The 57,671-nt window shown below is 63.6% G+C and carries 36 protein-coding genes, 1 tRNA gene and 2 pseudogenes (2 of these 39 only partly in view); 22 read left to right on the top strand and 17 right to left on the bottom strand.

Translation table 11 applies throughout. From position 1 onward, the window contains the following. A protein-coding gene (locus PT282_RS07105; RefSeq protein ID WP_277168828.1) for an MFS transporter crosses the window boundary here: on the top strand, positions 1 to 1,414 show its 3' portion. The gene continues 20 nt to the left of window position 1, outside the view; only the last 1,414 of its 1,434 coding nucleotides appear in the window; its start codon lies off the left edge, out of view; the stop codon is at positions 1,412 to 1,414. Between the two features lie 82 nt (positions 1,415 to 1,496). Here the strand turns inward: PT282_RS07105 and PT282_RS07110 are convergent, their stop codons facing one another. Both PT282_RS07110 and PT282_RS07115 read right to left on the bottom strand, forming a co-directional pair. Further along, positions 1,497 to 2,054, bottom strand: a complete 558-nt coding sequence (locus tag PT282_RS07110) for a type 1 glutamine amidotransferase domain-containing protein (protein ID WP_277168829.1) — start codon at positions 2,052 to 2,054, stop codon at positions 1,497 to 1,499. Between the two features lie 57 nt (positions 2,055 to 2,111). Beyond that, entirely contained in the window at positions 2,112 to 4,196 is a 2,085-nt protein-coding gene (locus tag PT282_RS07115; RefSeq protein ID WP_277168830.1) for a DUF6541 family protein, read from the bottom strand. A 345-nt stretch (positions 4,197 to 4,541) separates the two neighbouring features. On the opposite strand from PT282_RS07115, the gene PT282_RS07120 reads away from it, so the two are divergent. Beyond that, positions 4,542 to 5,897 carry an ABC transporter permease gene (locus PT282_RS07120; RefSeq protein ID WP_277168831.1) on the top strand — a complete coding sequence of 452 codons (1,356 nt, stop codon included), beginning with the start codon at positions 4,542 to 4,544 and terminating at the stop codon, positions 5,895 to 5,897. Then, on the top strand, positions 5,894 to 7,228 hold the full coding sequence (locus tag PT282_RS07125) for an ATP-binding cassette domain-containing protein (RefSeq protein ID WP_277168832.1): 1,335 nt from the start codon (positions 5,894 to 5,896) through the stop codon (positions 7,226 to 7,228). Before PT282_RS07120 ends, PT282_RS07125 begins: the two co-directional genes overlap by 4 nt. A gap of 50 nt (positions 7,229 to 7,278) precedes the next feature. Here PT282_RS07125 and PT282_RS07130 read toward each other — a convergent pair whose 3' ends face one another. The 4 genes and pseudogenes from PT282_RS07130 to PT282_RS07145 form a co-directional block, all read right to left on the bottom strand. Further along, positions 7,279 to 8,202 (bottom strand): HD domain-containing protein, encoded by a 924-nt coding sequence (locus PT282_RS07130; RefSeq protein WP_277168833.1) that lies wholly within the window; start codon positions 8,200 to 8,202, stop codon positions 7,279 to 7,281. 107 nt (positions 8,203 to 8,309) lie between these two features. Beyond that, on the bottom strand, positions 8,310 to 9,137 hold the full coding sequence (locus PT282_RS07135) for a class II glutamine amidotransferase (RefSeq protein ID WP_277168834.1): 828 nt from the start codon (positions 9,135 to 9,137) through the stop codon (positions 8,310 to 8,312). Between the two features lie 751 nt (positions 9,138 to 9,888). After that, positions 9,889 to 12,118: pseudogene (locus PT282_RS07140) on the bottom strand (KUP/HAK/KT family potassium transporter); the annotation flags it as partial. A gap of 488 nt (positions 12,119 to 12,606) precedes the next feature. Continuing rightward, positions 12,607 to 13,563 carry a TatD family hydrolase gene (locus PT282_RS07145; protein ID WP_277168835.1) on the bottom strand — a complete coding sequence of 319 codons (957 nt, stop codon included), beginning with the start codon at positions 13,561 to 13,563 and terminating at the stop codon, positions 12,607 to 12,609. 118 nt (positions 13,564 to 13,681) lie between these two features. Between PT282_RS07145 and PT282_RS07150 the strand changes: the two genes are divergently transcribed. The 4 genes from PT282_RS07150 (at position 13,682) to PT282_RS07165 (ending at position 18,540) form a co-directional block, all read left to right on the top strand. Continuing rightward, positions 13,682 to 15,157 carry a C1 family peptidase gene (locus PT282_RS07150; RefSeq protein WP_277168836.1) on the top strand — a complete coding sequence of 492 codons (1,476 nt, stop codon included), beginning with the start codon at positions 13,682 to 13,684 and terminating at the stop codon, positions 15,155 to 15,157. An 81-nt stretch (positions 15,158 to 15,238) separates the two neighbouring features. Further along, positions 15,239 to 17,332 carry a DUF4037 domain-containing protein gene (locus PT282_RS07155; protein WP_277168837.1) on the top strand — a complete coding sequence of 698 codons (2,094 nt, stop codon included), beginning with the start codon at positions 15,239 to 15,241 and terminating at the stop codon, positions 17,330 to 17,332. 72 nt (positions 17,333 to 17,404) lie between these two features. After that, on the top strand, positions 17,405 to 18,070 hold the full coding sequence (locus PT282_RS07160) for a DUF4125 family protein (protein ID WP_277168838.1): 666 nt from the start codon (positions 17,405 to 17,407) through the stop codon (positions 18,068 to 18,070). A gap of 248 nt (positions 18,071 to 18,318) precedes the next feature. Beyond that, positions 18,319 to 18,540, top strand: coding sequence for a hypothetical protein (locus PT282_RS07165; protein WP_277168839.1), 222 nt, complete (start codon positions 18,319 to 18,321; stop codon positions 18,538 to 18,540). Positions 18,541 to 19,026: 486 nt separating this feature from the next. Here the strand turns inward: PT282_RS07165 and metG are convergent, their stop codons facing one another. Then, on the bottom strand, positions 19,027 to 20,901 hold the full coding sequence (metG, locus tag PT282_RS07170; protein WP_277168840.1) for a methionine--tRNA ligase: 1,875 nt from the start codon (positions 20,899 to 20,901) through the stop codon (positions 19,027 to 19,029). Positions 20,902 to 21,117: 216 nt separating this feature from the next. Here metG and PT282_RS07175 point away from each other — a divergent pair, with 216 nt between their 5' ends. From PT282_RS07175 to PT282_RS07185, 3 genes are all read left to right on the top strand, one after another. Continuing rightward, a complete protein-coding gene (locus tag PT282_RS07175) occupies positions 21,118 to 21,831 on the top strand; it encodes a hypothetical protein (protein ID WP_277168841.1) in 714 nt (237 codons plus the stop codon). Positions 21,832 to 22,041: 210 nt separating this feature from the next. After that, on the top strand, positions 22,042 to 22,437 hold the full coding sequence (locus PT282_RS07180) for a hypothetical protein (RefSeq protein WP_277168842.1): 396 nt from the start codon (positions 22,042 to 22,044) through the stop codon (positions 22,435 to 22,437). Between the two features lie 614 nt (positions 22,438 to 23,051). Further along, positions 23,052 to 24,839 (top strand): MFS transporter, encoded by a 1,788-nt coding sequence (locus PT282_RS07185; RefSeq protein WP_277168843.1) that lies wholly within the window; start codon positions 23,052 to 23,054, stop codon positions 24,837 to 24,839. A 439-nt stretch (positions 24,840 to 25,278) separates the two neighbouring features. Here the strand turns inward: PT282_RS07185 and PT282_RS07190 are convergent, their stop codons facing one another. Then, positions 25,279 to 27,279, bottom strand: coding sequence for an InlB B-repeat-containing protein (locus PT282_RS07190; protein ID WP_277168844.1), 2,001 nt, complete (start codon positions 27,277 to 27,279; stop codon positions 25,279 to 25,281). 516 nt (positions 27,280 to 27,795) lie between these two features. Then, positions 27,796 to 28,785 carry a 16S rRNA (cytidine(1402)-2'-O)-methyltransferase gene (gene rsmI / locus PT282_RS07195; RefSeq protein ID WP_277168845.1) on the bottom strand — a complete coding sequence of 330 codons (990 nt, stop codon included), beginning with the start codon at positions 28,783 to 28,785 and terminating at the stop codon, positions 27,796 to 27,798. A 684-nt stretch (positions 28,786 to 29,469) separates the two neighbouring features. Between rsmI and PT282_RS07200 the strand changes: the two genes are divergently transcribed. The 5 genes from PT282_RS07200 (at position 29,470) to PT282_RS07220 (ending at position 35,149) form a co-directional block, all read left to right on the top strand. Then, the gene (locus PT282_RS07200; protein ID WP_277168846.1) at positions 29,470 to 30,294 is read left to right on the top strand and encodes an alpha/beta hydrolase; all 825 of its coding nucleotides are present in this window, start codon (positions 29,470 to 29,472) and stop codon (positions 30,292 to 30,294) included. Positions 30,295 to 30,511: 217 nt separating this feature from the next. Then, a complete protein-coding gene (locus PT282_RS07205; protein WP_277168847.1) occupies positions 30,512 to 31,171 on the top strand; it encodes a VTT domain-containing protein in 660 nt (219 codons plus the stop codon). 654 nt (positions 31,172 to 31,825) lie between these two features. Further along, on the top strand, positions 31,826 to 32,650 hold the full coding sequence (locus tag PT282_RS07210) for a (Fe-S)-binding protein (RefSeq protein ID WP_277168848.1): 825 nt from the start codon (positions 31,826 to 31,828) through the stop codon (positions 32,648 to 32,650). Further along, the gene (locus PT282_RS07215) at positions 32,647 to 34,443 is read left to right on the top strand and encodes a LutB/LldF family L-lactate oxidation iron-sulfur protein (protein WP_277168849.1); all 1,797 of its coding nucleotides are present in this window, start codon (positions 32,647 to 32,649) and stop codon (positions 34,441 to 34,443) included. The genes PT282_RS07210 and PT282_RS07215 overlap by 4 nt, the downstream gene beginning before the upstream one ends. Positions 34,444 to 34,447: 4 nt before the next feature. Beyond that, positions 34,448 to 35,149 carry a lactate utilization protein C gene (locus tag PT282_RS07220; RefSeq protein ID WP_277168850.1) on the top strand — a complete coding sequence of 234 codons (702 nt, stop codon included), beginning with the start codon at positions 34,448 to 34,450 and terminating at the stop codon, positions 35,147 to 35,149. Between the two features lie 126 nt (positions 35,150 to 35,275). Here the strand turns inward: PT282_RS07220 and PT282_RS07225 are convergent, their stop codons facing one another. Next, positions 35,276 to 36,238, bottom strand: a complete 963-nt coding sequence (locus tag PT282_RS07225) for a hypothetical protein (protein WP_277168851.1) — start codon at positions 36,236 to 36,238, stop codon at positions 35,276 to 35,278. Positions 36,239 to 36,483: 245 nt separating this feature from the next. Next, a complete protein-coding gene (locus PT282_RS07230) occupies positions 36,484 to 37,176 on the bottom strand; it encodes an L-ribulose-5-phosphate 4-epimerase (RefSeq protein ID WP_277168852.1) in 693 nt (230 codons plus the stop codon). Between the two features lie 421 nt (positions 37,177 to 37,597). On the opposite strand from PT282_RS07230, the gene PT282_RS07235 reads away from it, so the two are divergent. Beyond that, a tRNA-Ala gene (locus PT282_RS07235) sits at positions 37,598 to 37,670 on the top strand. 55 nt (positions 37,671 to 37,725) lie between these two features. On the opposite strand, the gene PT282_RS07240 is transcribed toward PT282_RS07235, so the two are convergent. The 5 genes from PT282_RS07240 to ftsY all read right to left on the bottom strand — a co-directional run bounded on the left by PT282_RS07240 (position 37,726) and on the right by ftsY (position 47,142). Further along, the gene (locus PT282_RS07240) at positions 37,726 to 37,857 is read right to left on the bottom strand and encodes a hypothetical protein (protein WP_277168853.1); all 132 of its coding nucleotides are present in this window, start codon (positions 37,855 to 37,857) and stop codon (positions 37,726 to 37,728) included. 109 nt (positions 37,858 to 37,966) lie between these two features. Continuing rightward, positions 37,967 to 39,220: a class C sortase gene (locus tag PT282_RS07245; protein ID WP_277168854.1), complete on the bottom strand. Its 1,254-nt coding sequence runs from the start codon at positions 39,218 to 39,220 to the stop codon at positions 37,967 to 37,969. A 431-nt stretch (positions 39,221 to 39,651) separates the two neighbouring features. Next, the gene (locus PT282_RS07250; protein ID WP_277168855.1) at positions 39,652 to 41,682 is read right to left on the bottom strand and encodes an isopeptide-forming domain-containing fimbrial protein; all 2,031 of its coding nucleotides are present in this window, start codon (positions 41,680 to 41,682) and stop codon (positions 39,652 to 39,654) included. 213 nt (positions 41,683 to 41,895) lie between these two features. Next, positions 41,896 to 45,051 (bottom strand): hypothetical protein, encoded by a 3,156-nt coding sequence (locus tag PT282_RS07255; RefSeq protein ID WP_277168856.1) that lies wholly within the window; start codon positions 45,049 to 45,051, stop codon positions 41,896 to 41,898. Between the two features lie 747 nt (positions 45,052 to 45,798). Then, positions 45,799 to 47,142, bottom strand: a complete 1,344-nt coding sequence (gene ftsY, locus PT282_RS07260; protein ID WP_277168857.1) for a signal recognition particle-docking protein FtsY — start codon at positions 47,140 to 47,142, stop codon at positions 45,799 to 45,801. 130 nt (positions 47,143 to 47,272) lie between these two features. On the opposite strand from ftsY, the gene PT282_RS07265 reads away from it, so the two are divergent. Together PT282_RS07265 and PT282_RS07270 are read left to right on the top strand one after the other, a co-directional pair. Continuing rightward, positions 47,273 to 48,028 carry a TetR/AcrR family transcriptional regulator gene (locus tag PT282_RS07265; RefSeq protein WP_277168858.1) on the top strand — a complete coding sequence of 252 codons (756 nt, stop codon included), beginning with the start codon at positions 47,273 to 47,275 and terminating at the stop codon, positions 48,026 to 48,028. Between the two features lie 86 nt (positions 48,029 to 48,114). Then, entirely contained in the window at positions 48,115 to 49,212 is a 1,098-nt protein-coding gene (locus tag PT282_RS07270) for a glycosyltransferase family 2 protein (RefSeq protein WP_277168859.1), read from the top strand. A gap of 304 nt (positions 49,213 to 49,516) precedes the next feature. Here the strand turns inward: PT282_RS07270 and PT282_RS07275 are convergent. Beyond that, a pseudogene (locus PT282_RS07275) lies at positions 49,517 to 51,208 on the bottom strand (C69 family dipeptidase); the annotation flags it as partial. A gap of 318 nt (positions 51,209 to 51,526) precedes the next feature. On the opposite strand from PT282_RS07275, the gene PT282_RS07280 reads away from it, so the two are divergent. The 4 genes from PT282_RS07280 to PT282_RS07295 form a co-directional block, all read left to right on the top strand. Further along, positions 51,527 to 51,781 (top strand): mycoredoxin, encoded by a 255-nt coding sequence (locus tag PT282_RS07280; RefSeq protein ID WP_277168861.1) that lies wholly within the window; start codon positions 51,527 to 51,529, stop codon positions 51,779 to 51,781. Between the two features lie 638 nt (positions 51,782 to 52,419). Next, positions 52,420 to 54,360 (top strand): BspA family leucine-rich repeat surface protein, encoded by a 1,941-nt coding sequence (locus PT282_RS07285; RefSeq protein ID WP_277168862.1) that lies wholly within the window; start codon positions 52,420 to 52,422, stop codon positions 54,358 to 54,360. Positions 54,361 to 54,694: 334 nt separating this feature from the next. Then, positions 54,695 to 56,758: a BspA family leucine-rich repeat surface protein gene (locus PT282_RS07290; RefSeq protein ID WP_277168863.1), complete on the top strand. Its 2,064-nt coding sequence runs from the start codon at positions 54,695 to 54,697 to the stop codon at positions 56,756 to 56,758. A 280-nt stretch (positions 56,759 to 57,038) separates the two neighbouring features. After that, positions 57,039 to 57,671 carry the 5' portion of a DUF3800 domain-containing protein gene (locus tag PT282_RS07295; protein ID WP_277168864.1) on the top strand. 48 nt of this gene lie beyond the right edge of the window, so 633 of the gene's 681 nt are visible here — the first part of the coding sequence; its start codon is at positions 57,039 to 57,041; the stop codon falls past the right edge of the window.

The raw sequence follows: 57,671 nt of genomic DNA on the forward strand, positions 1-57,671 counted from the left end.
GGCACCAACCACCGCGGACGGAGCCGCCGCGGCCAATCCACAACCATCGGCGAAAATCCCCGGCAAGGTCATCGGCTCGATCGTCGCCGCCGGCCTGCTCTCGCTGAGCGGCGTGACCGTGGAGACCGCCATGAACGTCACCTTCCCGACGCTCATGCACCAGTTCAAGATCAGCACCGAGACCGTGCAGTGGGTGACCACCGCCAACCTCCTGACCATCGCCATCGTCGTGCCGCTGAGCGCGATGCTCAAGGCGCGCTTCCGCACCAAGTCGCTCTTCCTGGTGGCGAACCTCTCCTTCCTGGTGGGCCTGGTCCTCGAAATCGTCACACCGAACTTCGCGCTCCTGGTCGCCGGCCGCGTCATCCAGGGCGTGGGCGCCGGCATCGCGCTGCCGCTGATGTTCAACATCATCCTGGAAACGGTGCCACCGCAGCGCATCGGCCTGATGATGGGCTTCGGCACGCTGCTCACGGCGGTCGCCCCGGCCATCGGCCCGACCTTCGGCGGCATCGTCGTCTCCAACACCAGCTGGCGCGTCATCTTCGTCTGCCTGCTGCCGGTCGTCTTCATCTCGCTGGTCCTGGGCATCGCCTGCATCCAGCAGGTCAGTGAGATCCGCAAGGTCACCTTCGACATCCCCAGCATCGCGCTCATCGCGTTGACCTTCTGCGGCCTGATCTATGGCTTCAGCTCCATGACCACCAAGCCGATCGTGAGCCTGCAGGTCGGCGGCGCCATCGTGGTCGGCCTCGTCGCGCTCGTGCTCTTCTGCGTCCGCCAGCTCAGGATCCCGGCCCCGGTCATCGACATCCGCACGCTGAAGAACCTGCGCTTCTCCGGCTTCGTGCTGGCGTTCTTCCTGCTCCAGGCCATCTCGCTGGCCCTCTCGTTCGTGCTGCCAAACTACCTGCAGCTGACCGACCACTCCTCGGCGCTCATCGCAGGCCTCACCGTGCTGCCGGGCGCGGCCTTGGGCGCCGCCCTCGCGCTGCTGGGCGGGCGCGTCTACGACGCCGTCGGCCCGAAGCCGCCGCTCATCCTCGGCGGGGCCTGCGCCATCATCGCCATGGCCTGCTTCTTCGGTTTCGGCCACCACCTGAGCAGCCTCGCCGCCGCGCTCATCTACCTGCTCTACATGTTCGGCATCGGCCTGAGCTCCGGCAACATCATGACCACCGGCCTCTCGCACCTCGGCCGCCACGAGCAGAGCATGGGCAACGCCATCTTCAACACCGCCCAGCAGTTCGCGGGCGCGTGCGGCACCTCGATCGCCTCCGCCATCCTCGCCGCGGGGCAGGCCGGCACCCCCGACATCGCCGCGGGCACCGCCACGGGTGCGACGATGGCCTTCATGGTCCTGCTGGTGGCGCTCGTCGTCGAGTTCGTCGACATCCTGCGAGCGCTGTTCTAGATTCCCGGTTACGAAAATCGAAGATATGAAAAATGAATGGCCGTTTTCAGCCATTCATTTTTCATATCGCTCACTTTTGTAACTACTCCCCGAGCGTCCGCTCGATCGCGCCCACGAAGGCGTCGAGGTCGGCGGGCTTGCGGGAGGTGATGAGCCTGAAGCCCTCGGCGTCGTCGACGTGCACCTCCTCGTCGACGTAGGTGCCGCCGGCGTTGACGAGGTCCGCGGCGATGTAGCGGCAGGCGGTGAGCGTCTTGCCCTTGAGCATATCGGCGTTGACCAGCAGCCAGGCGCCATGGCAGATCGAGGCGATGGGCTTGCCGGCCTTGGCGAAGCTCTGCGCCAGCTTCTGCGCCACCGGGTCGACGCGCAGGCGGTCGATGTTGCAGGTGCCGCCGGGCACGACGAGCATGTCGTAATCCGCGGCGGAAACCTCGCCGTAGGTGGTGTCGGCGTTGAGGATCTCGCCGGCGTAGCGGTCGTGGCGCAGCGTCTCGACGATGCCGGGCTCGGCCGCCGCCAGCGTCACGTCCGCGCCGTCCGCGCGCAGGTCACGCAGCGGCCGGGTCATCTCGGTCTCCTCGATGCCCCAGTTGCGCACGATGATCAGTACTTTCCTGCCTTCAAGCGATGCTGCCATGTCGGCTCCTTTCACGGTGATGTCCTTGCGTTTCCGTCCCTCCATTGTAGGGACGGCTCACGCCCGGCCGCAGTCGATGCGGTAGAGCGCCCAGCCCTTGGCGTAGGGGGCAAGCGAGCCGAAGTCCCGCACCTTGACGAGGGTGCCCTGGCGCTCGTAGGCGTCGATGAGGTCCTGACGGTGGAAGACGTCGTATTGCTGGCGGAACGTGAACATCTTGAGGCTCGGCGCCTGCGGTCCCATCGCCAGGAAGTACTTGGGCACGCCGCCGTCCACCGGACAGGTGGTCGCGGTGAGCTGACGCGGGTCGCCGGAGCCGAACGCGGCCTCGGTCTGGCCGAAGATGGCGCCATGCTTCTCGTGCATCGGGTTGTAGACCGGGAAGAGCATGTTGGCGCCGAACGCGGCCGAGCCGTACATCGAGCCGTTGAGCGGGTCGGAGATGATGAGCGCGTCGGTGCCGGTGATGGCGACGCTCTGGCGCAGCACCTGGTATTTCACGGCGGTGAGCTGCTCATCGTAGGGCTTGCCCGTGAGGGTCATGTTGCGGGCGATGTCGTCGCGCAGCTCGACGCGGGCCGTGTTGCCGAACTGGCAGGCCAGCGCCAGCGCCGCGAGCACGACGCCGGCGACCACCTTGCCGGCCAGACGCGGGAGCGCGGTGGCCTTGGTTTGCGACATTGTTTTCAGACCCGACTTCAGGTTCGGGCACGCGCGGGCCACGAGGCAGGCGGCGAAGACCAGCAGAGGGACGATCGCGAAGGGAATCATGGTCAGCGGGCGGGTCTCGGCGCGGTACCACGCCGCCGCCACGATGTTGGGGAACCAACCGGTCAGCGAGGTGGAGCAGACGTAGACGAGGCCGACCAGCAGGAAGTCGAGGATGAGCGCGATTGCGTCGCGGCGGACGGCGCGTTCAGGGTCGGTCGGCCTACCGGCAACGGTTGCAACGGCATTCGAATCGGCACTGGCGGCCGGGACAGGTTCGGAATCCGCAACCGAACCAGAACCGGAATCGGCATCGGTATTTGTAGCCGTGCCCGAATCGGCGACGGCCGAATCCGAACCCGCAGCCGCTTCGCCATGGCGACGCGTGCCGACGACCAGCCGCGGCCGCACCACGGCGGCGAGCGCGACCAGCAGGGCGAGGATGACGACGACGGCCATGAACGCGCCCGCCGGACCGCTGACGTTGTCGGTGACGAAGACGCGCAGCGCCTCGGGGACGGTGCGGTTGGGCTTGTAGGTGTGGAACCAGCTCGACGGGTCGAAGTAGCGCGTGGAATGGTAGTGGCCGGTCATATAGAAGAAGAACGCGACCGCGCACGCCACCACCGCGCCCAACGCCGCGACGATGAGTTTCCATGGCAGGCGCATCAGCATGAACGGGGCCATGAGCAGCAGCCAAGTGAAGGCGATGCGCGGGTGGGCGAAGATGCACAGCAGGCCAAGCAGCGCGGTGGCGGCCAGCCAGCGGACGACGTGGCGGCGGGAGGCCATGGCGTCGAAGAGGCGCAGCGTGGCGTAGAGCCAATATGGCAGCAGCGTGGTGGCCAGGCCGAACGAGATCAGCGGGCCGCTCGCCAGCATCTGGAAGGGATGGCTGGCTGACGAGACGGCGAGGACCGGCACGATGACCATCATGCAGCAGGAGAACGGGCGGGCCGAGAGGGCCTTCGGGGACGCTTCGTCATGTCCCGACCCGCTCGCGTCGGCCGCGCCCAACCGTGCCGCACGCCCGTCGACCTGGCGCGTCCAATAGCTGGCCAGCAGGCTCATGCCCGCCGGCCACACCAGACCGGAGGTGGCGAGCCAGACGATATTGAAGGCGGCGTAGATGCTCACGTTGACGCCGATCAGACGCCCTGCGGCGATCAGGCCGGCGGCGATCAGGTGGAACATGGGCGGGTAGTAGGCGTCGTTGGGCCACAGGCGCAGCGCGGCGCCGACGCCCTCACGCAGGATCTTGCGAATGAAGTAATAATGCGCCGGGGCGTCGATCTGCTGCAGCGGCAGGCTCCACGCGCCGGCCCCATTCGGGAACCAGGCCACGACGATGCCGAACGCCGCGAGGACCCCCGCCACCGCGCTCAGCGGCAGCGCCCACGCGCGCCATCCTCTGTTCCATATCCGCTTGACCATCACTCACATGGTAGCGGAACCGCGGCCGCGTGGGGCTCCGCCGGCCTATCTCGTAACCAAATCTGCATCTCGCCGACGCCCCACGCGACGGCCGCGCGCCAAGCCGACCTGTATGGCATCGAGGCCCCGTAAACGTTGCCCACACTGCGGCCTACCATCATATAAGGTCCCGCCGCGCACAGGTGGCAGCGGCGCATACGGGACGAGGCGCGCGGGGCGGCCGGCACAGACCAGCCGCGCGGCCAGGCCCGGACCGCAGGATTCCTAGGAAACGAGGGGCGGATGTTCGTACTGACCAATGCATGGACGACGGTATGGCGCCACAAATGGCGCAGTCTCGCGATCATGGTGGTCGCGGCACTGGTCATGTTCGGCGGCGTCTTCGCCACGGCCGTGCACACCGCCCAGCACCGGGCCCACACCACGGCCTACCGCACGCACCAGGTCACCGCGGTCATCCGCCCGACCGTCAAGGAGCGCATCCGCCAGTCCAACGCCGACTCCTCGGTCACCAAGCAGTACCTTTCGCTCGACGACTACACCAGCTACCTGATGGGCCTGCAGCAGGCCGGCATCCAGCCGCAGTACTCGATGAGCGTCTCCATGCCCATGCGCCAGACGGGCGCGGCGAAGGCAATCGCGGGCAAGGCCGACCGGGACGCCCAGAGCACCGGCGGCGAATACACGCTCTACGGCCTCTACGACAGCCATTCGGAGGACGTGAACATCCCCGGCAAGTTCAGGGTGACCCAGGGCAAGGGGCTCGACTACAAGTCGAAGAAGGGCAAAAGCGCCCTGGTCTCCGAGGCCTTCGCCAGGAAGAACAACCTGAAGCCCGGCTCGAAATTCAGCGTCGCCAATCCCAACGACGCCGCCAAGACCTACGCCTTCACCGTGCGCGGCGTCTACGCCTACACCGATCCGGCGCCGAAGGGCATGGGCGGCGACGCCAGGCTCGCCAAGAACAACCGCGCCAACGCCATCTACGTGGGCCCCTATGCCTTCGCCGACAACAAGCTCAACGACGACTCGGCGATCGGCTGGGCCGTGGCCAGGTTCGACGTCGGCTTCCGGTTCAACAGCCCCGACGAATACCAGATGTTCACCCAGCTCATCAGCTCGCGCAAGCTCGCCAAGGGCTACCGGATGAGCACGCCCGACCTCGACCGCTACGTCGCCTCCCTCAAGCCGCTCGACCGCTTCGACGCCCGGATGAGGCGCATGAGCATCGGGCTCTACGCGATGTGTGGGGCGCTCGCGCTGGCGCTGGTGGCGCTGAGCCTGTGCGGCAGGCGCGACGAGATCGCCATGGACATGGTCATCGGCGTGGTGCGTGGCCGCATCGGCTGGCAGTTCGCCCTGGAGACGCTGATGCCTTCGCTGCCGGGCCTGCTGGTAGGTGGCGTCGCCTCCGCGTTCGCTTCCAAGCCGTTGGGTGCGGCGCTGGTCGGCGGCAACGCGGCCAGGGTCGGTTCCGCCTGCTTCAAGCCGATGTGGTATTGCCTCGGGTTCGTGGCGCTGCTGGCGACGATGGCCTTCATGAGGGCCATCGTCGCGCGTATCGACCCGGTGTTCGACGTGCGGCAAGGCGGGCTGGGCGGCTCCGATACCGACGCATCCGAATCCAAGACCGATGCCGATCGGGACGCAGGCACAGATACAACGGACGGCACCGAGACGAGCGAGGAGGCGGAAGCATGAGCAGGAACACGGACGAAGCCAAGGACGGAACCGAGGACGAGGCCATGGCCAGGAACACGGACAAGGCAAGCGACAAGGCAGCTCAGATGAACGACGACTCCACCGACCAGAAGACCAAGGGCAGGGACAAGGACAACGACGCTGACACCTCCGGGGAGACCGCTACGGACGCATCGGAAACTCCCGAGGAAGTGGCCTATAGCGTCGTGTTCGACGACGAGGACGATGCCCTTCTCGATCTCGACGATGCCGATGACGACACCGCCGGCGAAGACGACGATGCCGTTGCCGAGGCCGACGCTGGCGCCAATGACGAGACCGAAGCCGCTGAGGATGGCGAGACGAAGGAAGCCCTGACTTCCAAAGATCCGTCACGCTCCGGCAAGGCGGACGGCGAATCCGCCGCTTCCGACAGCTCCCCGAAAGGCAAGACCAAGGCCAGTACGCACGATTCCGGCAAGACCGACTCTTCCTCCAAACCCAAGGCCAAGACCCGCAAACCCGCCAAGTCCCCGGCCGCCGAGCCCGCCTCGGCACTCGCCTCGAAGATCGACAGGGCGGAGGCCATCGAGGACAACATCCTGCTCAAGCCCAACCCCACCTTCGCCTTCGACCACGTCACGCTGCGCAACCGCAAGACCGGCCGCAACGCGCTCGACGACATCGACTGGCAGTTCTTCGCCGGCAAGCTCTACCTGCTGCGCGACGCCGATGACGAGCAGCGCCGGGCGTTCCTCGGCGCGGCGAGCGGCTTCCTGCGCCTCGACATCGGCCAGGTCACCGTGCGCAGCGTGAGCCTGATCGAGCTGGACACCGCCGAGATCCGCGGGCACCGCATCGCCCTGCTCACCCAGCGCCACAACCTGCGCGGCGACCTCGACGCGCTGGCCAACCTGACCTTCACGATGAAGTCCACCGGCCGCACGTTCCTCGAACCCGTGCCGGTGCGGGCGCGCAAGCTGCTCAAACGGGTCGGCTTCGACCAGGCCGCGACCGGGCTGCCGGTGAGCGAGCTGACCGAGCTCAACCAGCGCAGGGTGGCGATCGCCCGCGCGATCAGCTGCGACCCCACGGTCATCCTCGCCGACGACCCGGCGGGCGGCCTGGAGCCGGAGGACAGGGATGCGATTCTCGGTCTGCTCACCAAGCTGGCCCACAGCCGCGATCCGAAATACTGCGTCATCCTCGTCGCCCCCACGCTGGATGCGGCGGACGGCACCTCGGATGCGGATGCCGGCGAAGACGATAAGTCCGGCGACACCACCGACAGCCGACAAGACTCCCTCATCGGCGCCTATCTCGCCGCGGCCGACAAGACCTACGAGTTCTAGAAGACAGCGTCACCAGCGCCGAGACACAGGAATCTCGGCATGCCGTGACCTCACACCTCGCACTTCATCTTGAAGCGCTTGGCCAGGCCCGCGATGTCCGGCACGCCGTACTTGACCACCAGGTCGCGCCACGCCCGCTCGTTCTTCTCGCCGAAGCGGCGGGCCTTGCGCGCGTAGGCCTCGGCCGTCAGGAACCTGGGCGGGATGGATTTGCTGTTGTATTTGTCGGCCACCATCACCACCTCCTGCTCGAGGTTCATCGGCACATAGTCGGCCGGCGGCAACGGCAGGTGCTGCGAGACGACCTGCTCGCGGGTCAGCCCCACGCCGGTGTGGTTGCGCGCGAACTGCGCGATGGACTCGTCGACGCCTAGGCCCAGCAGGTAGTCGTATCCGCGCACGCCGTGCAGGATGTAGTTCGGCCCGTCGAATTGCAGCTTGCCGCCGTTCGAGCCGTCGTTGCGAAGCACCAGATAGGTGCCGATGTCGTGCAGCATCGCGCCCACGACGGCCAGGTTCTCGTCGAGCAGACGAGGGGGCACCGTGCCGCCACGCACGCCGTCGGTCGGCGGCACCACGGGGGCCACATGCTTGGCGATGGTGGCGGGGGTGACCGTGGCCGGCATGCCGTCCGCCTTCTTCGCCGGAACCGCGCCCGAAGCGCCAGAGGTACTGGCATTATGAGTGTCCTTGGCATCCGCGCTATTGACAGCGCCGCTGGCTCCTCTTCCTTCGGGCCGCGCCTTCACCGTCAGCCCTCCGTCCAGCGGGTCGAATCCGCCGGTGAGCTCGGGGGCGTTCTTCGGCAGCGTGCAGCGCCTCGTGAACAGCGCGTTCTGCCGCCGCACCAGCTCCCTGGTGATGGTGGCGATGATGACGCAATGGGTGTGGATGAGGTCGTAGGCGGCCGGCGACGGCGCGATCTTGCGGTGCATCTCGTCGACCTGCGCGAGTGTGGGAACGAATCCAGTCATGCTCTCCATTGTAGGGAATGTTTCTTGGGACGCGATTCCCGGCGGTGGCAGCGCATAGCGGTGCAGTGGCGGCGACGACGATAAATGCGGCGAAGGGCGATCGCGCCTCACAGCTCCTGGATGTCGAAGTCCCCGGTGGCGTGCGAGATGACCAGCATATGGTTGTTGGCCAGGTCGCGCCACCCCTCGTCGGCGCGCTGGCGGAACCCGGAGCTCGCCACGACGACGCCCTTGATGCCGTCGCCGCCCGAATCCTGCCCGGAGCCGCCGATGGTGCGGTAGCGGATCGCGTTGTAGTCCTTGGCCTGACCGGTCCAGCCGTAGTCGTCATAGAAGTCGACGATGCCGGCGTGCGTCCGCTCGCTGCCCACGGCGCGCACCGCGACCATACACGAGCCGTCCTGGGCCACGCAGTTGTAGCTGGAGTCGGGGTAGGTCTCGCGCAGCTTGGCGAGGCCCCGGCGCACGGCCTCGGGCAGCTTGAGCCCTTCGCGCATGAAGCGCAGGATGACGGCGAAGAAGATGGCGGAATCGCTGCGTTTGCTGATCTCGCCCAGGATCTCCTGGTCCACGTCGAACTCCGGGTTGTCGAGGATGCTGACGCCGTCGGCCGAGGAGATGTGGCCGTTGTGGATGAAGCTGACGCCGTCCAGGACGAAGGGCTGCTGGTTCTTGAGGATGCCCGGCACCCCGGGGCTGCCCCAGCGCAGGTGCCAGAGGGCGCTGCGGGCCGGCGCCTCGGCCAGCGGCTCGAACTGCCCGTCCTGGTAGGCGGCCATCGTGGTGTGGTACGACCGCTCGTGGCCCACGTCCCAGATCTTCGCCCGGGAGCCCGGCCCGCAATACATCGACACGCCCCAGCCGTCGCGGTGGATCTCGCTGAGACGACGGAAATCGGCGGTGTCGCGCCGCCCGAGGACATCACTCAAACTCAACTGCGCCGCGTTGACGCTATACCCAAGAAGTCTGCACATAAGGCCTCACTATAGCGACCGGTTTTTAAGCGCGCGTGAACCTTGCACGAAAATCGCCATAGATGTTATCTCTACCACGCGCAAACCGACCCGGAACGCCAGCGCCCCGGAGCCGATCGACAGACCGAATCCGGGGCGCTGGCACCCGATGGCGCTTACTTGGCGGCAGGCTCGCCGTCCTTCTTGGAGGCCGAGCCACCGTCCGATTTTGCGGCGGATCTGCCGGTCTTCCTCACGGCGGCCTTCTTGGCGCTCGGTTTGGCAGCCGACTTCGCATCCGCCTTGCCGGCATCCTTCTTGGCAGTGTCCTTCTTGGCAGTGGCCGGGGCGTCGTGCCCGACTTGCTCGGCGGAGGCCTTCCTCTTCGGCTTCGACGCGGCGGCCGACTTGTGGGCATCCGCCTTCCTGGCGTCCGTCTTCGCAGCGTCCTTCACCTTGGGCATCACGATGGTCGTCTCGGCCTCGGTGGGCAGCGGCACGGCCTTCATCGGCAGCGGCACATCCTTCACGGAGACCTTGGCGGCTGCGGACTTGGCCGACGTCTTGACCTTCGCGGACTTCGCTGCGGACTTGGCCTTGCCCGTGGCCTTGGCCGACGTCTTGGCTACGGACTTGGCAGCGGTCTTGGCATCAGCCTTCGTCTCGGCGCCGACCTTGACGACCGCCTTCGCCCCGGCCTCGTCCTTGGTGCGGCGCGGCTTGCGCATCGCCTTGCGCTGCAGGCGCGGCGGCCTGCGGGTGGAGACGAACAGCGGCTGCACCTCGGTCACCGGGTTGTAGGGAGCCAGGCCGAACCACTTGACCGGCGAGCCGGCGAGATGGCGGATGGCGTACTTGGCCTTCAGGCTCAGCGCCTCGCGCGCGGTGATCTTCGACTCCGGCATCAGCGCCTTGTGCACCAGCACGTAGCGCACGGTGCCGATGTCGGGGTCGGCGTCCACCTTCGGGTAGACCGAGGTCTGCAGCGGCAGCTCGCCCGATTCGGAGAGGTCGTGCATCACCTGGTGGATGTAGGCGGGGATGGACTGCGAGACCTTGAAGCCGAGACGGATGCGCACGCGGAAGATATAGTCCGTGTCGAAGTTCTCCACGGAGTACTCACGCGTGAACGGCTCGTCGGTGGTGACCACCGAGACGGCCCACCAGGCGCGGGCGCGCTTGGGATGGTCGGCGAAGATCGAGAAGAAGATGTCGGTGTCGAGCCGGCGCATCTCGGCGTCCGAGGTGAGGTAGACGATGTTGTCGGCGAAATACGGGATGCGGAAGTCGTCATGCAGCTTGGCCAGCGCGGGCTTGAAGTCGCGCGGGCGCATGTGACGGCGCTGCGAGCGCTCGATCTTCGTGCCGTCGTTCCAGGTGATCATGACCAGCAGGATCAGCGCGGTGAGCAGCATCGTGAACCAGCCGCCGTGCAGGAACTTCGCCATGGAGGCGACGAAGAAGAGCGTCTGGATGGCGATGAACACCACAAAGAAGATGCCGGCGAAGACGCGATGGTGGTGGTACCAGATGTAGACGCTCAGCAGGATGGTGGTGGTGATCATCGTGATGGTGAGCGCCAGTCCGTAGGCCGCCGAGATGTGCTCGGAATCCTTGAAGAGGCCCAGCACGCAGAGCGTGGCGACGCAGAGCACCAGGTTGATGACCGGGATGTAGAGCTGGCCGCGCGTGCGGGCCGGGTAGCGCACCTGCAGATGTGGCATCCAGTTGAGGCCGGTGGCCTCCGAGACCATCGTGAAGGCGCCGGTGATCAGGGCCTGCGAGGCGATCACGCCCGCCGCCACGGAGAGGATGACGCCGATGTAGCGCACGTTGGGGCTCATCATCTCGAAGAACGGGTTGACGTTGGCCAGCGCCGTGTTGCCCTGGTTGCGCAGCATCCACGCGCCCTGCCCGAAGTAGTTGAAAACGAGGGCGACGAAGATGAAGGGCCAGGTGAAGTAGATGTTGCCGCGGCCCACGTGGCCCATGTCGGAGTAGAGCGCCTCGGCGCCGGTGGTCGACAGGAAGACGGTGCCCATGATGGCCAGGCCGGCCACGTTGTGCGGGCTGAAGAGGAAGCGGATGCCGTAGACCGGGTTGATGGCCTCGAAGATGGACCAGTCACCGCCGAGGTTGGCGATGCCGGTGATCGCCAGGAAGGCGAACCAGACCATGACCACCGAGCCGAAAACCTTGCCGATGCGCTCGGTGCCGCGCGACTGGACGCTGAAGAGCACCACGATGATGACGACAGTGATCATCAGCGAGAGGTTCTGGTTGTCGTGGAAGACCGGCTGGAAGACCGGGATGGATTTCAGGCCCTCGACTGCCGAGGAGATGGAGACCGCGGGGGTGAGGACCGAGTCCGCCAGGAACGCGGCGCCGCCCAGCATCGCGGGGATGACCAGCCACCGGCCGTACTTGCGGATCAGCGAGAAGAGCGCGAAGATGCCGCCCTCGCCCTTGTTGTCGATGCGCATGGCCACGAAGACGTATTTGACGGTGGTGATCAGCGTGATCGACCAGAAGACCAGCGAGAGCAGGCCGAGCACCGCCGGGCGGTCGATGTTGCCGAGACCGCCCTGGCCGGCGAGGAAGGTCTGCGAGGTGTAGAGCGGCGAGGTGCCGATGTCGCCATAGACCACGCCGAGCGCGACGATGGCCATGCCGAGCGTCACCTTGTCACGGCTGGACTGCATCTTGCGCCACCAGCGGCCGATGGGCCCGTGGCTCGCCTTCGCCAGGCGCTGCGCCTCCTGGCGCTCCTCCTCGCGGTGCTTGGCGATCTCCTTGCGCTCCTCGGCGGTCAGCGTGCGGCGCGAGACCTTGGGGGCGTTGGTGAAGGTGTCGGCGCGGAGCAGCGCGCGCTTCTCGGCCTTCTCCGCGTCGATGGCGTCCTGGCGCACACGCGCCTTGCCGTCGCGTGCGGCCTTCCTGGCCTTGTGGGCCTCCTTGAGCACCTCGCGGCGCACCTCATGGCCACCGATCTTCGCCGCCGAGGTCCGGGACGACTTGGGTTTCGCGGCGGCCTTCGACGTGGTTTTGGATGCGGACCCGGACGCGGATTCCGCGGGCGCCTTGGCCGTCGATGCGGCCGCCGGCTCCGAAGCGCCTTTCGCGGTCGACCTGGCCGCATCCTTCGCGGCGGCTTTCGGAGTCGGTTTCGCGGCCGAACCTGATTGGGGACGCGAAGCCCCCTGCTGCTGTGGTTGCGCCATGACATGCCCTCCCGAGGCGGTGCTTCTCTCCGCATTCACCATAGTTCGCGCCTGTTGCGGACGCTTCATAAACTTAAACCAACGGGCCAGTTTAGCCATCCGGCCTGAATTTGCCAAAAACGACGTGGACATCCAAGATGCGAAAACGTGGCGCGCTGCCCGCACAATGCGATTGCGGCGTTATTCACCGTATTTGGCAAAAATAATTTTCGCGCCGGAACGCAAGCCCTTTATATGCCATAGACGGCCTTCGTAGTGCGCCGTGTCGCTTTGGCTATCTCGCCTATCGGCAAATCCATCGTGTCGGCGAGCGCCCTGAGGGTGTAGGGAATCATGTAAGGCGCGTTGGTGCGGCCGCGGTAGGGCATCGGGGTGAGATAGGGAGCATCGGTCTCCACCATGATATGGTCGAGCCCCACGATGGCCGCCGAGTTGCGGATCTCCTCGTTGCCCTTGAAGCTCGAGGTGCCCGAGAAGCTCAGGTACCAGCCGTGCTCGCGGGCGATCTCGGCCATCTCGGTGTCGCCGGCGTAGCTGTGGAAGACGGTGCGCTCGGGGCTGCCGTCCCTCAGCAACGTCTCGACGACCTCCCTGTGGGCGTCGCGGTCGTGGATCTGCATCGGCAGGTCGAGCTCCTTGGCCAGCGCGATGTGGGCGCGGAAGGCCTCGCGCTGGATCTCCATCGCCGCCGCACCGGTGCGGAAGAGATCCATGCCCGTCTCGCCGATCGCCACCACCTGCTCGGGGTAGGTGGTCGCCAGGCGGTGCACCTCGGCCAGCGCGTCCTCGAAGCTCACGTCATGCCAGGGCTGGTATTTCAGCGGCAGGCCGTCGGGGCCGGGCACGCCGCGATGGCCGTGCAGCACCGCCTCGTTGGGGTGGATGGCCAGGGCGTTGTGGACGCAGTCGGGGTGGTCGAGCGCCACCTGCACCGCCACCTTGAGGTTGGGTAGCTCGCAGCCCACCTCGATGACGCCCTCGACACCGACCGCCTTGGCCTGCTCGAGGATCTCGTCGACGTCGTAGACCGGCACGGGCGGCTGGTCGCGCTCGAGGGCCTGCCGGTTCATCTCCTCGGCGAATGCGGGGACGGATTCGATGTGGGTGTGGTTGTCGATCACCTGCGCGTCGGCCGGCAGGGCTTCGGGCGCCGGCGCCCAGCTGCGGTCACGATGTCGTCTGCTCATGCCCCCAATCCTAGTCGCCGTATGGCCTGCGGACGCCATGGCGACGACGTATCGGAACAGGATTAAGGTAGGAGTCAATATTTTCGAAAACGTACGGACCACATGGCAAGGAGCATTCATGGCTGCATCGACGACCAACGGCAACGCCGCCAAGGCACTGGGAAGCGACGAGATCAGGCACTACAGCGAGGCGTTCAACGGGCAGCGGGCCAACCGGGTGGCGGCCAACGCGGCCGTCTCGGCCGGTGTGCTCAAGGCCGCGACTGACTACCACGGGGCGCGCGCCATGCCCCGCGACTTCTCGATCGAGCTCAAGCAGGGCGCGATCACCAACCAGGAGCGCTCGGGCCGCTGCTGGATGTTCGCCGCGCTCAACACGCTGCGCTACGAGGTGATGCACCGCTGGAACCTCGAGGATTTCGAGTTCTCGGAGACCTACCTTTTCTTCTGGGACAAGGTGGAGAAGTCGAACGCCTACCTCGAGAACGTGCTCGCCACGCTCGACGAGCCGACCGACAGCCGCCTCTTCCAGGCCATCAACGAGTACCCGGCCGACGACGGCGGCTGGTGGCAGATGTTCGTGGGCCTGGTCGACAAGTATGGCCTGATGCCGAAATCCGCCTACCCCGAATCCGCGAATTCGCGCGATTCCCTCTATTTCACGGAATACCTGACCATGAAGCTGCACGAGTTCGCCATCGACCTACGCGACCGCCACGAGGCCGGGGCCACGCTCGAGGAACTGCGCGACATCAAGGTCAAGGACATGGAGACCATCTACCGCATCTGCGCGGTGGCGCTCGGCGAGCCGCCGGCCACCTTCGATTTCCTCGCGCGGGTCAAGGGCGACGATGACGACAAGAGCGACGAAAACGGCAAGAAAGATGCCAAGGACTCCGCCGCCCAGAAGGCCGCCGACGCCAAACGCAAGGCCGACGCGAAGGCCGGCATCGACACTTCCAAGCAGATCCGCGAATACGGCATCACCCCGATGGAGTTCTACCACAAATACGTGCCGGTGGACGTGGACGATTTCGTCACCATCTGCAACGCGCCGATGAAGCGTACCCCGTTCAACAAGCACTACGAGATCAAATACTCCTCCAACATCGCCGAGCTGCCGGGCATGCGTTACGTCAACGTGGCGGCCGACGTCTTCCACAAGGCCGCGATCGATCAGCTCACCGCCGGCCACCCTATCTGGTTCGCCTGCGATTGCGACAAGTTCGCCCTGCGCGGCCCCGGCGTCTTCGACGAGGCGACCGTGCGCGTCGACCAGCTGTTCGGCACCACGTTCGACATAAGCAAGGCGCAGGGCCTCGAATACGGCGACTGCCCGAGCAACCACGCGATGACGCTCACCGGCGTGAACATCGCGCCCGACGGCCAGGCCGACCGCTGGAAGATCGAGAACAGCTGGGGCAAGGCCAACGGCGAGGACGGCTACTACGTCGCCTCCGACCAGTGGTTCGGCCGCTTCGTCACCGAGCTCATCATCCGCAAGGAGTTCCTGAGCCCGGAGATCCTCGCCATCGCCGGGCAGGAGCCGGTGATGCTCGAGCCGTGGGAGCCGATCACCGCCCGCTGCGAATAGGCGGCTGAGGGGCGAAACCCCGGCCGCTCCCCGATGCCGGAAACGCATAGACTGGTGGAAGAACGACATCAAGGAGCGGCAATGACGACAACCAGCGACAGCGACGACGAGACCCAAGGCACCAAGACCACCTTCAGCACCGACGAGTTCCTGAGCGGCCTCGACGCCATCTTCGACGCGCACCAGGCCGCCACCAAGGCCGAGCCCTACCTGTTGCAGGCCATGACCAATGCCGAGAATGCCGGCGACGACGCGGGCCTGCTCACCGTGCTCAACGAGACGATGGGCTTCTACCGCTCGCACGGCAAGCACCAGGAGAACCAGTGGATCATCCAGCGCGCGCTGGAACTGGGCCTCAAGATGCGCATCGACGGCACCGAGGCCTGGACCACCACGCTCATCAACGCGGCCACCGGCATGCGCGCGGCCAAGCAATACGACCAGGCCAAGGACCTCTACCGGCAGGCGCTGGAATCGGCCAGGACGACGCTGAAGCCCACCGACCGGCGCGTGGCGGCGCTGCACAACAACATCTCCATGCTCTATAGCGAGACCGGCGACCTGGAGAAGGCGCAGCACGAGCTCGAGGCGGCGCTCGGCGTGCTCGAGGCGTCCAGCGTCAACGCCGAGGCCGACATCGACGTGGCCTCCACCCACACCAACCTCGCACTGGTGCTGCTGCAGCGGGCCAGCGGGGCCTCCCAGGCGCCATCCGGGCGCGACGAACTGCTGCGGCAGGCCATGGCGCACGCGGCGAAGGCCCTCAGGATCTACGAGACCGGCCACCTACAGCACAGCGCCCACTACGCCTCGGCCCTGGCCGGATACGCGCAGACCTGCTTCGCCGCCGGCCAGTTCGCCAAGGCCGTGGCCACCTACCGCAAGGCGCTCGACATCATCGTGGAATGCTATGGCAAGGACACCGATTACTACCGCATCACCGCGGCGAACCTGGCCGAGGCACAGCATGCCGCGGACGCGATGAAGGAGCACGAGCAACGAGACGGACACGATGACGGGGCCGCGCAGGGCAAGGAAACCAGAGACGAGACGGCACCTGCAACGGCAACGACTCCGGCCGCCGCGCCCTCGACGAAACAGACTCCGGAATCGTCTCAATCGACCGAGTCATCTCCATCCTCCGTACCCAAGCCCCGGCCCGACATCAAGGGCCTCAAGCTCGCCCGCGCCTACTGGCAGACCTATGGCAAGCCGCTGATCGCCGAGAAATACCCCGACTACCAGGGCCGCATCGCCGCCGGGTTGGTGGGCCACGGCTCGGAATGCTACGGCTTCGACGACGAGTTCTCGCACGACCACGACTTCGGCCCGGGCTTCTGCCTGTGGCTCGACGACGAGGACTACGAGGCCATCGGAGACAAGCTTCAGGCCGACTACGAGGCCCTGCCGCAGGAGTTCATGGGCTTCGGCCCCCGCGAGCAGACCGCACGCGCGCAGGGCGGCTCACGGCGCGTGGGCGTCTTCCGCATCGGCGACTTCTTCGAGTCGATCACCGGCTACCGCCAGGCCCCGCCCGCCGAGAAGCCGCACGAGTGGCTGCTGCTCGACGAGCCGACGCTGGCCGCGGCGACCAACGGCGAGGTGTTCGCCGACCCGCTCGGCCTCTTCTCCAAGACGCGCCAGGGCTTCAAGGCGATGCCCGACGACGTGCGCCTCTCGCTTCTCTCGCGCCGGCTCGGCATGGTCGCGCAGGCCGGCCAATACAACCTGCCCCGCATGCTGAAGCGCGGCGATGGCGCGGCGGCGTGGCTCTCCATCCACGAGTTCGCCAGCAACGTCATCTCGCTGGTCTTCCTATTGAACGAGCCGATGCGCGCAGGCTACATGCCCTATTACAAGTGGCAGTTCAAGGCGCTGCGCAAGCTCAGCGGCATGATGTTCGCCGTGCTGCCCGACGTCTGCGCGCGGCTCGAGAACGTGCTGCGCCTCTCGTCGGCGGCCTGCTTCGGCGGGGCCGGGTTCGGCGAGGGCGGCAAGGGCAGCAAGCCCGCACAGGAGCAGGTGCAGTCGATCGTGGAGGGCATCTGCGTGAGCATCGTCGACGAGCTCAAGCGCGAGGGCCTCACCGACAGCGACGAGGCGTTCCTGGAGTGGCAGCGGCCCTATGTGGAGGCGCATATCGGCGGCGGCGACAGTGTGCTGCGCAGCCTCTAGCGCGGCCGGCCACACGGCGCGAGGCTTATCTGGCAACGTGAATACGATGGGCACAAGGAAAGTGAGTCAATCATGACGGATACGGCGACGAAGCACAGCGGGCAGGGCAACAAGGATGCCGGCCCCGACCTCGACCTGGTCGAGCGGGTGATCAAGAGCGAGTGGAGCCAGTTCCAGCGCACCGACAACGAGGGCGGCCGCGCGGCCTGCCAGGGCAACTGGCCCACCTTCCATCAGATGCGCTTCAGCCAGTTCATCACCTGGCCCACGCCACTGCTCGCCAGCTACGCGCGCGACCTCGAGGCCGCCGAGCGCATTGGACGCAACCTCATCACCGAGAAATACGGGCGCATGATGGCCTCCACCTACCCCGACGAGTTCCGTCGCGACATCGAGCCCTATATCCCCAAACTCACCGCCGAACGCGTGGCGGCGCAGGAGCCGGTCATCAGCCAGCAGGTGGCGTGGGCCGACGATTTCCGCACCCGCTACCCGAAGCTCGGCCGCGAGATGCGCGTGCTGCGCACCAGCGAGGACACCGGCGAGAACACCTCGTTCGAGACCTACCTGCGCGGCGAGCTCGGCACCTACTCCGACGCCACCTTCGAGCTCTACCGCTCGTTCATCGAGACGCTGGCCAAGTCCGGCCACAACCTCACCGAGGAGACGATCCGCAACACCGTGCTGCTGGGCGGCTTCCAGTCCCTCGACGACGCCGAGGCCCAGCAGCGGCAGTAGGCCCACTACTGAACACCATGAATCACCCAATCCGGTCCATCCGGCTCATCCGGCTCATTCCGTCCCGTCCGCCACACCGGGACAAGAACAACCTGCATCCTCAGACATTGCTTTTGTAGCTCCAACATGGTCCCAAGCTACAAAAGCATCATCAGCCACCGCCAAATGTGCCATTTGTAGCTCCCACGAGACAATCGGCGACAAATGCCTTGTCGGAATTCGATAGGCCTGTCATTTATAGCTTGAACATGGCGATCGGCGACAAATGCGTCACCGAGCTCCGCCGACCGTCAAGGTTGACGCATAACGCCGCTGCCGGAGCGGCCTTGCGGGACAAGGATTTCACCGACTCGAAGCGGACAAGAGAAAAGCCCGGCGGAGAGAAGCCGCCGGGCGAGAGAGAAGAGAGAAGAAGGTTCAGTTATGAAGTTCGAAAGGAACTCCGCCAACGATCGAAATCGCTGACATGATTAATATAACCGCGTCTTCCTTGGAATTACGCGATGCAAAGCTTAGAAAGTACTGAAAATACTGTAAAGATTCTGTGTACATAACGCGGTTTGTCGCATTTTCAGCCGGATTTTGTGACCTAGGTTGCATTCCCTTCGGCCCGAACCCGCCAAACCGGCACCGAATCCATCCACAGCAGTATGCCCGACTCCATTCCCGAAACCGAACCAACCCGTACGGTTCCAACCGGCTTCATGACTAGAGTCAAAGCCATCGGCGCGTCACGACCAATTCTGCACCAGACATCAAATCAATCGGCACGGTCCAGTCCAATTTCATATCCGAAACCGAAATCGTCGACACGCCCCATCCGACTCCATGTTCAACGCCAAAGTTACCGGCACAGTTCATCCGTTTCCAGGCACGTGACCGATCGCGTCAGCCGCTTGGGCAAACCCGGCAAAGCGAACGCCGCGCGACTCGAACGGAGCCACGCGGCGCAAACCTCACTTCTCTTCGGAGCCTTCGAGCTTGGCCTTCGCCTCGGCGAGACGCTCGGCCTCGGCCTCCTGGCGCGCCTTGAGGTCGGCGTCGAAGCGCGCGAGCTCCTCGTCGACGGCCTCCGGCGGGATCTTGGCGAAGATCGGATGCGGCTTCGGCACGGGCGTGCCGGCCACCAGCGTCTCGCTCTCCCAAGGGTGCACCGTCTCGCCGAGCTTGTAGTCGCCGGTGATGATGGGGTATTTGAAGCCGGGCTTGTCGAGATCCTCGACCTCCTCGAGACGGGGCAGCGGCGAGAACGTGCCCTTGCCGCCGAGCGCCTCCCACACCTTCTGCGCGGCATGGGGCAGGAAGGGGGCGAGCAGGTGGTTCGCGTCGCTGACGGCCTGCGCGCAGGTGTGCAGCACGGTGCCCAGGCGCTTGGCGTCGTCCTTGATCTTCCAGGGCTCCACGGCCGAGATGTACTTGTTGATGTCGCCGACCACCTTCATCGCCTCGTTGAGGGCGTTCTTCTGGTGGTGGCGCTCGATGAGCCCGCCGACCACGTCGAAGGCGGCCGCGGTCTCCTCGAGCAGTGCGCGGTCCTCGGTGGTCATGGAGTCCTCGTCAAGCTCGGGGATCTCGCCGAAGTTCTTGTACATGAGGTTGGCCACGCGGTTGACCAGGTTGCCCCAGCTGGCGGCGAGCTCCTCGTTGTTGTGGCGCACGAACTCGGACCAGGTGAAGTCGGCGTCGGAGGTCTCGGGGCCGGCCACGGAGATGTAGTAGCGCACCGCGTCCACGGGGTAGCGCGCCAGGATGTCCTTGACATAGATGACGATGCCGCGCGAGGAGCTGAACTTCTTGCCCTCCATGGTCATGAACTCGCTGGCGACCACCTGCTCGGGCAGGTTGAGCTCGCCGAACTCGCCGGGCTCGCCGCCCTTGGATCCCTTGCCGTCGTAGGCCAGGATCTCGGAGGGCCAGATCTGGGAGTGGAAGGTGATGTTGTCCTTGCCCATGAAGTAGTAGGCGGGCGACTTCGGGTCGTTCCACCACTTCTTCCACGCGTCGGGCTCGCCCTTGCGCCGCGCCCATTCGATCGAGGCCGAAAGGTAGCCGATCACGGCGTCGAACCACACGTAGAGCTTCTTGTTGGGGTTGTCGATCCAGCCGTCGACGGGCACCGGGATGCCCCAGTCGATGTCGCGGGTGATGGCGCGCGGCTTGACCTCCTTGAAGAGGCCGAGCGAGAAGTTGATGACGTTGGTGCGCCAGCCCTCGCGCGACTTCAGCCACGTGAGGTTGGCCTCGGCGAGCGCCGGCAGGTCGAGGAAGAAGTGCTCGGTCTCCTCGAAGTGCGGCGTCTCGCCGTTGATCTTCGAGACCGGGTTGAGCAGTTCGTCCGGGTCGAGTTCGTTGCCGCAGTTGTCGCACTGGTCGCCGCGGGCGCCGTCGGCCCCGCAGATCGGGCAGGTGCCCTCGATGTAGCGGTCGGGCAGGGTGCGGCCGGTGGAAGGCGAGATGGCCACCTTCTGCTTGCCCTTGTAGAGGTACCCGTTCTTCAGGCACTGCTTGAACATCTCCTGGACGACGTGCTCGTGGTTGCCCGTCGTGGTGCGGGTGAAGAGGTCGTAGCTCAGGCCGAGGTCGCAGAGGTCCTTGGCGATCACGCGGTTGTAGCGGTTGGCGAGCTCCTGCGGGCCCACGCCTTCCTTGTCGGCCTCCACGAGGATGGGGGTGCCGTGCTCGTCGGTGCCGGAGACCATGAGGACATCGTTGCCCTTCATGCGCTCGAAGCGCGCGTAGACATCGGAGGGCACGCCGAAACCTGCGACGTGGCCGATGTGGCGGGGGCCGTTCGCATACGGCCAGGCAACGTTCACCAAAATATGAGTCATATCTATCGATTATTGGGCCCAGCGGGGACAGCAGGGCCGCCTTCCCTCCGGCTTCGTCCGCCGTGGGCCCGTATCCGGCAGGCGGGCGCCGGAGCCCGGGCGACCCGTCCACCGGGTCATCCACATTTTTCGCGGACCGGTTCGGGGTTATCCACATATGCACTTTTCGGCCGATCCGATTGGCGCGACGCCGTCCGTTTCCCTACGCTGGCTGGCATGAGGACCACAACCACTATCAGCAATGCAGCAAACCTCCCGACGGCACGCACGACGACGCGCACGGCCGCTGGAACGCAGAGGCGCCACGATACCGCCGCCGGAACGCAGACGCGCCACGGCACGGTCATCCGCCGCTCGACGCTGCCGCCGCCCATGTTCGGCAACCCGATGCTCACCAGCAACCGCGACCTGCCCGGCCCGCTGAGCATGCGGCGGCTCAACGACTACGGCGCGGTGCGCCAGCTGGACGAGGCCAACGGCTACCTGTGCGAGTATTCCGACACCCTGTTCGGCCGCGGGCGCATCATGACCAACCTCGTGCCACGCACCTGCATCGCCTGCTCCACCAACGCGCTGTGGGTGTGGATGGGCGGCGACTTCCCCGACGTCATCAAGGTGATCACGGATTCGCACTACCGCTCACGGGTCTACGGCAGGCCCATCGTCACGTTCAACCGCCGGGCGCCCGCCGGACAGGTCAGCGAGATAGGCGGGCTCCGGCTCACCTCGCCGACGCGCACGGCCTGCGACGTCGCGCTGCTGGAGGACGGGGAGATGGATTCGAAGGGGCGCAAGGAGACGATCTGCGCCATGATCGAGGAGTTCCACATCGAGCCCGCCGACTGCCTCGACATCCTCGACGCCAACCGCTTCTGGCGCAACGCCCCGAGGGCACGGGCGTTCTTCAGGGCCATCCTGCACTGCTTCTAGGGGACGCCGACGCCCCATTGCATATGCAGACAGATATATGGATATATGCAGGTAGCAGCCGGCGACCGCCGACGGCGATTAACGACCACGGACGACCGCGAGCGGCCACACAGACGACTACAGACAGCCACATACGAAAGCGGTCATGGAAGCTACGGGCGAAGCCGAGCGCCGATGGCTACCGACGCACCAAAAGGAGGCGAACAGGCGATGAGCACAAGCAGAGACCGCCGCGCCAAACCGTCCCACAGGCGATGGTTCCCGCATCGGCGCAAGCATGCGGACGAAGACGGGCGGGAACACGCGCCTGCCACCAGGCTGCGCGGCATGGCAGCCAACCGGAATGGCGGGCACCCATTCTCCCACACCGCATCCGGCCGCACCGCTCCCCCGCAGCCGCCACTGCGCCTCACCCCGCTGATGGCCTGCGACGAGAACACCGACGAGCGGATCCTGTGGTACATCGTCCGGCACGCGCCGGGGCTGCGCAAGTGGATCATCGCCAATCCGGCGGCCGGCCCGGAGCTGCTGGAGGCCGTCTCGCAGGCGGGCGGCCCGGGCGTGCGCGAGGGCTTCGCGGTGCTCTTCGGCGAGGTCGAGGCTTGAAAGGTCCAAGAAAAGCCTTCGTCATCAATACATAGAAGTAAAAAATATTAGACAAGGTAAAATATGCACCAGCCGGTTTCGCCGATGGCTAAGTGATGGCCAATCGACGACCAGACGCGCGACCGAAATACGGCGGTACGGGGCCAATACCCCGAAAACCGTAATAAACACAGACGTTTCTCGAGACCCCGGCGACGCCACGACCGGCCGAAAATGCAACGCCATGGCAACGCCGAAACACTCAATAAATAGACAAACAAACGTCGTAGCGGATGAAAAAACGGTAAACTAGATAAACATCTTTTGTAGCCACCGCGCTTTCGCCGCGATGGACCGTGGAGCAAAAGATCCGGAACCCGGAACGAAAAACGGACTCGACAGGCGCCCGCACGGCTGTGCGGAGCCCACGAAATCACGGCAGGCATGCCGAGCCGGCGAGGACGGGAACCTCGGCTGGCCAGACACGAGAACGCAGGGTGCGCCGCACCCGACCGCATAGCCGCACGCAAGCAGGCAGACCCGAACGAGGGCCGCCGCACCGAGTCACCGCAGGACCGGACCCGTAACGCAAGCACGCGCCACAGGGACAGACAGACAACACATGGAGGTTGCGTATGCCATCATCGCACGACCATCAGAACCACGCCTCGCGCCAATACCGTCCCTCCCGCCACAGGCCGCACCTGCCCCATCCGCACATGCCCCACATGCCCGGCCGACGTCGCAACCGCCAAGGAGCGAAGTCCAAGCCGCGCATGCGCAAGATCCAGCTGCGCCGCCAGTTCCTGCGCCAGCAGGACGTCACCGTCGTCGAGGAGAAGACCCTGAAGCAGGCCATCGCGGGCACCGTAGTGGGCAACTTCATGGAATGGTATGACTTCGGCATCTACGGCTACCTCGCGGTGACCATGGCCAGCGTCTTCACCAGCGGCCTGCCGAAAAGCATGAGCCTGATCGTGATGCTGCTCGGCTTCGCCGTGAGCTTCCTCGTGCGCCCCCTGGGCGGCATCGTGCTCGGCCCCCTCGGCGACCGCGTGGGCCGTCAGAAGGTACTGTTCCTGACCATGGGCATGATGGTGGTCTCCACCGCGCTCATCGGCATCCTGCCCACCAGCCGCCAGATCGGCGCGTGGGCCATCGTGCCGCTCTACGCCCTGCAGATGGTTCAGGGCTTCTCGACCGGCGGCGAGTATTCCGGCGCGACCACCTACATTTCGGAATTCTCCCCCGACCGCAAGCGTGGCTTCTACAGCGCCTGGCTCGACATGGGCTCCTACATCGGCTCGGCGGTCGGCGCCATGATGGTGGCACTGACCACCACGATCGCCGAACACGGCTGGGGCGTCGACGCCATGGCCAACGGCGGCTGGCGCATCCCCTACCTGCTCACCATCCCACTGGGCGTCATCGCCATGGCCCTGCGCAGCCGCATCCCGGAGACCCCGCAGTTCGCGGCGCACCAGGACCGCCAGAAGGAGGAGCAGCAGGAGCTGACGCACGAGGCCCGCGAGGCCGCCTGGCGACGGGTCCCCGCCTCCGACCGCCCCGGCACCATGATGTACGTCATCAAGCGCCACTGGCGCCGTCTGCTCATCGCCGTGGCCATCGTGGCCGCCACCAACACGGCCGGCTACCTGCTCACCAGCTACATGCCCACCTACCTGCGCGAGGAGGTCGGCACCTCGCCCACCATGGCCGCCGCGGCCACCGCGCCCGTGCTCATCATCATGGCGCTGTGCCTGCCGCTCATCGGCCACCTCTCCGACATCGTGGGCCGCAAGCCGGTCTATTCGGTGGCGGTCATCTCCACGTTCGTGCTGGTCTACCCGGCCTTCCAGCTGCTGCACCACGGCACGTTCTGGGCCATCCAGGGCGCGCTGGCGATGCTCGCCATCCCCGTGGCCTTCTACGCCGGGGTCTCCGCGAGCACGCTGCCGGCGCTCTTCCCCACCGAGTCGCGTTTCTCGGGCATGGGCCTCTCCTATAACTTCGCCGTCTCGCTGTTCGGCGGCACCTCGCCGCTGATCTCGCAGGCGCTGATCACCTTCACCGGCAACCACGACATGCCCGGCTTCTACATCATGTTCTTCGCGATCTTCAGCGGCATCGCCACCCTGGTGATGCGCGAGTCCTCGCGGGCCCCGCTGCCCGGCTCGATGCCGACGGTGGGCAGCGACGCCGAGGCGAAGTTCCTCGTACGCACCCAGGAGATGAACCCGAAGATCGACACCAGCACCATGCCGATGCCCCTGGTCACCGTCGAGATTCCCGCCGGGCAGATGCTGCCCCAGCGCCCCGAGAACATCAAGCCCGTGAAGAAGGACGAGCGCAAGGGCAAGGACGCGGATAAGTCCGAGGGCGAATCCAAGCCGGGTTCCAGCTCGGCCTCGAAGGCCAAGTAAGAACCAGCATCGACCTTGCGACCGAGTAAGTCGGCAGCCAAAAGAACGCCTTTCCGACACAGCGATGTGCATGTCGGAAAGGCGTTTTCATATGTGCATGAGCGGGCGAACCCCGCACGCACGCCAGCAGCCCATGGCAGGCTCCCTATACGGCGAACGGCAATCACCCCATTGAGCGCAATAGTTCCGACCGCGCATCAAGCCCATTCCCCGGCCGTCCCGGAGCGTGCGTCCACCCAACTCGAACATGACCAAGGCCAGACGAGGCAACCCCTCACACCCTCAAACGGACACGCTTTTTGGCCGTCCTGCCCAACATTGACGCAGCCACTCCTACCAGAGATTGGCTCATCGCCGGCCAATCCAATCGGTCCGATAAAAAACGGGCCCGAGGTGTTGCCCTCGGACCCGTTGGTCTTTCAGTTTTCAGTGGCGAACATCAGTCACGACGACGCATCGCGATCCACGCGGCCGCGCCGGCGGCCATCAGCATGAGCGAGACCACCAGAAGAGGCATGGTCGCGCTGCCCGTGGAAGCCAGGCGGGACTGGGCATCAGCGGCCTTGGCCTTGTTGCCGGCCTTGTTGCCGGCCTTGTCGGCGGCTGAGCCGGTCTGGTCGGAGGCCGTGCCATCAGAATCATTGCCATTCGAAACGGTGCCGTTGGAACCGTTGTCACCCGTGGAAGGCTCCTCTGAGGTAGCGTCCTTCTCCCAGGCGGCGGTCAGCACGATCTGGGCGTACGGCTCGTTCGCCCTGGTCTCGGAATCAACACCGGTCACCATATCGTCCTTGGCCTGGAACTTCTCGCCGGGCTGATAGGTCTTGCCCTCGCCGTTGACCTGCCAGCCTGCGAAATGATACTTATCCTTGGCATATGTCGACGGCGCGGCAGGCAGCTCAATGGAATCGGGCAAATCCCCGCCCAAGTAGGCCACCTTCTGACTATCGCCGTTAGCTTCCGTACCTGGCTCGAGCGTCAGCCGGTACTTCGCCCACTTGCCCGTGAACGAGGTCGGACCGTCGACCGAGACCGAAGACCCGGCGCCGTTCAGCAGCTCCTCGCCATCGGCCTGCCAGCCGAGGAAGACGTAGCGATAATCCGTGCCGCCCTGGTTGAAGGTCTTGCTTGGCGCTGCGGGCAGCGTCACCTTGCCATCGGCATTCGCCGCGGCGTCAGCGGGATCGTCCGCATCGTGCCCGGTGCCGGCCGTGAAATCGACGATCGGAGCCCAGTGCGCGGTGAACGTGGTGCTGGTCATGAGGGTCGCGCTGAAGTTGTAGGCGTAGCGGGCGTTCGGCTGGAACCAGCCGAGGAACTTATAGCCGGGACGCGTCGGGTCGGCGGGCTGGGTCGGCGTGAAGAAGGAGAGGCCGTTCTGGCTGATCGGGAACGTCTGGTCCGGCGCGGACGTCGTACCTTCGCCGGCGTCGAACGAGACCACGTACTGCCAGCGTCCGTAAAGGGTCACACCCAGGCGGGGCCTTTCGCCGGCGAAATCGATCGGCATCTGGTCGTATTCGGATTCGCCGCTCGGCGTGACGAAGGTGTCGCCGGGCTGGTAGGTCGTGCCGGTGCCGTCAAGCTTCGTGTTCCAGCCGAGGAAGGTGGCGTTCATCCACTTGCTGGTTTGCCCGGGCTGCGGCAGCGTGATCGAGTCGCCCAGATGGTCGACGCCCGTCTTGGCGAACGCGTTGTAGCGGGTGTCGCCGGAACCATCGGCCTTGGGCACGACGCCCTGGAAGTCGACCGCGTACTTGTTCCAGATGAAGTAGAAGTGGTGCGTGCCGGGCTCAACGGTGTAGTCGTCGGAGTAGCCGGTTCCGGTGCTGGTGGTCAGCGGCTGGCCGGAGCCGTCACGCTCGGTGTTCCAGCCGATGAGATGGTAATAGTACGTCTTCTGGCTGCCGTTTTCGGTGACCTTGTACGAAGGGGTGGCGCCGAAGAAGGTGTCCTTGTTGGTCTTCTGCTCGATCGGCGTCCTCAGGTTGACGGACGAGCCGACCGCAGCGGTCACTGTGACGGTCACCGGGTCATCCTGGGGATGGTCGCGGTTCCAGGCCTCGATGACGACGGTGCCTTGGCTGTCGTCGTCCTGCGTGGAGACCTGAGACTGGGAAGCGTTGGAAGCCGAGACCGCCGAGGCGGAGGCGCCGAGGCCGGTCGCCTCGGGCTTGGAGGACGGGTCACCGGATGCCGCCTGCTGGGGCTTGGTGGCGTTGGACGTGTTGGTTGGATTGGAGGCCGACTGCTCTGTCTGCGCCGGTTGCGCCGAGGAATCGTCGGAAGAGTTTGAGGAACCGGAGGGAATAGCCGCACTGCTCTGCGCGGTCGGTGCCGCGGAATCGATGGATGATGTACTTGAGGCGTTGGCCGCCGGGGCTCCGAAAACGGAAAGGAGCATGGACGCCGCCGTGATGATGATTATTGATTTGTTCATAACACCATCAGTCTTACAGAGATTGCTTGGCGATTACATCTCGTTAGTTGCTATTTCGCCCGATAAAGCACGCACAGCGGTTATTTTTGCGTAATGCGGTTTTTTGATATCAGACAAACGTTGAAATTCCGCCGTTTTTAGCACACCTGTGACCCACGACACAAACGGCGCAGCGAAACGCAATACATGTTCTTCAGGCGCATTCGGGTTTTCGGAACCAGCATATCCATCCCCGATTTTGCGGCCGAGCGGACGATGCCGGCACACTCGCGTCCGAGCCGCGGCCCGCTCAGCGGAAGTGCGATATCAACCGACCACGCCACGCCCACAACTCGCGATGAAGTTCTCTGGCGCGAAACCCATCTTGACGCAGACACCCCAGCACCCACACTCGTTCTCCACACGCGGCAACGACCTGCGACAACCGCCCATGACACGACATCCGCCTGCCATACCACCCATGCGCACACCATGGAACCTGCCGACGGACATCGTCGATACGCTTGCGCCGGGGACCTACTTGAGCTTCAGCGTCTCGGCGTAGACGGCCTTGCGGTTGGCGAGCGAGCCATCGGGCAGCGGGTGCTCGGCGACCACGGCGGCGATGGCGTCCTTGACGCGCAGACCCTGCGCCTTGGAGCGTTCGATGGCGAGCGCGGCCAGATCGGCGACGCTCAGCGCCTGCCCGGTTCCCGCATCGGCCGCGAGCGCCTCCTCCTCTCTGGCGCCGGCGATGACCAGAACGATCTCGCCGCGCGGCGGGTCGTCGACCACGGACTGACGGATCTCGGCGACACTGCCCCGCCGGATCTGCTCGTAGCCCTTGGTGAGCTCGCGGCACAGCGCCATCGGACGGCCGGGGCCGAACTGGTCGAGCAGGTCGTCCATCGTGCCGGCGATGCGGTGCAGGGTCTCGTAGAAGACGATGGTCCGGCGTTCGGCGCGCAGCGAGCGGAACCGTTGGATGCGCTCGTTGTGCTTGCGCGGCACGAATCCCTCGTAGCAGAACCGGTCGGTCGGCAGCCCGGAGAGGGCGAGGGCGTCAAGCACCGCGCTGGGGCCGGGCGCGCAGGTCACCGGCAGATCACGCTCGATGGCTCGGCGCACGATGGCCACGCCCGGGTCGTTGACGGTGGGCATGCCGGCGTCGGAGACCACCAGCACCGTCGCGCCGCGCTCCACCTCGTCCAGCAGGCCATCGGCCTTCTCTCGCTCGTTGTGGTCGTGGTTGGCGACCACCCGGCCGCCCACATGCACGCCCAGCCGGTTGGCCAGATCGTAGAGGCGGCGCGTGTCCTCGGCGGCCACGATGTCGGCCCGCTCGAGCAGCGCGACCAGGCGTGCGGAGGCGTCGCCCATGTTGCCGATCGGCGTCGCAGCCAGCACCACCGTCCCCCGCGGTATCTCCACCACCGGCCCGGCGGGTCCGGAGGGTCTGGCTGTCTTCGCCACAACGTCTTCCGCGCCATTCGTTTCCTCGGCGGCCCGCGCGCTCTCGTTACTCATTACTTGTTCTCCACATGCGTTCCCATTACTCATCACTTGTTCCCCACGCACGGCCCCGCCTCTCACCACGTCATTATTCTTACGGTCCGGCTCGCCGTCATATTCAGGTTCCTGCGTCTTCATACCCCCAAGTATCCATCACCGCGGTGACGCAACCCCCGCCATCGCCGCTCCCTTCGGTCAGCAACAAGACAATCCCGCTAGTTTTCGTACGTTTTGGCCGCCCAAACCGTACGTTTTCTCGCAGGACCGTCCGTTTTCTCACGCGACTGTCTTGTTTCTCGCAGGACCGACCGGTCACTGGCGCAACCACCACATACATACCGCCAGTCTGTCAATTTCAGGAGTAGACCACATGAAATTCCAGGAGTAGACCTAGTGAAATTTCAGGAATAGGGACCATGAACTACCAAAAAGGCAATTAAGCAAGGCAGCCGCCACAACCCCGAACATCATTGGCAACCAACGCTGGGCACCCAATATGGCAGGCCGCTGTCCTTCGGCAACCTGCAGGAGCTCATCGTCTGATCACCCAACAAACCGACCATCGAATCATCCAGCCGGCGATACGGCAACACAGCCGGGGCGAACCGTCGGGCAAGCTTCTTAGAATTCGGCGTAGGCACCGGCGGAGAGACACGCACCATATACACAGCGGCCGCCGCGCGCAGAGGAAGGGAAACCATGCAGTACATCACCAAGACCATCAAGGGCATCGACGGCAGCGTCGCCACACTCACCGGCTACATCGCCGACAACTCCAAGGAGATCGACCCGAACCGTCGCCGTCCGGCGGTGCTCATCTTCCCCGGCGGCGGCTTCAACAAGGTGACCGACCGCGAGGCCGAGCCCATTGCGATGATGGCGCTGGCGGCCGGCGTGCAGGCGTTCGTGCTGCGCTATTCCATCAAGCCCTCGCAGTACCCGGTCCAGATGCTCGAGGGTGCCGAGGCCATGAAACTCATCCGCTCCAACGCCGAAGAGTGGCACGTCGACCCGAAGGCCGTCACCGTCATCGGCTTCTCCTGCGGCGGCCAGCTGGCGGCCTCGATGGCCACCTCCACCGGCGACGACGCGATGCGCGCCAACGGCTACGACCCCGACGAGGTGCGCGCCGACGGACTGGCGCTGTGCTACCCGGTGCTCACCGCCGGCAAATACCGCCACGAGGGCACCATCGAAAAGCTGCTCGGCGACAAGCTGAACGATGAGAAAATGATCGACGAGATCTCGTGCGAGAAGCACGTGGACGCCAAGACGCCGGCCACCTTCATCTGGCAGACCGTCACCGACGCGGTGGTGCCGGTGCAGAACTCACTGCTCTTCCTCAACGCCTGCGTCAAGGCCGGCGTGAGCGTCGAGGCGCACATCTTCCCGCAGGGCCCGCACAGCCTCTCCCTGGCCACCTCCGAAACCGCGGCCGCCGGCAACGACGCGCAGATCGAGCCGAGCGCCCAGGTCTGGACGAGCCTCTGGGCCGCCTGGATCAAGCGCAACTTCGCCAAGTAACGCCGAAACCCACTCACAAAAGTCGAAGATACGACAATGAAAATGGCGGAATTCCGCCAAACATCCGTTGCTATCTTCGACTTGTGTGAGTGGCGTCATCGATAATCCACCACGTTTGTGCAGATTCGCGGGCGCTCGGGCGGCGGCAGGGCCACGGGCGCGCACCCGCTGGTAGTGTGGTGGAGGTTGACAATCGACACGTGACAGACGGGACACCATGGGCTTCATCAAATTCCTCATCGAACTGCTGAAGGATCCGCGCACCATCATCGCCGGCTGGATCTCGATGGGCGTGGCCCCGACGCTCGGCTTCATCTTCCTGATCGTCTTCGTCGAGACCGGCGTGGTTTTCTTCCCGTTCCTGCCCGGCGACTCGCTGCTCTTCGCGGCCGGCTTCTTCGCGGCGCCCGACGCGGTGACCGGCAAATCCGCGCTGCCGCTCTTCGCCCTGCTGCCCGTCATCTGGTCCGCACCGATCATCGGCGACCAGTGCAACTACCTCATCGGCCGTTTCTTCGGCCGCAAGATCATCGACAGCGGCAAGGTCAAGGCCATGACCCCCGAGCGCCTGGCCAAGACCGAGGCGATGATCGACAAGTGGGGCCCGCTCGCCGTCTTCCTGGGCCGCTTCTTCCCGTTCATCCGCACGTTCATGCCGTTCATTTCCGGGCTTTCGGGCATGCGCTGGCGCCGCTTCACGCCGTTCTCGATGCTGGGCGGCCTGACCTGGTCGACCCTGTTCACCCTGCTGGGCTACTTCTTCGGCGGCATCCCCGTGGTGCAGGAGAACTTCGAACTGGTGATCATCGCCATCCTCGTCATCTCACTGCTGCCCACCATCATCGGCCTGCTCAAGGCGAAGTTCGGCAAAAAGTAACCTATCCCCATCGCTCGGTTTCCCCAACCAACCGTTGCTGCCCGAAACAGGTCAATCCTGCCTCTTTCCAACCGTTTCCTGCTTTTTTAGTTCATTTTTACTCCCGAAAATGTACTAGGCAGGAAACAATTGGGACCACCTTGAGGGGGCCGACGCCGATCCTTCCCGCCGTGATTTGTCCCGAAAACCGTACCGTCAATAGGTCGAGACACGGTTCTTTAGAACATCAAACGTTACACTCCGAGATTTTCCGTTTCGTTATATCTATGGTTTGATAAGAACCAACACAATCCACAAACCTCATTCCCGACCTTCACAAACCCCTATCCCGAACCGCGAAAAACAGTTCAGCACACGCAATATTGTGTCAATATCGGAAAGGAATCATCTGTCCGCAAAACCTCGAAATCACCCCTCTTCCTTACAGAAACCTCGGTTTTGGCTCCATATCAACCATTTTGTGACAAACGTCACGTTGACAATCCAAATTTATCCGAAAAACGCCGAGCTGGATTTCGCGCCGGCCTCCTACAGTAATAATCTAGAGGTGTCAGCGCCGACTTAGAACGTTATGAGCCGAACAGTACAGGACGCTGAGCCGGAAGTACCCGAAGTACCTGGACGCCGAAGCGCGCGCCCATTGAAGGAGCGAAAATGAAGGTAGTGATCTTCTCCACCTGCCTGGTCGACCTGATATTCCCGAATGTCGGCAAGGCTATGGTCGAAGTCCTGGAAAGGTTCGGCTGCGAGACCTACATGCCGATGCAACAGATCTGCTGCGGTCAGATCACATTCAACAGCGGCTATGTGAAGGAATCTACGAAGGTGATGCACAACGAGATCGACGCGCTGATGAGCGTCGACGCGGACTACATCGTCGGCCCCGCCGGTTCCTGCGTCAATATGTTGAAGGAGCTGCAGTTCCACCTGCCCAAGGGCGACGACGAATACAAGGCCAAGGCCCACGAGATGGCCAGCAAGACCTACGAGTTCTCGCAGTTCCTCTACCGAGTGCTGGGCGTGCTCGACGCCGGCGCGGAGCTCGACGCCGTGGCCACCTACCACCGCTCCTGCCACATGACCCGCCTGCTGGGCGAGCGCGAGAGCCCCTATATCCTCATGGACCACGTCAAGGGCCTGACCGTCAAGCAGCTCCCCCACATCGAGAACTGCTGCGGCTTCGGCGGCATGTTCTCCATGAAGGTGCCCTCAGTCTCCCAGGAAATGGTCAACGAGAAGGTCTCGGACGTCGAAAGCACCGGTGCCGAGGTCCTCATCTCCTGCGACCCCGGCTGCCTGATGAACATCGGCGGCCGCTTCAACAGGCTCGGCAAGAAGATCACCATCATGCACCTGGCGGAAGTGCTCAACAGCAATGTCGACATGAGCCGCGTCAAGTACGTCACCGCCGAGGACCGCAAGGCGATCGACCAGGCCGCACTTGAGAAGTCCAACGCACACGAGGAGGCTCTGGTATGAGCACCACACAAATGGACGACACCATGTTCCGCCGCACCGGCCAGAAGACCGGCACGATGCTGCAGTATGGCGACCCGAACTTCGTCAACCGCGTCCACCAGAGCACGGCCGACAAATTCGCGCACGGCGCCATCTCCAGCGCCCAGGACGCGCAGTGGGTCAAGCGCGAGACCGCCCGCGCCGAGCTCGGCAACTGGGAGGGATGGCGTGACCTGAGCGAGCAGATCCGCCAGCATTGCGTCCGCTACCTGCCCGATTACCTCGAGGAGTTCTCCGACAACGTCGAGAAGCGCGGAGGGCACGTCTTCTTCGCCCAGACCGACGTCGAGGCACGCGACTTCATCACCGATCTGGTGAAGAAGAAGCAGGCGCACAAGATCGTCAAGCCGAAGTCCATGGTCACCTCCGAGATCGGGCTCGACAAGGCGCTGCTGAAGATCGACGGCGTCAAGGTCACCGAGACCGACCTGGCCGAGTTCATCCTGGAGCTCGACGACTGGGACGAGCCCTCCCACCTGGTCTTCCCGGCTCTGCACAAGAACCGCGACCAGGTGCAGAAGCTCTTCGCCAAGCTCGGCTACACGGGCGACAACGACCCGCAGCATGAGGCGCGCTTCTCGCGCAAGGTGCTGCGCGAGCGCTTCCTCGAGGCGGATATGTCGATCACCGGCTGCAACTTCGCCGTGGCCGACCAGGGCATGGTCAACATCGTCACCAACGAGGGCAACGCCGACCTCTCCATGGCCATCGCGCCCACGCAGGTGGTGGTGATGGGCATGGAGCGCATCGTGCCGACCCTGCGCGAGGCCGAGACGATGGACAACATGCTCGTGCGTTCCGCGGTGGGCACCAAGCTCACCTCCTACTGCAGCTTCGTCTCCCCGAAGCTCCCCGACGAAGCCGACGGCCCCGAGGACTTCTACGTGGTGATCGTCGACAACGGCCGCTCCAACGCGCTCGGCACCGAGTTCGAGCCGATCCTGCAGTGCATCCGCTGCGCCTCGTGCCTCAACGTCTGCCCCATCTACCGCAACATCGGCGGCAAGGGCTACGGCTCGGTCTATCCGGGCCCGATCGGCGCCGTGCTCTCCCCGCTGCTGCAGGGCGACTACGGCGACTTCCACGACCTGCCCTACGCCTGCTCCCTGTGCTCGGCTTGCACCGCCACCTGCCCGGTGAAGATCCCGCTGCACGAGCTGATCCTGAAGCACCGCGAGGTGATGATGAACGACAAGCACATGGGCGACCTCATCTCCGACACCGTCATGAAGGTCGTCGGTATGGGCACCGGCCATTCCTCGCTCTTCCGCACCGCGCTCACCTTCGATCACGTCGCGATGAACGCCATCGCCAAGAAGGGCGTCAAGGACCCGGAGACGGGCACGCGCGTGCCGGACACGGCCAAGAACCTCGACGAGAACGGCAAGCACGAGGAGTGGATGCCGTTCGTCTTCGGCGGCTGGACCAAGGTCCGCGACCTGCCGGAACCGCCGGCCCATTCCAAGAACTTCCGCACCTGGTTCAACAAGCGCAAGAAGTCCCAGATCGCCGAGGCCGGTGGGGAGGACGCCTTCCGCAAGACCCAGGCGGACATCCTCGCCAAGAACCCGAACGCTCCCAAGGCCTTCGGCACCTACGACAACAGCGTCTCCGCGCGCAAGGTCGGCCGCGAGCAGACCACGCCGCTTTCGGACGCGACCGTGCCGACCGCGCTCGGCTCCATCGAGGAGGCCGGGGTCGGCGACTATGCCGACCGTGCCAAGGGCAACGCCGACAATGGGAAGAAGGACTGAACAGATGACCGATCGTGAGACATTCCTCAACTATCTCGCCGAGAAGAGCGGGCGTCCGCGCCATCAGCTCAAGGACCATCCGCTCAAGCCGGTCAACGACCTGCCCGAGACCACGATGTCCGGCCATTCGCAGGACGAGCTGCTCGAGATCGCGCGCAAGAACGCCCCGGCGGTGCACGTCGACTTCCAGACCACCGACAAGGCCGGCCTGCCCGCCGCGCTCGACAAGTTCATCGCGGCCAAGGCGGACGGCAAGCTGCTGCTGCCCACCGACGACGAGAGCTATTCGGCGTTCGGGCTCACCGGCTGGCGCGACGGGCTCGACCCGAAGCCGTCGTTCTGGGTGCCGGGTGCCGGCCGCAAGGCCAACATAGACACGGCGAACCATTCGGAGGCCGCCATCGGCTTCGCCGACATGCTGTGCGCCGAGTCCTGCACCATAACCGCGCCGACCACGCCCGGCCAGGGCCGTGCCTTCCACTTCCTGCCCGTGCACTACCTGAGCGTCATCTGCAAGTCGCGCATCGTCGCCCGCACCCGCCAGGCGATGGACTACTACGAGCCGCGCATCAAGTCCGGCGAGATCAAGACCTCGAACCTCAACTTCATCACCGGCACCTCGTCGACTGGCGACATCGAGATGGTCCTGGTCGTCGGCGTCCACGGCCCGCTCGACATGACCTACCTGGTCGTCGAGGACATGTAGCCCCTGCTGGTAGCATTCCCGATTTGCGCCATAAACAAGCCGCTGAGAGTCAGTGAGCGGCCCGTTTATGGCGCAATTTCATAAAGTCGCCATTTTTACGCCACTGACCGGTCCTCAGCGGCTCATTTATGGCGCAAATCGCGGAATACCCGCGTTGGCCAGCTTGGCGATAAGAGGCGCACGATTCCGGACTTCCCGGTAATCGGTCCTCAGGATATCGGTGACTCCGGCTCTCATCAGCGCCGATTCACGCTCACGTTCCGCATGTACGACTTCCCTGGTGGAACGATTCCCGGTCATATCCGTGTCATCGTATTTCCGCATACCGTCGAATTCGAGAACGACCACCCGTCCATCGCGAAAATGCCAAGAGAAATCCGCGCGATATACGCCACTCACGTCAGCCGGATCGACAAACACACGCTGCAGTTGCGGAAGCATGAAACGGGACTCGATGATCACGGCTCGGCACAATGACTCTCCGCCATTCTCGCTCAACGGATTCGCATAGCGCACCAGTCTGCCCACTTTCGGCTTGACATGGTGCAATCCACGACAGGCTTTCACGACATCATCGCCGTGCACCAATCCAAGCCTCATGGCGGAATCGGCGACCGCCAGCCCCTGTGCGAATGAATAACGCATGCCGCAATCGACCACGGTTCGCGCCGGATCCGTGACCCTGATTCCCCCATGCTTGCCTACCCGCAACCAAGACACACCGCGATACTCGAGACGAGAGCATTTGCTGTGACTCGCGGACCCCTCATTGGCCACAGTCACCTTGCCGTCCGCAAACATCGACCATGGGCAGTCGAAGCCCCATACCAATGCGGCGCTGGATCCGGCGAACACCCACCGTGGATGCCGCATCGCCAGAGCCCGAATGAGATGGAGCATGCGTTCGGGCGGACTCAGCTGCCGCCAATAGTGCGTACGCGCATACATATTCATGTATGGGGACACCAATTCGCCGGCCTTGCGCCTTCTGCGCAGCGCCTTACGCTGGGAATCGGTGGCGCCGAAGAAACAGCGCCGCTCGGATTCCGCCCGTTCGGCCAATATCTCGAGTTCCTTGTGCTTTTTCATGCCCCAAGCGTAGGCGCCCATGCGCCAGACGGGGAAGCCCCAACCGACACTGTGGTCGAACGCCCGACCCCTCGGCGTGTTGTGCATAACTCATCGCAATTTACGCCATAAATAAGCCACTGACATGACCTTAGCGGCTCAAATATGGCGCAATAATAAAATTCCGCCATAAACGGGCCGCTGAGCGAATCTCAGTGGCTTATTTATGGCGGAATCGGAAACGCAGGTACGACTACGGCTGCAGGTCAGTGCTGGCCGTAGACGTTCTGGTAGCGGTCGTTGAGCTTGTCGATGTCGGCCTGCGCGATGGGGATGATGTCGCCGAGCTGACGGGCGGCCCACATGGTGTGCGCCACCTCCTCGGTCATCGCGGCTGCCTTGACGGCCGACTCGCCGTCCTTGCCGATGGTGAACGGGCCGTGGTTCTGCATGAGCACGGCCGGGGAATGCGGGTACTTCTTGAGCGTCTCGACCACGCCCTTGCCGATGGCCTCGGAGCCGATGAGCTCGAACGGGCCGACGGGCACGGGGCCGCCGAACTCGTCGCCCATCATGGTCAGCCCGCAGGGGATGTCCTGGCCAGTGGCGGCCCAGGCGGTCGCATAGGTGGAGTGGGTATGGACCACGCCGTAGACGTCGGGCATGTGGCGGTAGATATAGGCATGCGACTTGGTGTCGGAGCTGGGGCCGGCGAGGCCGTCGACCGGGTCGCCGTTGAGGTCGCAGACCACCATCGACTCGGGGGTCAGGCTCTCATAGCGCATGCCACTGGGCTTGATCACCATCAGGTCGGCGGTGCGTAGGCGCTGCGAGACGTTGCCGGCCGTCCAGACCACCAGGTTCCACTTGATCAGCTGCTCGTGCAGGGAGGCGACGACCTGGCGCACCTGCTTCACCTCGGCGCGGACCTCGGGGCCAAAATCATCCAACGTAGTCATATGACTGCTCCTTTCAATTTCGATTCCCGCCGACGTGACCTCCACGTCACCAGCAATCATGCGTTTGCATTCCAACTAACAGTTCCTATGTTATCGCTCACATAGCACAGCCGCGCATCGGCTGCGAAGTTTGGCTACGAACGAATCACATGGTCGAAGGTACGGGACGCAAGGTCGGAGACCGGATAAAAGGGATCTGGCCTTGCATGGAAGCCAAAGAGACAGCGCGCGGTTGGCGCGCGTTCCGAATGGCGCGACGGACGGGGCGTGACGGGAGCATCGGCACCGCTCGGGATGAAACATACATGAGTCATAAGTGATCCATAAGAAGCGAACACGGATGGCTCAACCCGCCGAATTGTGCTTGGGCTGGGGTTGTACTAGACTTCGTAATGTTGCCTGAAGCGTTGACTTGAGGCATGGGGCTGTAGCTCAGTTGGTAGAGCGCTTCGTTCGCATCGAAGAGGTCGTGGTTTCGATTACCATCAGCTCCACAACCAAGGTTCCCGGCGTTCGCGTCGGGAACCTTTTGCGTTTCGCCGCGGGTTGCTACTCAAGCGGCTTCCGGACATCCACCTCGCCCGGCTCGCCGTGGTAGATTCCGTTGCCGGCATCGCGGTCCCACCGGTCGATCATCTCGTCGGTGACCTCGACGCCACCTTTCGCCCTGTAATCCTTCATGGGTTATCTCCCTGTCAATCATTGACAGATCCATACGCTGAAGGGGTACTCCACATATCAATGCGAAGCACCCCTTCAACAGGTTCAAGGAACCGAAACACAACAGATATCAGCTGTGACCGGCGGCCTTGCCGCGGCCATGAGCGGCGACGCGCCTAGAACCACGGCCACGGCCAATGGCTCCTCGACGTTCACGGACACCGCCGCCAGCATCCCCATGACCTATGACACCCCTACGGCTATGAGCGCCTACGTAAGCACTTCCGCGAGCACGCCCGCGACGATTGTCAGCACTCCCAGAACCATGACCGCCACCGCGCGCGCCCCCGCGGGCTCGGAAACGTGTCGGCGGGAACGGCAGCGAGGCGTGGCGGGTCGGCAGCGGGCGGCGCGGGCCGCGCAGCAGGCGGCGCAACAGCCCGGCGAGCAGGCCAAGCAGCAACGCGCCCAGGGTCACCAGCACCCCGAGGATGATGGGGTCGCCCTTGGCGTCGTTCGGGTCGGGGATCGGGTCGGGAATGGGCTGGCGCACGCCGGTGATAATGAGGCGCTGGGTGTTGATGCCGTAGGGCGTGCAGGTCATCAGCGTCACGAGGTCCTTGCCCGGCACGACCTTGTAGAGATACGTGTCGGAGGGGTCGATGACGTGAATGCCGACCACGCGGTAGCCCATGGTGCGGTTGAGGGTCTGGATGTAGAAGACGTCGCCCTTGCGCAGCTCGTCGATGCGCGTGAAGAGCAGCGCGTTGCTCAGGCCGCGGTGGCCGCTCAGCACGGCGTTGGTCGACTTGCCGCCGACGGGCAGGCTGGTGCCGTAGAGGTGGCCGGCGCCCTTGAGCAGCACCTCGTCGGAGGTGCCATGGTAGATCGGCATGTTCACCGAGACCTTGGGGATGCGGATGGTGCCCATGATGCCGGTGCCGTCGTTGAGCAGCGACTGGTATTCCGTGTCTCGCTCGCTTTCCGGGACCGGCCTGGATTTCGCCTTGCCGCCGTGGGACGAAGACGAACCGGATGAACCGGATCCTCCCGGACCTTCGTCCGCAAAGGGATCGGTGAACTCCCCCAACGTGGCCTGACCGGAGTCGGCGACCTTGCGGTTGTAGGCCTGGGCACGATGGTATTCGCCCACGATCCTGCCTTGCGGCCATTGCGCGATGCGGTTGACGGCGGCATTGACCTCCTGGTCCTCGTGGTAGGCGTGCACCAGCCAGATGGCGGGGAACCACGAGACGGCCACCACCAGTCCGATGGCGCAGCAGGCCAGCAGCACGTCGATCATGATGGCGAGCCTGCGCCGCCACGGGTTGCGCCGGTTCGCGAGGATATCCAGCGCCTCGTCGAAACTCAACGATTTCGGCATCACATCATCTCCAATCACCACATCACAGCGTTTCGGCCACCGCGCGCGGACGCGGGACCCCGATATCGAACGACCTCGATATGCAAGGAATATTTGAGGAATATGCAAAAACAAAAGCTGAACAGCACATTTGCCGGCGGGCGACCGGTACCGGACCCGGCACGACCGCACGGCCATAGTCACAGCCACGACGGGACCTCACCCAGCCGTATGACCACACACCCACGGGCCAACAAGCCACACACCGGCACCCACCGCAAAAAGCGGGAGGCGACCCATACCGGATCACGCTCCCGCCTATCGATTCCCGCGCTCGGCGGCTCGACAGCCCAGCAAACTCAACGGCTCAACAGCTCAACCATTCAGGCCGAACCCAGCCGGGCCGAGCCCGCCGCCAACGCGCGGAAACCGCTCAGCACACGGCTCGCGAACTACTCGCGAACCTTGCGACGAGCCACGATGAGCAGCGCGGTGGCCACCATCAGCACGACGGTGACGAGCAGCGCCATGATCGCGCCGGCGCCACCGGTGAGCGGCAGCTGGGAGATCGAGGTGACGTTGCGCACCACGACGGCGTTGGAGTTGTCGGCGTTCTCGACGGTGCCATCGGCCGGCTTCCAGTTGAGGGTCGAGCCGGTGTGGATGCCGTCGGTGAACGGCGTCGTCGCGTCCTTGCTCACCAGGCCCCAGAAGTCGGGCTTGCTGAGCTCGGTCTTGAACTGCACGTCGCAGGTGACCGCGCTGTTGGCCTGGCAGAGCTGATCATTGGTCAGCGCGGAGAGCTTGACCTGGAAGGTCGGCATGAAGGTGCTGGAGTAGCCCGGGGTCGGCGTGGCCTGGGCGATCTCATACGTGCCGGCGCTCAGGCCGGAGATGAGGAGCTTGCCCTTGCCGCTCACGGCCAGCGACGAGGTCGCCGGATTGTCCTTGGAGTCAGACTGGTCGGCGGCCTTCTTGTAGGAGCCGTCGGCGAGCTTGCGGAAGCGGATGTTCGAGTCGGCGGCCTGGCCTGCGGGGGCCTGCGGCACGGACTTGATGGTGAAGGTGTCGCCCGCCAGCGCGTTGCCGTTGAGCTTGTCGACGTTCAGCAGGTTGAAGTGGCGGAAGTGGATCTTCGCGCCCTTGCCGCCGTCGGCCGGAGCGACGGAGGCCACGGAACCGTTGTCGGCACCGGAGGTCACGGCACCGCCGTCACCCGCGGTGGCGGCCGCGTTCTTGGTCTGGTCGCGCACGTCGTTGGAGTAGGCGAGCGAGACGTTGTTGGTCAGGCCCAGGGCCTCGTCGGCGTTGTCGTTGACGCTCATGTGGTAGACGACCACGATCTTGTCCTGCCAGTTGTAATCGTGGTTGGCGATGATGGAGGAGAAGTCGATGTCGATGAAGTCGGTGTCGCCCTGATGGTTGGCGTCACTGGAGGCGCCGGTCTTGACGACATAGCCGGGGGTGGTGTCGGTCTGGGCCGAGACGGGCTTGTCGCCAATGGTCACCTTGTCGATGCCCTTGAAGGTCAGGCCCGGGCCGGGCTTGTCGACCATCGTGTAGACGAAGTGGTCGAAGCCGGTGGTCAGCGGCACCTGGCTGGTGAGCTGGTAGCTGATGTCGCCGCCGATCTCGACGTCGTCATCCTTGGTCAGCACCTTCTTCTCGATGGTCGGGTTGTAGCTCTTCATCTCGATGCTGCCCAGCGGCGCGTCCATGCTTGCCATCTTGGTGTAGGCGGTGCCGTCATTGGTGGTGATGCCGGTGCCCACGAGCATCGGGATGGAGTTGGCGGCGGCCTTGGGGTCGCTGACGCCGTTGGTCACGTCCTCGACCACGTAGAGGCCGGGAGCCAGGCCCGTCATGGTGACGGTCGACTTGGTGGAATCACCGGTATCGCCCTTGACGTCCTCCGGCTTGGTCGCCTTAGCGGCCGCCATCTTGGAGGCGAAGGAGGTGTCGCCACTGCCGGCCTTGGCCAGGTTGGTGACGAACTTGCGCAGGTTGCCGTCGCGGCCCCACGCGTCGGCGGCGGCGTGGCTGCTGGAGACCTCGTCCTTGTCGTCAGCGGTGATGGAGACGGACTTGTAGCCAAGGTAGCTTGCGGCGACCTCACCGACCGGGTTGCCCTTGTACTTGGCGTCCTGGGCCTTGGTGACGCCGTCCAGCGCGGTCTGCGCGAGGCTCTTGACGTCGGCGTTCGTCTCCACGCCGATCTCGCCGAGCTTGTCGCTGGAGACGCTAGAGACGCTGGCGTAGGCGTAGTCGCCAATCTTGACGGCGGCGAAGGTGTGGCCGGTCATCGCGTTGGTCTCGCCGTGGATGGCGATGGTCTCCCGGCTCTTGGTCGGCATGGTGATGCGGGTCGCGGTGTTGTCGGTATCACCGGCGGCGTTCGCGACACCCAGGGGAGCCAGTGCGAGCAGCGTCGCCGCCGTGACGGCGACCCCCGCAATCCGGCTGATCGTCTTTTCAAACAACATGGAAGGATACCCTTTCTTACTTTTCTTTGTGTTCATTCCATAGCGGCCCGCATCCCGTCCGCAAGACAGCGGTGACGGACCAAATCTTTGATTGTGACTGAAATGGTTGATTCCAGCGCGCCGGTCTCGAAGCCGGCGAGGGCGGCCGGCTGGCGGCCGGTTCATCATTCACGAACCGACCAATCAACCATCCGGCCGCCCGGGCCGATCGCCTCAGCCCGAATGCCTGGCGCTCTGGCCGCGCGAGCGGAACCACACCAGCGCCACGCAGGCGGTGACGAGCAACGCAGTCACGCCGGCGAGCAGCATCATCAGCCCGAACCAGCGCGAGCCGGTGAACGGCAGCTGAAGGGCGGGCAGGGGCTCGGTGAGCTGGGCCTTGGCCACGTTCGAGACGTTGCCGTGCGTGTCCATATCCACTTGGTCAATATTCTTGTTGTGGTTGCTCTGCAGAGTGCCGGCGCGATCGGTGGCCTGCACCGTGATGCTGCCCGTCCTCATCCCGTCGGGAATGTCGGCGTGCCAGTTGCCGTCCTTGTCGGTGTGCGCCGTCGACTGCCTACCGTTGGGCCAGGTGACCGTCACCGGAATGCCGGAGTTGCCGTCGTAGCCGACCGTGCTTTCCGTGGGTTTCAGCGCCCCTTCGGCAGTCGTCTCGGGAATCGTCACCTTGCCGTTGAGACCCTTGTCGCGCCTGACGGTCTGGCTGACCGAGACCAGCGGAGGAACCATGTCGATGATCTGGTTATTGGCCCTGCCGATGGCCGGGCTCGCGCCGGCGAGCGAGACGTCCTGGCGCACCGCGGAGATCTCATACAACACGTGGTGGTAGTAGGGGTTGGGCGTCTTGACGCCGTTGGCGTCCGTGTTCTCCTTGTTCAGGAAGACCGACGGGTCGACGGAGCATGTCCAGTTGGCCTTCCAAGCGTCTTCGGCGGTATCCGTCGCGCCATCGGCCGGCCGTTTGGTGACGTCAAGGTCCTGCACCTGGCCGACGTAGCAGAGCTTGTAGGCCGGATCGGGGACCTCGTTGCTGTTACTCGGATCGACGCCGGTGAGCAGCTGGTCAGGTTCGTCCTCGGCCGTCGCGGTCTGCGCGCCCACCGTTCCCGAGGAACCTGACGACCCGTCCGGGGGTGTCGCAGCCGACGAGGACTTGGTGGAGGAACTGTCGACGCTGGTCTGCGGCCTGGCATAGACCCAGATCCGGTCTGTGCCGTGCGGCGCCTTGACCTGTCCGCTGATGGTCACCTTCTTGCCTTTGACGGGCACGGGGGTGACGCCGTCGGCGGCGGTGGTGCTGTGCGGTGCGGAGACCAGCCTGATCTCGGGATTGACGTTGATACCCTGCTGGAAGTAACCAAAACGGATATCGGAGAACTCCGAGACAACGTGGAAGGCGCTCGTGTCGGTCTGCGTGGCATGGTACTCCACCACGTTTTCCTTCTCGTCGATGTCGTCGTCATCCTCCACCGACCAGACGCCTATGCGCTGGCCCGTGCCGCCCTTCGCGGCCGTAGCGGTGCCCGGCTTGGGTTGGACGACGACCGGCTTGCCCACCGGGATGCCCGTGCGGTCCAGATTCTGCGGATCGTCGGGGTCGAAGGGGTTCTTCGGGTCGGAACGATAGAGCTGCACCGTGTCACCCACGATGCCGGTGCCGGTGATGGTGCGCTGCTTGCGCTGCACATAGCCCGGGAACTTGTCGATCTTCGGAGGCTGCGGACGCGCGATGCTGTACTTGTAGAACGCGGTGCCCACGGTCCAGCCGTCGCTCAGACGCTTCTCGACCTCGCCGGCCTTGTTGTTCAGCTCGTCGTCCGCCATCTTCTGGGTGATGCCGGGGTTGGCCTGCTCCACATCCGTGGCGCAACCGGAGGCGTCGACGTTCGGCCAGGTGACCAGCTTGAAGTAGCCGTCCAGCTCGCTGCCGTCGTCGAGTTTCTTGGCCTCGGCGAAATTGATCGAGCCGTCGGCGAGCTGGTCCGGGGCATCCGCGTCATAGAGCTGGTTCGACTGCTTGCTGGTGTCGCTGTTGTTGTAGGCCAGAACATTGGAGTTCTTGCTGTCGATGGGGGTCGACACGTTGCCCGACGAGTACGCCGGGGCCTGGCCGGAGACGAATTTCGCGCCGTCGCCGGTGAGGCCGGTGACCGGGACCCATTCCTCGTTGTTCTTCAGCGCGACCCACTGGTACCAGTAGGAGGTGAACTTGTGGCACGAGTCGGTCGGCTTGTTGGTGTCGCCGTCGTACCAGCTGATGGCGAAGGAGTCCTTGGGGGCGATGCCCTCGCCCACCACAGGAGTGGACGATTTGCGCTGCTGGCCATAGGTCTTGGGATCGACGGTATGCGTCGCTCCCGAGGTGTCGTCGAAGGTGCCGCCCAGGCCGTAGTCGGTGACCAGGCCCCAATCGGCCTGCTCGCCGCTCCAGAGCTTGGAGCTGTCGTTGTAGTGGATCATCGAGGCCGGCACCTGGCAGGCAACCTTGGAATTGTCGTTGCAGTACCCGGGGAAGACGTGGACGTCGTGGCCGGCCATGAGGTTGGTGCCCAGGGAGGTGGCGCTGAGCTTCGAGACGTCGGTGGTGCCGTCCGACGCGGCGGCGCCGACGATGGCGTAGACCGGCGCGGCCGGCGAAACGCGGCCCTCGTTCTTGGTGACCAGTCCCTTCCACCATGTGCCGCTGTCGGCGTTCGGGTAGTCGATGTCGCCTTCCAGCGAGACGGTGACGTAGTCGTAGTCGCCCACCTGGCTGATCTGGTGGATGGTGAAATACTCGTCCTCGTTGCCCGCCCAGGTGTTCGCGCCATCCATGCCGTCGCCGGTGTCGGTGTAGGTCATGTTCCTGTAGGAATCGTTGAGATTGGCGCCGTTCGGACCGCTGGTGCCGGAGCCGATGTAGTTGTAGGCGAGCTTGAGGCCCGTGGAGCCGGTGGGGTCGCTTTTAGTGACGCGCTTGCCGTCAACGCCGTTCTTGAAATACGACACCTCGCCGTGCGCCACGCGCAGCACCGCGTCCATGCGCACCTCGTCGATGTTGCTGTCGATGGAGTTGTTGTAGCCCAGGGTCTGGTAGAGCAGCGGCTTGCGGCTGGCCCCAGTGGGCGAGTTGGGGCAGTCGGTGGAACGCCAGTCGACAGGCTTGCCACTGGAATCCTTGAAGGTCTGGCAGACGCTGGCGGGAGTGTTCTGCGCGGCGCTGGCCGTGGGCTGCGCGTTCGGGGCGATGAGCACGGAGGCGAGCGTGGCCACCGCGACCAGCACGACGCACAGGCCCGCGAGGAACCTGTTGCGGTGGGCCGCCATCACCTGCACGGCGCCCCGCTTCTGGGACCCAATCCCCCTACGCGTATCGTTGTTTCTCACCACAATCACCTCTACCGCGGCATTCCGCGTGACTTCGAAATCATCGAACCCGTGCCACGTCCCCAAACACACGTGGCATGTAAATCTGTATTTGTGCAGCGGCTCATCATTGTGACGTCAAACACGTCGAACGTTTCGCCGACCGTCATCACCATCGCACGGGAACACATCCCGCGTCAGGCAACGAGTGACCAAGATGCCATACGAAGCTGACAACGTATTTCACACAGAGAATAATGCAGTGTCTAATTAAAATCGCGTGCATACAGTATTCACAGATGGATTTCGCGCAGCGAACCTTCCGTTGCGCCCCTTGGGACCACTGCCATTCCAACGCTCGACACTCCGTTGACCAATAAGAAAACACTCAATGCGCAGGTCCGAGGTCGCCTCTGACCAGACCCCCTTCTGTGAAGTATGCCATACAATATCTGTGAGTATGACCACAGAAAAAAATCGATGAACGTCAAACGTTCTTTATAACTCGCGTGTTTTTATGTTTGATTCGATAACACGGGCCATAACATCGCTAATGCGCCGGAAAGCGAAAACGGGCGGGAACCCCGGAAGACTTCACCACGTAATAACTCCGACGCGATAACCCACCCGTCAGTCGCAACCCACCACCAGACGCATCCCGCCCACAGACATAGCCCACAGACATAGCCCACCACCAGACGCCGATGGGCGGCACCGCTCCTTCGCGGATGCCGCCCATCGTCATGTCCTCGCGTCGGTGAGGCGCGCTCAGGCCAGGATGCCGTCGACGAACCCTTCCGGGTCGAACGGCGCCAGGTCGTCGGGCCCCTCGCCCAGGCCGACCAGCTTCACCGGCACCTCGAGCTCGCGCTGCACGGAGACCACGATGCCGCCCTTGGCCGAGCCGTCGAGCTTGGAGAGCACCACGCCCGTCAGGCCGATGGCCTCGGCGAAGACCTTGGCCTGGGTCATGCCGTTCTGGCCGGTGGTGGCGTCGAGCACCAGCAGCACCTCGTCGACCGGAAGGTTCTTCTCGGTGACGCGACGGATCTTGCCCAGCTCGTCCATCAGGTTCGACTTGTTCTGCAGGCGGCCGGCGGTGTCGATGATCAGCACGTCGACGTCCTCGTCCTTGGCGCGCCTGGACGCCTCGAAGGCCACCGACGCGGGGTCGGCGCCCTCCTTGTCGCTGCGCACCACGGGCACGCCGACCTTCTGGCCCCAGGTCTCGAGCTGGTCGGCCGCGGCGGCGCGGAAGGTGTCGGCCGCTCCGAGCATCACGCTCTTGCCCTCGGCCACGAACAGGCGCGCGAGCTTGCCGGCGGTGGTGGTCTTGCCGGTGCCGTTGACGCCGACCATGATGATGACGCTCGGCTTGTGCGCGCCCGGCTTGTCGGCGTTGAGGGCGCGGTCGGGCTGGGCGTCGACCATGTCGACCAGTTTGGAGCGCAGCGCCTCGCGCACCTGCTTGGGATCTGAGGCGCCGGTGATGCGGGCGTCGTCGCGCAGGTCGTCGACCAGCTTCTCGCTGGCCTCGCTGCCCACGTCGGCCAGCAGCAGCGTGTCTTCCACGTCCTCCCAGTCGGAGGCCGAGAGATGGTCCTTGGCCAGGATGTTGAACAGCGCGCGGCCGAAGGGGTTGGCGGACTTGCCGAGTTTCGCCTTCAGACGAGTGACGCGGGAGGTCGCCGATTCCGGCTTGTCGACGGCGCCCGATTTGCCGGTCGCGGCCGATGGCTTCGCATCCTTTTCGTCGTCGGAAGTTGCGGCGTTGCCTTCGGAGTCGCTGGCGCCTTCGGCTTCCTTGGAATCCTTGGCGTTCTCGGCATCTTCGCTGTCGCCGGAATCGGCAGGCTTTTCTTCGGAGCCGGACTTACCGGAACCGGCCTTGGCGCCTTCACCGGACTCACTGCCCGAGTCGTCGCTTTCGCCGGATTCCCGCTGTTCCGCGGCTTTCCGGGCCTTGATGTTCTCGTCGGCCTTCGCCTTGGCGCGCTCCTCGGCCTTCATGATCCGACGCTTGCGCGAGCGGTCCATCAGGGCCCCGCCGCCGATCAGCACGACCGCGATGAGCACCAGGGCCACCACGGCGATAATCACATGTGTATTCATGCATCCAAGATTATGGTCGAGGCCCGACGCGCCGCACACACTAACTCGAGAATGAAAATTCGACCCCAATGATTAAGCCACTTTTATTTTGTATCTCGAGTTAGTGTGTGCGTCCACCTACAATAAAGCCATGGCAAACGCTTCCAGGATGACTTCGTACCAGCGCCGCGAGCAACTCATCGCGGTCGGCCGCTCGCTCTTCGCAGCCGAGGGCTTCGAGGCGGTGAGCGTGGAGGAGATCGCCTCCACGGCCAAGGTGAGCAAGCCCATCGTCTACGAGCATTTCGGCGGCAAGGAGGGGCTCTACGCCGTGGTCGTCGACCGCGAGATGCAGAAGCTGACGGGCACCCTCATCGACGCGCTCTCGGCCGGCGACGCCCACCCGCGCCAGATCGTGGAGCGCACGGCCCTGGCGCTGCTCACCTATATAGAGGAGAACGCCGAGGGCTTCGGGGTGCTGGTGCGCGACTCCCCCACCACCGACCCGGCCGGCTCGTTCAGCTCGCTGCTGGGCGACGTGAGCCTGCGCGTCGAGGAGATCCTCACCCAGGCGTTCAAGCAGCACAAGCTGCCGGCCAAGGGCGTGCCCTACTACGCGCAGATGCTCGTGGGCATGACCGTGTTCACCGGGCAGTACTGGGCCGCCAACCAGCGCAAGATCGACAAGAAGCAGCTCGCCGCCCACATCGTCAACCTCGCCTGGAACGGGCTCTCGCGCCTCGAGGCCAAGCCCACGCTGCGCTTCGAGGGCGATGAAGGCCACAAGCCCGAGTCGAGCAGCGATGAGGACGCGAAAGACAAGAAGCGCAAGTCCAAGAAAGCCAGGAAAGACGGAAAAGGCGAGACCGCCACTTCTGAAGGGGACAAGCAAGAAGAACAGGCCTGAAACCCTGTCTTCCGGCAAGCTCAAAATCCCATGCTACATTTGAATCGCCCAATCCGCTGAGGATTCACCGACCCACCTGAGGAACTATGTCGCACGATACTTTCAAGGCACTCACCTTCGTGGTGCCCGCCTACAACATGCAGGAATACCTGCGGCGTTGCGTCGATTCCCTCGTGTCCACCGGCAGCGACGACGTGGAGGTGCTGATCGTCGACGACGGGTCCACCGACGGCACCCCGGCCCTGGCCGACCGCCTCGAGGCCGGGCACCCCGGAGTCGTGCGGGCCATCCACCAGGAGAACAAGGGCCACGGCGGCGCGGTCAACACCGGCATCGCCCAGGCGCGGGGGCAGTACCTCAAGGTGGTGGACGCCGACGACTGGGTGGGCGCCGACTCGCTGCGGCAGCTGCTCACGGTGATGCGCCAGCAGCCCGGCGACAAAACGGCAGACGAAAAGGCCGACAAGCAGTCCGGTGCCAACTCCCGAACCGGCGCATCCGCCAAAACCCCCATCGACCTGTTCGTCACCGATTACGTCTACGACAAGGTGGGCAAGCGCCACAAGCACGTCGTCAATTTCAGGAACGTGATGAGTCCCGGCCGCCGGCTGGCGTGGGACGACCTCAAACCCTTCGGCATCTCGCAGTACATGATCATGCACGCGCTCACCTTCCGCACCGAGGTGCTGCGTCGCGCCAAGACCACCCTGCCCGAGCACACGTTCTACGTCGATTTCATCTACGCCTACCAGCCGTTCCCGTGGGTCGGCTCGCTCATGTACCTCAGCACGCCGTTCTACCACTATTTCATCGGCCGCGAGGGCCAGAGCGTGCAGACCGACGTCATGATCCGCCGCGTCAACCAGCTCACGCAGGTCAACCGCATCATGGCCGCCGCCACACCCGAGCGCGGCACCGTGCCCGACGGGCTCTACCGCTACATGATCCATTTCCTCTCCATCGAGAGCGTGGTGACCAGCGCGTTCCTCATCCTCTCGCGCCAGCCACGCAACTACGCGGTCAAGAAAGAGCTCTGGACCAACCTCGAGCGGGTCTCGCCATCCATCGCCAGGGACGTGCGCCGGCAACTGCCCTCGCGCGCCATCAACCTGCGCGGGCCGGTCGGCCGCTGGATCATCCGCGTGGGCTATCACCTGGCCGAGCGGGTCATCGGATTCAACTGAGTTCGGCCGGGGCACGGTCGCGGGTCGCAGCTTGCGATTCGTTATTCTCAATTTACTATTTCAGATTCACCATTTCGGGTTCGATATTTAGGATTCGCAATCCACAAACAATCGACCGCATCATTCGTATCCGAAACGCGATCGGGGCGACGCAGAATCATCCGCGTCGCCCCGATTGTCATCTATCGGCTTACTAGCCTATCGACCTATCGCACCACTTTCACTGCGGGCGGTCGGACAGCGCGAAGGAGTTCTGCATCATGTCGCTGGTGGTGCAGAGCACACGCCCCAGCAGCTGCTGGCTGCGCGCCTCGAGGTAGTCGGCCATGCGCTGGTTCGCCGCCTCCATGATCCGCTTCGCTTCGGCGGCCTCGTCGGCTCCGGAACCGGAAACGACCTCATCCAGCTTCGCGTCAGACTCGGCCACGAAGGCGTGCCCATGGCTGGCGATGTCCTCGCGGAAGGCCTCGACGGCGTTGCTGTTGGCGTCGAAATGCGAGTCGGCGATCACCGCGATCAGGCGGTTGGTCCAGTAGAGCGTGGACGTGGAGACCTCGCCGGTCGTCTGGCGCAGGTAGGCCGGGGTCGCGCCGACGTTGGTGTAGAACGGCGCCACGAAGGTGGTCGGCTGCGAGCCGAACGCCAGCCACATCACCGCGCGCCACGCCTCGGGCGCGTACCCGCGGATCTGCATGATGGCGAGGTGGCCGGTGCGGCTGATGCCGATCGGACGGTAGCGGTGGCGGGTCTCGGGGGTGCCGAGGCGGCCGTAGGGGTCGTAAGGGGTGTCCTCGTAGTGCGAGCTGAGCACGTTGTCCACGTCCTCCACGCTCACCTTGCTCTCGGGCCTGCGGCACCACGGGATGTCGTCGGAGATCGGCGTGTAGCGCGCGGCCGGCGAATCCCAGTCCTCGCTCGGGTTGAGGCAGCGCTGCATGTACCAGGCGCGCGGGGTGTTGTAGATGTGGTCCTTCGCCGTGGCGGTGCCGAAGAGCACGCGCGGGTTGAACCGGCCGAGCTTGCCGGACGCGGAGCCCATGGTGCGGTCGAGGTGGTTGGCGGCGATGAACTCACGCAGGTCGCCCGAGCACAGGTAGTCGCGCTTGTTGCCAAGGCTGTCGTCGAGCGCCTCGTCAAGGTCGAAGTCGTCGAGGCCAAGCTGGTTGGGGATGGCGGCGTAGCAGTCGTCGGGCACGCGGCGGGCGATCCAGTGGTGGCCGCCGATGGTCTCCACGTACCACACCTCGTCGGCGTCGGAAATGCTCACGCCGTTGGACTCGTAGGTGCCGTAGCGCTCGAGCAGGGCGCCCAGGCGCAGCACGCCCTCGCGCGCGGAGCTGACGTAGGGCAGGACCAGGGTGATGAGGTCCTCTTCGCCGATGCCGCCGGGCACCTCGCGGCGGGTGGCGGTGGCGGAAGTGTCAGTGTTGGAAGCGGTAGAAGCGGCGGCCGGAGCGTTCGCGGAAGCCTTGGAACCGTTGGAACCGGCCTGCGCGTCGGCTTCGAGATAGGCGTCGAGGCCCAGGTTGGCGATGTCGTCGGCGCGGCCGGCGTCGTAGGCCTCGGGCTCGCCCACGGAGGCCCAGAACCCGTCGACGGAAGGCGCGGCGCCGGCGTTCGGCCGCGCGCTCCACTCGCCCGCCTCGATCGGAACGGAGTGCAAGGCCACCATCGGGTCGGCGCCGAGCACGCGCTCGTTGACGGCGATGGTCTCGGTGGCGCTCATGGCCACATTGCGCTCGCTCACCCCGGCCTCGGCCAGGATGCCGCGGTTGCGCAGGGCGTTCGGCGCGATGAGGTAGGCGCACGGGTCGTCGGGCAGCTCGATCTCGACGTGGCTCAGCACGCTGCGGTAGTGGCGCGGCTGGTCCTCGGGACGCACCGCCACCAGGCGCTTCGGGTCGTAACGGCCGTGGCCGCTGTCATCGTTGCGCGCGATCATCGTCGAGCCGTCGTAACTGGCGTTTTTTCCTACAAGTAATGTTGTGCAAGGCATGGTCTCAGTCTACGACTCGGCCGCTATGAGCCGCGGGCGCCGGGGCGGAAATGAGACGCCTTCCGGACGGCGAGACACCGAGATAGACGAACGGAATGAATCGGTGGAATACGCGGCAAGAATATGTGGACGAAATATACAAACGGAATATACGGTCAGAATATGCATGCGAAATAAGTGGACGGCGAAACCGCGTCGCGCCATCGCCGATCCGGCCTATCATCGACACCACGACTGCCGTGACCGTTCCCTCCCGCTGAGAAAGCGGGACGCGAGAGACCAACGCGGCGGGTAACCGGAAACGGAAAGGAGCCAGACATGGCGGACGCGAACATCGAGATCTACGGGGCCGACTGGTGCGGCGACTGCAGGCGCGCGAAGGCGGCGCTCGACCGCTTCGGCGTGGGCTATCACTGGCACGACATCGAGCATGAGGACGGCGCCGAGGCCAAGGCCATCGAGATCAGCGGCCAGAAGCACATCCCGGTCGTCCTCTTCTCCGACGGCGACTTCCAGGTCGAGCCCAGCGCCACCGACCTCAAGACCAAGCTCGAGGCCCTGGGCCAGCTCTGAGGGCGAGGTGAGCTGAGTTAGCATGATTGAGCTGAGACTATCGACTAACAAGTCCGCAAACAGACACAGGATCAGTCAATAAGAACTCCACAGCTTCCCACACCAGCAGTTATAAACCAAATACAGCGTTGGCCGGTGACAAACTCAATCAGCTTCGAGCCCGTCACCGGCCAACGTCGTATTTGCCCTCAGCATTAGCTCAAACGAGAACGCTCGAAATCTCGTTAAGACCAGACGATATCCAAGTAAAGCTCCACCCGCTGTGGCACCATCTTGTCGTACTGCCATTTAGAACAAAAACCGACATCAGCTGGCAGATGCACTAAACTGGCAGCTATTGGACTAGGAAGTAAGGTCCACCTCGAGGCGGGGTTTCACCCCGCCTCAATCTTTCCCCTTTCCACTTCCACCAGCACGTGCGCAATCGATCCGTATAGCTCAGGCCACATATTCATCAACGAATAGGTTTGCAAAAGACAAAATATCCGGTGAGTCAAAGAAGAAACACCGTCATACAAAAGAGTGGTTTGTAATATAATATATTCTGTAAGACTGCCCAGGGAACAGTCACTGACGCCGAAGCAACGACACAAATCACGCGGCATCAGGTGAAGAGGATCAGGAAAGCTGGAGAAGCCATGAAGAACACAAAGGTAGCAATCGGACTGATAGCCGCTGCGGCAATGCTCGCCCTACCCGCTCTCTCCCAAGCCCAGGAAATTCAACGCTCACACCCCGAGGATGCGCAGACCCCTCAGTCACAAACCATCGGTGGAGATAGCGAAAAAGCAAAGACCCTCCCCCACGAAAATAAACTGAGCAACAGCCAGCCAGAAACCAGCAGCAAGACTTTCGAACCCAAGTCTGCAACAAATCAAAGCACATCGCAAACCAGCTTCCCCTCCACCTGGGGCAGCGGCACACCAGCCACCATCAGCGTTAATCATGGCACTCTCACCGTCCACTCCCCCGAAGGAGGCACCAGCGACCTCGACAGGAGCGAATTCACCAGGGTGGCACACTCTGGAAATACACCGATAACCAAGATTCAATTCATTGGAGGAACCACATACCTGCCCCAAGACTCAAGTGGCCTCTTCGAGGGCTTCAATGCCCTCACCTCCATCACAGGCCTCGATAAAGTCGACACCAGCCACGTCACTGACATGAACAGTATGTTCTACGACTGCGAGAAACTGACCAATCTCGATCTCAACCACTTCGATACCAGTAACGTCACCGACATGAACAGCATGTTCAAATACTGCGAAAGTCTGGCCAGCATCGACCTCAGCCATCTCGACACCGGCAACGTCACCGACATGCACGATATGTTCGAAAGCTGTGAGAAACTGACCAGCCTCGACATGAGAGGCCTTGACACCCACAGCCTCACCACCATGGACAGCATATGCTGGTACTGCCCAGGCCTGAAGAGCGTAAACATGAGCGGACTCGACACTAGCAACGTCACCGACATGGCTTTCATGTTTATGAGCTGTAAGAACCTGGAAAGCCTGGATATGAGCGGCATCGACAACCACAACACCGGCAACTACACAACCGGGATATTCGACGGCTGCGAACATCTGAGGCAGCTACGCATAGGAGCAAAGACAGGATTGAATGGCCTTGTGTTTAACATTGATGACCTAATTTCCCCAGATGATGGCTATACGGGCAAGTGGATCCAGCTACCGGAACCCGGCACACAATCTGCAAACGTAGACCCCAATACTACCTACACCAGCTACGAGCTAGCCAATAGGACAATGAACGATGAAGCTGACAGCGCAGGCACGTACGTGTGGCAGCAGAGGCTGACCTTCAAGCCGTCGAGCGATTTGCCTTCCGGAACCAGTGTCGCCGATCCGGCCAGTAAGACCATGCTGGGCGGGGTGGCCACCATCGAGGGCGCCGGCGGGCACGATATCCTGCTCACCAGCTTCAAGGCTCCCGGCAGCAAGTACACGCTGCAGGGGACGCACGCCTCCGATTACCGGTTCGCCGGATGGTCGGACACCGACATCACCGGCGGGCAAGCGAGCGGCACCGTCTACCAGAAGGACGCTCAACTGAACCCGGAGGACATCCCCGGCCACACCCTCTACCAAATCTGGACGAGGAACACCCCGACACCATCACCCAGCCCGACGCCAACACCATCTCCTAACCCGAACCCGGGCATGCCATCGAACCCAGGCGCCCCGTCGGCACCGGGCCGGAACACCGGGCTCGGAACGCCGACCGCCCCGCTCATGCCCGGCGCCATGGCGACCGCGCAGGCACTTGGCGGCGACCGCTCGCTGAGCTCCGGCAACACGGCCAAGCCTCAGGCACGCGGTCACAAGACCCCCAAGTGCGAGCCGGTCAGCTACGTGGAGGGTACGCTCATTCCCGCAAGCGCCACCTGCGCCAACGACACCACGGCCACCGTCAGCAAGACTGTCAGTACCCGCCACATGCCACTGTGGATCTTCCTGCTGCTAGCCATCATCACCGTGGCGGCCCTAGCAGCAATCAAACGCAACGACGACTTCACCGTCGTCCAGCACCGCGCCGCCGAAACCGAAAGGTAAATCCAACAAGCCATAAACAACCATAACCACCAGCGTTGGTCGGTGACAGCTCGATCAGATCCAAGCCCGCCACCGGCCAATATCGTATCGAGGCGCGTTTACTCCACATACCACTACCTGGGTCAGTAACACATATAAACCGGTATATTCATCGGTTAATCAGACTACAAGCAACAAAATATCTGGATTTTTAAACGAAACACCGTCACACAAACAAAACAATTTAGAATACAATATACTCTAAATGACTGCTTGGGGAGGCAGTAGTAAGCATTCGCGTCCGGCATGGTATCGCCACCGATAGCGCGTAGAGAATCGAAGAAGTTGGAGAAGCATGAAGATCAACACCAAGGCATTGATTGGAGTGGCGGCCGCTGCGGCGATGCTCGCCATGCCCGCTCTATCGCAGGCGGAGGACATCCAGCGCTCGCACCCTGAGACCACGCAGTCCCAGTCCGAGCAAACCGCGCAGCCGTCGCCCGCAGCCGATGACACCAGCCAGGCTCCGGCCACGACGCAAAACGACAAGGCGAGCAACAGCCGGCAAGCCACCGGCAACAACGATTCCAAGTCGGCAGCAAAGCCGTCAACCACAGCTGCGACCAAATCCACGCCCGCCGCGCAAGATGACCCATTCCCTACTAATCAAGCCACAAGCACCGTGGAAGGCACTACCCTAACAGTTAATTCTCCTGTGACAGGCGGCTTCCTCTACAATATGCTTCCCGCCTGGAACAATAACTCAGTCACCAAAGTCGTTTTCACTGGGGGAAAGACATATTTCCCTGAAGATTCCAGCCATATATTCGCTTACCTACCCAATATCACTGAAATCGTCAATTTCGACAAGGTCGACACCAGTCATGTCACCAACATGTGCGATATGTTCAATATCAATCACAAATTGACCAGCTTGGACCTCAGCAGCTTCGACACACACAACGTCACCAATATGGATGGAATGTTTGCAAACTTGTCCAATCTAACCAGCTTAGATCTCAGCAGTTTCAACACTTCCAATGTTGTCAGAATGGATGGGATGTTTTCGGGCTGCGAAAAACTACGTAACCTCAATCTCGGCCAACACTTCCACACCGGTAACGTCACTTATATGTGGAACATGTTTGACCATTGTTCAAATCTGACCAGCCTTAATCTCACCAGTTTCGACACCAGACATGTCTACGAGATGTCTAATATGTTCAAAGATTGTTCCAAGCTGACTTATCTGGACCTCACTAGTTTCGACACCAGAGGTGTTTACAATATGTACGGCATGTTCTGGGGCTGCACATTCACACAGCTGATCCTAGGATTCAATACAAAACTAGACGTTGATACCTGCCTCCAAACACCGGCAGGAACAGGCTATACAGGAAAGTGGATTCAGCTACGCAACAACTTCACCTCATCTCACATTGACCCGACAGTGACGTATACTTCTGATGCCTTGGCCGCCAGAACCCGAACAAACGACGCCGATCGGTACGGCACGTATGTATGGCAACGTCAGGTGACACTGACCATGAAGCCTTCGACTCCGCTTCCTACCAATACGAGAATCGACGGAGACCAGAGCAAAACAACAACCGAGCTCGGCGGCATCGCAGTCGTCCACCTTTATGACGAACAAGACACGCCATTTACCAATTTAAAGGCGCCAGACAGCCAATTCACCCTGCTTAATAAGACCAACGGCAACCAGTCCGACGGCTATAAGTTCGTCGGTTGGACCACAAGCCAAGCCGACATAGGCACTACTGCTACTACACGTCTCTATCAGAAGGGCGACACACTCCAGTTCGATGAGACTTCCAACCTAACCATCTATGAAGTCTGGATACCGAAGAGTTTCGCGAACGGCGGCGAACTGGACGTCACCGACTCCTTGACAAACACGACCAAGCCGATTCCGTCAATCACGCTAGATCCAATCACTCCAACACCCGCTCCGACCCTTGAAGTGATACTCCACCAAATACCCAAGCACGACACCACTCCAGGCACGGATCCTGCGCCGTCACCCAGCCATAACCCGGCTCCGGCACCACGTCCCGGAGCCGGTACTGCGACCTCGCCGCCCATCGTCAACACCACGGTACAGGCTAACGGCAACGACCATAGTCTGAGTACCGGCAACAAGATCAAGCTCAAAGTACGGAGCCACGGCAAGCTCACGTGCGAGCCCGTCAGCTACGTGGAAGGGACGCTGATTCCGGCCAGCACTGCCTGCACCAACGACACCACGGCCACCGTCAGCAAGGTCAGCAGCACGCGCCATATGCCGCTGTGGATCTTCCTGCTTCTGGCAGCCATCACGCTGGCGGCCCTGGCGGCAATCAAGCGCAACGACGAGTTCACCGTCGTCCAGCACCGCGCTCCGGAAACCGCTGAGTAAAGCGAGCCCACGACCGATAACAACGAAAGCGCCGGTTCAGCAGCACAATCAACTGCTGGGCCGGCGCTTTTGCGTTGTCATTCTGTACCATTCCCCCGTCACTGGCCAACGTCGCATCCACCCAATAACCCAGCGCAACTCCGCTGAGCAAGAAATCTCCATAATTAAAAATCCAAATTATTTGCCACTTTGTAAAACATCTGTTAATCTGGCAGTGGGCTTACGGGTCCAGCGAAATGGCGGGGGAGACCCCCGCCACTATTCTTTTGTGGAGGAACGCATGGCCGCGCTCAGCATTTTTATCGACGAATCCGGAGATTTCGGTAGCTACGAGCCGCATAATCCCTATTACGTCATCGCCATGGTATTCCACGACCAAATAAATGACATCAATCAGTACATAGCAGACTTGGAAAAAGCTCTGTTACGCGACAATCTGCGCACAGGCCCCATCCACACCCGGCCTCTTTTACGGGGCGAATATGAGTATAAAGAATTCTCGATATCGGAGCGTCAACGCATGCTATCGCGTTTGTATGTTTTCGCCGGCAAATGCCACCTGCGCTATAAGATGTTCACCTTCGACCGCAAGATCTACCGCTCCCCCGAAAGCCTGGGCAAGGCCATAACCCAGGAATTCAACGATTTTGCGCTGACCAACCAATCGCTTTTCACCGGTTACGACGAAGTGATCGTCTACTACGACGACGGCCAGAACCAGCTCGCCTCAATCGTCTCGCGCCTCGATTCCTTGATTCTGCACATCGACCATCGCCACATCAATCCGCTGAATTACCAGCAGTACCGCCTTGCCCAAGTGGCCGACCTGGCTTGCTGCATGGAACTGTCGCACTTGCGCTACATCCACAACCAAACGACCCGTTCGGAAGAGATCGTCTTCGGCAAGGCCCGC

The organism is Bifidobacterium sp. ESL0763 (assembly GCF_029433395.1).
Lineage (GTDB): Bacteria > Actinomycetota > Actinomycetes > Actinomycetales > Bifidobacteriaceae > Bifidobacterium.

What these genes read in the sequence shown, in the direction of transcription:
- PT282_RS07245 (WP_277168854.1), bottom strand. Translation starts at nt 39,220, where the DNA reads ATGCCGAAATCGTTGAGTTTCGACGAGGCGCTGGATATCCTCGCGAAC.
- PT282_RS07270 (WP_277168859.1), top strand. Translation starts at nt 48,115, where the DNA reads ATGTCGCACGATACTTTCAAGGCACTCACCTTCGTGGTGCCCGCCTAC.
- metG (WP_277168840.1), bottom strand. Translation starts at nt 20,901, where the DNA reads ATGACTCATATTTTGGTGAACGTTGCCTGGCCGTATGCGAACGGCCCC.
- PT282_RS07250 (WP_277168855.1), bottom strand. Translation starts at nt 41,682, where the DNA reads ATGTTGTTTGAAAAGACGATCAGCCGGATTGCGGGGGTCGCCGTCACG.
- PT282_RS07145 (WP_277168835.1), bottom strand. Translation starts at nt 13,563, where the DNA reads ATGAGCAGACGACATCGTGACCGCAGCTGGGCGCCGGCGCCCGAAGCC.
- PT282_RS07210 (WP_277168848.1), top strand. Translation starts at nt 31,826, where the DNA reads ATGAAGGTAGTGATCTTCTCCACCTGCCTGGTCGACCTGATATTCCCG.
- PT282_RS07115 (WP_277168830.1), bottom strand. Translation starts at nt 4,196, where the DNA reads ATGGTCAAGCGGATATGGAACAGAGGATGGCGCGCGTGGGCGCTGCCG.
- PT282_RS07110 (WP_277168829.1), bottom strand. Translation starts at nt 2,054, where the DNA reads ATGGCAGCATCGCTTGAAGGCAGGAAAGTACTGATCATCGTGCGCAAC.
- ftsY (WP_277168857.1), bottom strand. Translation starts at nt 47,142, where the DNA reads ATGAATACACATGTGATTATCGCCGTGGTGGCCCTGGTGCTCATCGCG.
- PT282_RS07155 (WP_277168837.1), top strand. Translation starts at nt 15,239, where the DNA reads ATGACGACAACCAGCGACAGCGACGACGAGACCCAAGGCACCAAGACC.
- PT282_RS07160 (WP_277168838.1), top strand. Translation starts at nt 17,405, where the DNA reads ATGACGGATACGGCGACGAAGCACAGCGGGCAGGGCAACAAGGATGCC.
- PT282_RS07175 (WP_277168841.1), top strand. Translation starts at nt 21,118, where the DNA reads ATGAGGACCACAACCACTATCAGCAATGCAGCAAACCTCCCGACGGCA.
- PT282_RS07285 (WP_277168862.1), top strand. Translation starts at nt 52,420, where the DNA reads ATGAAGAACACAAAGGTAGCAATCGGACTGATAGCCGCTGCGGCAATG.
- PT282_RS07180 (WP_277168842.1), top strand. Translation starts at nt 22,042, where the DNA reads ATGAGCACAAGCAGAGACCGCCGCGCCAAACCGTCCCACAGGCGATGG.
- PT282_RS07130 (WP_277168833.1), bottom strand. Translation starts at nt 8,202, where the DNA reads ATGACTGGATTCGTTCCCACACTCGCGCAGGTCGACGAGATGCACCGC.
- PT282_RS07200 (WP_277168846.1), top strand. Translation starts at nt 29,470, where the DNA reads ATGCAGTACATCACCAAGACCATCAAGGGCATCGACGGCAGCGTCGCC.
- PT282_RS07150 (WP_277168836.1), top strand. Translation starts at nt 13,682, where the DNA reads ATGGCTGCATCGACGACCAACGGCAACGCCGCCAAGGCACTGGGAAGC.
- PT282_RS07125 (WP_277168832.1), top strand. Translation starts at nt 5,894, where the DNA reads ATGAGCAGGAACACGGACGAAGCCAAGGACGGAACCGAGGACGAGGCC.
- PT282_RS07165 (WP_277168839.1), top strand. Translation starts at nt 18,319, where the DNA reads ATGGCGATCGGCGACAAATGCGTCACCGAGCTCCGCCGACCGTCAAGG.
- PT282_RS07230 (WP_277168852.1), bottom strand. Translation starts at nt 37,176, where the DNA reads ATGACTACGTTGGATGATTTTGGCCCCGAGGTCCGCGCCGAGGTGAAG.
- PT282_RS07240 (WP_277168853.1), bottom strand. Translation starts at nt 37,857, where the DNA reads ATGAAGGATTACAGGGCGAAAGGTGGCGTCGAGGTCACCGACGAGATG.
- PT282_RS07190 (WP_277168844.1), bottom strand. Translation starts at nt 27,279, where the DNA reads ATGAACAAATCAATAATCATCATCACGGCGGCGTCCATGCTCCTTTCC.
- PT282_RS07205 (WP_277168847.1), top strand. Translation starts at nt 30,512, where the DNA reads ATGGGCTTCATCAAATTCCTCATCGAACTGCTGAAGGATCCGCGCACC.
- PT282_RS07120 (WP_277168831.1), top strand. Translation starts at nt 4,542, where the DNA reads ATGGTGGTCGCGGCACTGGTCATGTTCGGCGGCGTCTTCGCCACGGCC.
- PT282_RS07220 (WP_277168850.1), top strand. Translation starts at nt 34,448, where the DNA reads ATGACCGATCGTGAGACATTCCTCAACTATCTCGCCGAGAAGAGCGGG.
- PT282_RS07280 (WP_277168861.1), top strand. Translation starts at nt 51,527, where the DNA reads ATGGCGGACGCGAACATCGAGATCTACGGGGCCGACTGGTGCGGCGAC.
- PT282_RS07215 (WP_277168849.1), top strand. Translation starts at nt 32,647, where the DNA reads ATGAGCACCACACAAATGGACGACACCATGTTCCGCCGCACCGGCCAG.
- PT282_RS07265 (WP_277168858.1), top strand. Translation starts at nt 47,273, where the DNA reads ATGGCAAACGCTTCCAGGATGACTTCGTACCAGCGCCGCGAGCAACTC.
- rsmI (WP_277168845.1), bottom strand. Translation starts at nt 28,785, where the DNA reads ATGAGTAACGAGAGCGCGCGGGCCGCCGAGGAAACGAATGGCGCGGAA.
- PT282_RS07225 (WP_277168851.1), bottom strand. Translation starts at nt 36,238, where the DNA reads ATGAAAAAGCACAAGGAACTCGAGATATTGGCCGAACGGGCGGAATCC.
- PT282_RS07290 (WP_277168863.1), top strand. Translation starts at nt 54,695, where the DNA reads ATGAAGATCAACACCAAGGCATTGATTGGAGTGGCGGCCGCTGCGGCG.
- PT282_RS07185 (WP_277168843.1), top strand. Translation starts at nt 23,052, where the DNA reads ATGCCATCATCGCACGACCATCAGAACCACGCCTCGCGCCAATACCGT.